Origin of the sequence: Pyrodictium delaneyi, from assembly GCF_001412615.1 — an archaeon.
GTDB lineage: Archaea > Thermoproteota > Thermoprotei_A > Sulfolobales > Pyrodictiaceae > Pyrodictium > Pyrodictium delaneyi.
This window is the reverse complement of record NZ_CP013011.1, coordinates 111,232-168,902: the sequence shown is the minus strand read 5'-3', so window position 1 is coordinate 168,902 and position 57,671 is coordinate 111,232. Positions and strand designations below refer to the sequence as shown.

Genomic DNA, 57,671 nt, shown 5'->3' with positions numbered 1-57,671 from the left:
CCGGCTCCTCTATACCACGTGCAGCCTCCTGCCTGAGGAGAACGAGGAAAACATCAAGTGGTTTCTCGAACGTCATCCCGAGTTCCGGTTAGTACCGATTCGAGGCCCCTACGACGAGTCGCCACTGCTGCCTGGCACTATGAGGGCATGGCCGCACCGGCATGACACTATAGGCTTCTTCTACGCACTTCTAGAGAAGAGGGGGTAACGTGTACACCGGGATTGTAGGGCGTATTGTATTCTAGGATCCTATGCCCCGTGTATATGCGGAGAGCTTGGCCGTGACGCTGACACTCTCCGCAAGGGCTCCTATGGTAATAGCTGCTGGCGCTCTACTACTAGCAGCTGCTAGCCTTCTGTTAGGCAAAAGTCCCGCTGGCTCCGTGGCTGGCCTAGCAGCCGGGATTACCGGCGGACTCCTCGTCAGCCTGGGTTTCGCGACTGCCAGCATGCAGCTCCGAAGAGCTGGACTGGGCTTAGGTGCTGTAGGAGCTCTGGCAGCTTCTCTTGCCGGGTTCATAGCAGTGGTAGCCGGGGCATTAGTCTTCGCGAGCGCCCTCATAGACGCTAATCAGTTAGTTGACCTGGCCATGATGCTACTCATGAGTGCCTGGATTACCGGGTCCATAGGGTTAATAGTCTACGGCTATGCGCTTTATCAGCGGAATAGTTCTCCCTCCAGCCAGCTCTACTTCGCGTCTGCTCTACTGTTGCTTGCTGCACCGTTGATAGGTGGTCCCACGCCTGCCTTTACAGTACTAGCTATTGCTGGAGCTACTGAATTCAAGCCTAGAGCGCGGAAAACGGGCGAGCCGGGTACCGTGGGTAACAGCGACGAGAAAGGAGGCTAGCCGGAGCATTGCTTCTCGCAGCCATAGTGTCCCGCGGTAGTGTTGATGGCCTACTAGATGTTCTTCGCTACGCCCCCAATGAGTCCCTTACATTGCTAGCCTATCGTGAGAGAGGCCGTTCCGGCTATTGGAGTCTTCAATACCGCGAGGTTGTCGAGCTAAGTGAGGCTATTGACGCTGCAGCATGGCTTGCAGGAGGTAGTCTAGGAGTTTATGTGCTAGGCGGCGGGATCTGTAACTTCTTCACCGGGTTTATGCCGAGTGGGGCACCGGCAAAGTTTATGACGTGTAGCCTCCGGAGACTCGGCCGCCAAGCAGTGTTGACTGGTAATCCACCAACACCTGCGAGAAGCGATAGCCATGCAGTACTGTACTCGTATTCCAGTCGCTTGATACGCGAAGGCGCTGGGCCCGAGAGACTCGCAGCAAAGATAGCCGAGAGGGCTGGCGGTGGAGCCGGGCTTGTGCTAGCACTAGTATCTAGGAGCCGTACCCCCGCACCTGTAGCAGCTATAGCGGTCTCAGGGAGGCTGAGGCTATGCACGGGGTACAGAGACGGCTCAGCTATAGCAGCTGCGGCGTTACCCCGAGATCCTCCGGGGTGGAGTTGTAGAGAACGTATCGTAGTATCCCTTTATCCTGCGGGTGGCGTAGCCCGGATCGAAGTAAGGAGCCTGGATAATGTACTATACGGTTAGAGTGGTACGTGTGTTCGGTGTTACTAGCCCTACGCGGTTCTAGCCCAGAGCTTCTCCACACATCTTAGCTCGGGGTTGTAGCCGTGGATGCTAGCCGCGAGAGGCTACGCGCTATACTCGAGGTGATAGTGTCCAAAGACGTAGTATCCCCTGGCGACGCTGTAGTTGAGACCGGGCTGCCACGCTACCTTGTGCTGGCTGCGTTCCAGTGCCTTGAGGCCCTTGGGGTTATAGAGCCAGTATTCGTAAAGGGTAGCTATAAGGTGTACAGCGCTACTATATATGCCAGGAAGCTGCTAGAGGCGCTGAAGTCTGGTGCCGAGAGGCCATTGCTAGCGATAGTCTCACCACCACATGGCATAGCCGAGCAACACGAGATCGCAACGAGCGAGACCTAAGCATGCAGGCTTGGACCCAAGTACGTTCTCCGTTCCTTGAATCTCAGCATGCCTGGTTTTCTGCGCTCCTCTATCCGTACTCGTTTTGTCATCTTAGCTGCTGCTGCTAGTGTATAGAGAAAGCCTGCTATCTCAAGCCGGCCTAAGGTCATAAGCACCATTAGTACCGCTTTTACCTGCCATGTAGCTGCTGCGCTCGTTATACCCACGCTTAGGCCCACAGTACCTAGAGCGCTCGCCGCCTCGAAGGCCGCGTCTGCAAGACTACAGCCAGGTATAAGCAGCATTAGTGCAAGTGTACCACCCATGTGCGTCAACGTGAATAGAGTTACTATGGTCATTACGCGTCTCAGCTCAGACTCTGTAATGGCGTAGCCTCCAACCCTTCTCACTGTTATACGGCCCGTGCCATACACGGTCTCCGTGACCATCCAGACAATGTTCTTAGCAAGAACCATTAACCGGTACTGCTTTATGCCGCCGGTTGTCGAGAACGCCGAACCACCTATGAGCATCAGGGGTACTAGGAACGCTTTCCAAGCCTCAGGAGCCTTCGAGAGGTCGCTTATACCGAATCCCGTGCCCGAGAGAGCTGTAACTACGTCGAAAGCCGCCTCGCGTAGCGGGTGATACAATGTCCACCCGGTGATGTAGAGTATCGCTGTACCCACGAATATGGAGAGCAATGCGACAGCAATGAAGGATTCTATTTCGCGGCTAAACCTACGAGGAATACCTTTCACTAGCGCGTAGAGGTCAGCGAAGTTAGCCGCACCAAGAGCCATTACTATTATTGCCGCAGCTTCTACTATCACTGAATTATAGAAGCCTACGCTCTCGCTATGTGTGCTAAACCCTCCAGTCGCTATACCCGTCATAGAGTGGTAGACGGCATCAGCAGGCGTCATACCAGCTATGTAGAGGAGTATAGCGCCGGTTATCGTTAGGAACAGATAGAGCGCCATGAGGGCCTGGATGCTCTTAGCTATGCTTGGTTCTAGTCTTTCGAATCGGCCTTCGGCGAAGCCTACTAGGTGTGCTGGGAGCCCGCCTAGCCGGGCAAACACGTAGAACATCACCACAATGCCGAAGCCGCCAAGCCACTCTGTTACGGCGCGCCACCATAGGATACTGAGCGGCAGCTCCTCTACTGAGGGTATGTATACGTTGTAGTCAGGATCCACCGCGCCATTAAACACGCTGAGACCAGTAGTAGTAAAGCCACTAACAGACTCAAACCATGCATCTATCAAGGGAACCCCTAGAGCGTACGAGACTGGTATAGCTGATAGAAGCGGCGTTGTGAGCCAACTGAAGCCGACGAGTATGAGTGTCTCCTCCTTAGATAGACTGCGGGATGGCTGGAGTATGGTCATCCAGGCTACCGAGGATGCTAGGTATATAATTGCCCAGAGCATGAGTTCTATGGAGTATATGTGGTCTCCCTCAATGAAGCCGATAGTGGCTGAGAGCAGGTGGGATATCCCTGCAGCAGCTACGGGGAGCGATATGTAGCGTATCAGAGGCGGGACACGTAGGACCAACTGTCTCCCCGCCTCGACGCTCCTGGCTTCTTGGCGCGACATCCCCGCTGCCACCGCTTCATGCTAGCGCTAGCTCTGGAGTATCCGGGCCGTCGTCGCCCCTGCTGGACACATGCTAGGTGTGTAGAGGGGTTATACTTGCTCTCCCCTAAGCCATTTGCCGAGCCGGCCGCCGTCCAGTAGTGCGTAGACGCGAGCAGGAGCGCCACTACCTCCTTTGACGAGGAGAGGGGCTACCACGATTGTCACTATTTCACCGTCAAGCATGCTAGGTATGTTGAGATTCTCTATTATCAACATATTGCTGGAGAGGAGTACCCGGTGTACGTTGTAGGGCGGGCCATCTGGGCTAGCAGCGTCTACTCCTAGCCCGGCAAGCTTCATCCTAACCATCCACTCTGCAGCATCAATGGATATGCTGCGGCAGCCTCCGCCGATGCGTAGTAGGAGGTACCAGCCATTCTGGGGCAGAGGGAGCCGGCGGAGCCGGAGAGCAGCTATGATCTCCCGGCTAGTGACCGGGCCACAGGCGTTAGAGAGGTCCATTACTACTGCTGGCGCTACTAGCCTGGCCGGCTCGAGCATGTCGATAGTGGCTCCTCCCTGTATCATGTGGGCTGGTGCGTCCACGTGTGTCCCGACGTGTTCGTGTACGTGTAAGAGGCGATTGTAGTAACCGTCTTTCTCGATATCTGCTATAGCTTCTATTCTCACAGGCGGGTCGCCAGGATACACTCTTGTCTCAGGGCTTAACGGACGTGTGAGGTCTACTATGCGGAGCCGCACGATTCTTTTCACCACATATACTAGGAGCATTCCTGGGCTGTGGAGAGGAACCGGCATGCCTGGTGCTGAAAAGCTTGGCCCAGATAGTCTTGATGGCCTTGTTCTAGTCTCGAATCCTGCCGTGACTCCAGATGGCCGCTACATTCTCTACACAGCTGCCCGTGTGAGTCTCGCCACAGACAGCTATGAGTCGAGCATACTGGCCGTGAAGGTCGATAGCGGCGAGCAAATTGTGCTCCAGAGCGGGCCTCGGGACTCGTGTCCCGTACCGAGCCCTGACGGCCGGCGCTACGTCTTCGCTAGGAAGGTTGAGCAGAGGGATAGGAGAGGGAATAAGCTGCCGGGTATAGAGCTACGGCTAGCTAGCCTTGATGCACCTGGTGCTAGCCAACTAATCGCCAGGGTCGAAGGCATAGTCTCGCTCTCCTGGAGTCCAGATAGCAGAAGATTGGCCGCAGCATCGCCCATGGGGAGGCCGGACGAGGACGTCAAGGAGATAGAGACGCTGCCGGTCTGGTTTAACGGTAAGGGCTTCGTCTACAAAACCCGTATAGAGCCCTTCATAATAGATGTGGACTCCGGCATAATGGAGAGGATAGAGCTTGGCCTTAACTGGCTCCAGGTCAGCGACGTAGCCTGGAGCCCTGACGGTAAGAAAATAGCCATAAGCGTCGCAGCCGACATGCTGCGACCATACCTGCTCGACGTCTACGTCTACGACGTGGAGAACGGAGAGGCACATGTAGTCGCTCAAGGTCTACGGGGCTACGGAGAGTTAGCCTGGAGCCCCGACAGTAAACTGCTAGCTTACCTAGGACACCGGGGCGAGAGGGGCTTCTCTAGCCACCAGAAGATAATGCTGCTAAACCCTGAGACTGGCGGGCTCGAGTGCCTCACTTGTAGCCTCGACCGTAACGCCGTGAACACAGTAAACAGTGATGTCAGGTTCCGTAGCTGCCTCAAGAAGCTACAGTGGACCATACGCGGCATATACTTCCTCGTGAGTGACTCTGGGCGTGTTATTCTATACCGTGTCCAGCCCGGCATGGAGCCGGAGCCCGTACTAGACCCTGGCGAGGCTGTTGTCGACGAGTTCTCAGCCAGTCGCGACGGCTCCATAATAGCCTATACTCTAATGACTCCCGTGGATCCCAAGGAGCTGTACCTCTACCGGGGCATGGAGGCCCGGAGGCTCACACGGCATACCGAGGCCTGGAAGAGGCGCTACAAGCTAGCCCAGCCAAGGAGGTTTAGCTTCAGAGCTAGCGACGGCGCCACTGTGGAGGGCTGGGTGCTCCCACCGCCGGAGGGGGTAGAGCAGCGCGGCTGGGTACTCTATATCCACGGCGGCCCCAAGACTATGTGGGGCTACGGGTTCATGCACGAGTTCCACGTGTTATCCAACGCTGGCTACACGGTGGTATACGTTAACCCCCGAGGCAGCGACGGCTATAGCGAGGACTTCGCCGATATACGCTGCCGCTACGGCGAGCGCGACTACATGGACCTCATGGAGGCTGTAGACTACGTTGTGAAGCAGCTCGGTCTCCCCAAGAGCCGCGCAGCCGTGATGGGCGGGAGCTACGGCGGCTTCATGACCAACTGGGTGATAGGACACACGAGCTTCTTCCGCGCAGCCGTGACGATGAGGGGTATATCTAACTGGATAAGCATGTACGGCACCACGGACATCGGCTGGTACTTTGTCGAGGACCAGCTCTGCTGCACCCCGTGGAGGAGGAGCGACCTCTGCTGGGAGAAGAGCCCACTCCGCTACGCCGACCGCATAGAGACACCTACACTGATAATCCACTCTAACGAGGACTATCGTTGCTGGCTCGACCAGGCACTACAGCTCTACACTGCGCTGAAGCTCCGTGGCGTCGAAACAAAGCTAGCGATATTCCCGGGCGAGAACCACGATCTCTCCCGTAGCGGTAAGCCCAGGCACCGGGTGAAGAGGCTACAGCTCATACTTGACTGGTTAAACAAGCACATACCCGGCGCGAGGAACGAGGACTAAGAACCCTCCTCCATTACACCTTTGTCTTTCTATGCGTCAAGCTCGGCGCCCGTAGCTCCATCGACCAGTACTATCTTATCGAACCCTCTAGCAGCTAGTGCACGCCTCGTGTCACGTATAATCTTTGTCCACGCAACACTGCTTATGAAGCGGCAGAAGCTGCAGCCAGGATTACTCCTACTATATCCCAGCACAACCATGATCGACTTACCGTCGAGCCCGACGCGTATCCTCTCGACGAGCCCCGCGGAGATTATGTCTACATCGTAGCCCGGGAGCACCACGCTACGAAGTGCTTCCTCAGCCTCCCGCAGCCTATCTGCTAAGGGTCCTTCAGCACCACCTTGGCCCTCAAGGCCGGGTCGACGCACTACGAGGCCTCGTAGTAGGCTAGTAAGCAAGCCCACCACAGACCCACCAAAAAGCCCTAGCACTGTCTACAGAATATTAGTCCTCCACCGGCTAGACCGGTAGGAGGTGTAAATGACCCCACAGTAGATAGAGGGCGGGAAGCCGCAGATCTCGCCGCAGCTATATGTCGACAACGAACTGTACTCTCCAGCAGCCATTCTCCTTTACAATCTCCATCATAGCATAGGTCATAGCCTTAACTATGGTACGGTGCGGGTGCTTCTCCTCGTTGAAGGGCTCGCCCCAGGCTCGGCCCTTTAGACGGTACTCGGCCTCCTCGCCCTCGCCAATCCGCTCTATACGCTCCACCTTGAACTTTGAGAACACGAGGCCCTCACTATCAGTGTAGTAGAGGAGGTCCTCTATCCACCGGTAGAGGAGCTGGTAGAGGTCGACACCGCTAGTCTCTATTACCCGTTCCTCGCGGGGCTCGACCTTACTCGTATCGGTTATAACCTCGTAGACGCCGCGCGCCGCTTGCTCGAACGCCTCCTCAAGACTACGGCCACGGGCGACTATGATTATGTCCGCTGTATGGGGCGCATGAGCGAAGCCGGGGCACTTTAGCTGGGCTAGCACTTCGCGTAGACCCTTCTCGATGTCCTCGAAGGGGCCCTCACCGCTCATTCCTCTCCAGCCTCCTCCCCGAGAGGCTTCTACCTAGGTGTCTACCGACTGATAGGGGTTCCCTTGCTGGCAGAGACACCAGAAGTAGCATACGTCACGCAACAACTCTGGCCCGGGGGCCTCGCAGGCTTGTAGCTGAGAGAGTCGTAGCCGGGATAACCTAGGGACATGGGGAGAAGGTGGACAGCTTGGATGCCACGCGTAAAAACATTTTGATGAAGACAAAGGCTTGGGCACGAGGTTAGCCCTTTGTCACGGCTATGGGGCGTAGCCTTACGACCATCTTGGCTATGCCTACCTTGTGGGCTACGAGGGCTACACGGTCTACGTCCTTGTAGGCCTGTGGCATCTCCTCTACGACTGTGGCACGGCTGCTAGCGCGTATCAGTATACCCTTCTGCTCTAGCTCCCTTATGACCTCGTGGTAGCTCCTGCTCCTCTTGGCCGCTGCGCGGCTCATCCAGCGGCCTGCGCCGTGGGGCGCTGTGTACCAGGCACGGGCGCCAGTGGGGACACCTACCAGTATGTAGCTCGCAGTACCCATGCTGCCGGGTATGAGCACGGGCTGGCCTATCGCCTGGTAGTCCTTGGGTATCTCTGGGTGGCCTGGTGGGAAGGCCCTAGTGGCGCCCTTGCGGTGTACTATGAGCTTCATCCTCTTGCCGTCTACGTCGTGCTCCTCTATCTTGGCTATATTGTGGGCTACGTCGTAGACTATCTTCATGTCGAGCTGGTCTGGGTCGCGGTGGAATACGCGCTGGAAGCTCTCGCGGGTCCAGTAGGTTATGAGCTGCCTGTTGGTCCAGGCAAAGTTGGCCGCTGCTGCCATTGCGCGGAGGTAGTCCTGAGCCTCGCGGGTGCTGTAGGGCACGCTGGCTAGCTCGCGGTCTGGCGGCCTTATACCATACTTCCTCATGGCACGCTCCATTATCATGAGGTAGTCGCTTGCGACCTGGTGGCCTAGGCCACGGCTGCCGGTATGCACCATGACCATTATCTGGCCTTCATGGGTTATACCCATCGCCTTGGCTATCTCTGGGTCGTATATCTTGTCGACTACCTGTACCTCTAGGAAGTGGTTACCGCTGCCCAGGGTGCCTAGCTGTTCAGCGCCACGCCTCTTAGCGCGCTGGCTCACCTTGCTAGCGTCTGCTAGGCTCCAGCTACCCCGCTCCTCGATGTGCTCCGGGTCGTCGGCCCAGCCGTAGCCCTTCTGTACCGCCCACTCGACACCCTCGTTTAGTACACGGTCTAGCTCTTGTACACTGAGGCGTATCTTGCCAGTGCTGCCGAGGCCGCTTGGTATGTTGCGGAATAGCTCCTCTATGAGCTCGCGTAGCTTAGGCTTCACATCCTTTATGTCGAGGTTGGTACGTATGACGCGTACACCACAGTTGATATCGTAACCGACACCGCCGGGGCTTATCACACCGTCTTCGTCTATAGCCATGGCTGCTACGCCGCCGATCGGGAATCCGTAGCCCTGGTGTCCGTCGGGCATCACAATGCTGTACTTCTGTATACCCTGGAGGCAGGCTACGTTAGCAGCCTGTACTAGCGTGAGGTCGCCCTTCATTTTCTCGAGCAGGAAGTCATCGGCGAAGATTATCGATGGGACCCTCATGCAGGGCTTAGCGCCCTTAGGTATCATCCACTCATAGTCGCTAACCCTCTTCAAGGGTATCCTCGCGCTCATACGTGTTTACACCTCGCGTCCTCGCTCTAGGCCGAGTGGTTTCCCCCAGGGGCCACTACCACCGTGAACCCCCAATTATAGCGTACGTCCCGGACACTCTACCCAGCCGACACACGCCACAGACGACTGGGCAACCCGTGTAGGAGCTAGTATAGGGCGCCGAATCTAGGAACACACTCGGTGTCTGCGCCGTGGCAGGAGTCCCCGAAGGCTACGTGGACGCCGGTGAGCGGTGGCCACGTGTCCTAGCACCCCGGCCAGCCTACGTGCTCGTAGCCGAGGCCCGGGGCCGGGTAAACTTCATGTCAGCGTCCTGGGTGATGCCCTTCAGCGAGGAGCCGCCACGGATAGTCGCCGCCCTCGACAGGGAGGCCTACACCCCGGAGCTGATAATAGAGTCTGGCGTATTCACCGTCAACGTGTTCACTGTGGACGAGGTAGACTTCGTCTACGCTGCCGGCACGACCAGCGGCAGGGAGGTCGACAAGCTGAGGCTCCTCGGCGCCGAGGTCGCCCGCGACACGGTCACGGGGGCCCCTAGGCTAGTCAAGCCCCGGCCAGTGGGCGTTGTCGAGGCCCGTGTCTACAGGGTTCTCAGCGACCTAGCAGATGACGTCCACCTAATAGTGGCCGATGTGGCAGCAGCCTACGCTGACGCGGAGCTCTACAATCCCCGTTACGGCTGGGAGCTACGCAAGGCCCGGATACTCCTCCACAGCACCGGCCGCGCCTTCACCACCAACAGCGGCATATACACCCCGAAGAGGACACCAAGAGCTAGAAGCGACCTCAACGTGTAGAGCAGCCCCGGCAGGCCGCGCGGAAGGGTGTACACACTGTTGCCTGGACGACGTGGAGAGATACACGAGGCTGTGGCAAGGTTTTTCCACACATCATCCACAGGCTACATCGTGATAGCCGAGCGTGGTACAGCAACCGGGGTCAAGAGGATACCCCGGGAGCGCATAGCCAGGGTGACCCGGAGCCACCTAGTGCTAGAAGACGGCACAGTTATACCACTACACCGGGTCATAGCCATCGAGGACGGGGAAGGCGGCACCATCTGGCAGCGCTACAAGAGCAGCAAGGACGGGGAAAGGGAGGCCTAGGACTCAGAGGCCTTCACCTCGCGCAGTGTCCGGTATATCGGACCCCTCGGCGTCAATATGCTCTGCTTGAGCCTGACACTCTCCAGCACTATCTCACCAACCTCCACGTCCTCCATCTCCCGCAGCAGCTTCACCACACGGTCAAGGTTCCGCGACCCCTTGAGCCGTGCAAGCGTCACATGGGGCACGAACTGCTCGCGCTCCGGCCGGAACCCTAGCCGCCGTAGCCCCCTCTCGATCTCCCTATAGAGGCGCTCGAGCTCCTCAGCGCCATCAGACACGCCCACCCATATCACGCGGGGCCGCGCTGGGCTCGGGAACGCGCCCACCCCGCGAAGCCTTATCACCACGCGGCGGGGAGTAGACGCGGCAATCACACGCTCAATCTCGTCCACGAGGCTCAACGGTATATTCCCAAGGAACCGGAGCGTGATATGCAGGTTCTGGTCCTCAACAGGCTTCATAGGAGCACCCGTAGCCACAAACGCGTCACGTATCTGCACCAGCCGCGAAACCACCCGTGGATCCTCAATATCGACCGCTATGAAGGCGCGTATACGCTCGACACTCAAGCCAGACCCGCACCCAGGAGCCACCAGGGGCCCAGGGAAACCCTATAAAACCCGGAGCCAGCGACGAGAGAAACCAATGGAGCGGCCGGGCCAAACACTGCGGGCCCAGCAGGGCGCGGCGGTCGTCTAGCCTGGACTAGGACGCCGGCCTCCCAAGCCGGTGATCCCGGGTTCAAATCCCGGCCGCCGCACCACATTCCTCCTTCAGATCTTTGTCGGCTGAGTATCCTGCTCCACTTAGATCCACTACATTATCATATACCATGTCGCAACTGCGAAGTTAATAATGTTAATAATGTGATACACCTGCTAAGGAGTACCCCATGCCCCCGATTGGATGGCCATTGTGTTACCTCTTTTAGACAAGGGTGATGGCATATACTGTAGGTGAGAGCTTATACCTCCTCGGCTTCTCTACGTAATAGTGCTCCCTTGTCTGATGCTTGTAGCTCTACTAGTTCTGGCCGGCAGCCCTGGGCTGCTTCTAGTATCGCTGCCGCCCGCTCGGCTGGTCCGGGTTCCTCTGCGAGGACTACGAGTACGCCGGTGTAGGGGTCTAGGCCTGCGGCTACCGCGCCTGCTTCGAGGGCTTCTCGGCGGGCTCGCTTCACCGGCTCGGGGGCAGCGTAGTCCCATGGGCTCTCTTGCGCCATTAGCTTTGCTAGGCGGGTATTCCAGCCCTCTGTCGCGGCTGCTGCTAGTAGGGTTGCTGCTGCCTGGCTTAGCTGGAGCAGCTTGTCTGCTGTGACGAGGACTGGTGGCTCGGGTAGGGGCTTGCAGGGCTTGGCTACGTATATCCGCCAGCTCGGGGGCTTGACCGGGTGGCGCGCGTAGTAGGGTGGCTGCTCGCTGCCGGAGGCTAGGCCGCCTAGGAGGGCTGCGGCTGTTAGTGCGGCGCGGGGCCTGCCGGAGGCTATTGCTACGGCGCGGTTTAGCACCCGGGCTAGCTCCTGGGGGCCGGGCTCGACCCCGAGGAGTTCTATGAGTGCTGCCGCTGTGGCTGCTGCGGCTGAGGAGATAGGGCTTATCGACGGGTTTTCTAGCTCGAGCATGACGCGTAGCTGGGCTTCTTCGCCTAGGGCTTCGAGGAGTAGCCTCGCGGTCTCGTAGGCTGCGCGTAGAGCCGGGCCCTGGGGGCCCCGGGTCTCTACCGCGATGCCCTCGTCGGAGAGCTGTTCGAGGGTGACCGTGGCTTGTACTTTGTTGGCTGCAATTGCTGTTACCCCGGAGAGGCTTCCGGGGAGGCTCACAACCACTGGGGCTGAGGAGCGGGATGCACGGGTAGACATGGGGTTGATTCCTCCACTAGTATGATAGGTATTAGTCTGCGGAGGGATTAATACTCGGTGCCACAGCCCTACGAGGCCTGCATGAAGCTAGACTCCACGAGCTTGACTACTAGCCGGTAGAGGCCACTGATGCTCGCTGTTAGGCTGCGTAGCCACCCGTTTTCGGGGCTCCACGAGGCCTCGACTACTAGCTCCGCCCCCATCATGTTGAGGGTGAGCCTCATGACTCCTCCGTCGGGCAGGCTAGTTGGCTCTACGTAGAGTAGTCCCGCCCCTGAGCCCAGCATTAGCGTCCTAGCCAGGTTTGCTTTATTATCGCGTGGTATAGTGTATCTACCTTCTAGCCCTCCTACAATCAGTCTAGCTAGGGGGTCATGCAGGCCTTGAGCCTCAAGCACCCTGGTCTCCACTAGGATGCTCTGCTCATCAGAGCCGAGGATGTCTACTCTCACGCGCATTCTTAGCCCAGTGCTCGTCTCGACTTGGTATACAGCGTAGTCGCCGGGCACTGGCGTAGCAGGCTCGTCCGAGACTGCTGGCGTCTGGGCTAGGGCGAGAATGAGAACCAGGACGGTCAACAGAGGGTTCATAGCCGCTATGCGCCTCCCCGGAGAAGGAGCCCCGGGACTTCCTCCTTGATACGCTTAGCGGCAGCCTCATAGAGCAGTACGCCTGGGTGCAGAGGCCTAGAGGGGCTAGTGGGTTGCATGATCCGGGCCGGTGCCGTATAAGACTCGTAGCCTTCGACGTGGACGGGGTAATCGTGCCTATACGTAGCAGCTGGGGTTATCTTCACGAGCGCGTCGGCACCACCGCTGAGAGCAGCCTAAACTATCGGTTGTTCATGGAGGGCAGGATAGGCTACTGGGAGTGGATGTTCCTCGACACGCTTGCATGGGTAGAAGCAGTACCCGGCATAACTCGGTGGGACCTCGAGCAGCTATTCTCCGAGGTCCCTATCAACCGCGACGCCTACGAGGCTATACACATCCTCAGAGAAGCCGGAATAGAGTCCGCCCTTGTCAGCGGCGGCGTAGACGTCCTTGTCTCGCGCGTCGCGAGGGAGCTCGGCATCCGCTACTGGGTCTCACCAGTACTATCCTTCGACCCCTGGGGCCGCCTCGTCCCTGGGGGCGAGCCACGGCTAGAAGCCGACCGCAAGGACCGCGCAGTACTGTCCCTAGCGCGCCGGCTAGGCTACAGTATGAGAGAGGTAGCCTTCGTAGGCGATAGCTACTGGGACCTCCGAGGCATGAGGGAGGCGTGCCTAGCCATAGCAGTGAACCCGCACGACGAGCGTGTCGTCAAGGAGGCCGACTACGTGGCAAAAGACCTACTCGATGCCGCCTACTTCATATTAGAGCACTCCTACACGTGGAAGAGAAGAGGGTAGAGGATCCAAGAGACAGGGCCCGGGACCTCTACGTTGTGCTGTACAATAGTTCCTCGGCGAAGTTGCCCGCGAGGTCTACCGCAACGAGGTAGACATCTAGCCCCGCGCCCAGGTCGCTTGGGGCTACCTGCTCTAGCCGGAGGCCTTCTACCGGGAGGAACCCGCTCGTATGACTCCAGCCCATAGGCGTCAATAGCAGCGGAAGGAACTCAGAGGTCTCAGTCAGCTCTACCAGTAGCGCGTTTTCCGCATCTACCACGTAGAGCGGTTCTCCCGTGGACAAGTTGAAGAACATGACCGCCGGGACTGCATAGTCTAGCGGACCGCCCCGGTATATACCAGGTACTATGCCTAGCCCCGTAGCCGTGTCAATCACCACCGTCGAGGGATACACGGTCCCACTAAATACAAGCTGGTACACAGCGCCACTCCACACATAGCTCGACTCTGAGCCGTTCAACCACACCGGTATATACTCGTCTCCAATCTCTATACCGGTACTAGGCGCGAGCAACACTATACTGAGTGTAGCATTGTCTCTACTATCCCGTATCTCTAGATACAAGTTCGAGACATCCTGCGACTCCACTTTAACATTCACTTCCATTCCTTCAGGGGTCTCGACGACGTTCGCAGAGGCGCGCGGCGGCTCATGGTCTTGCAGGAGTATTGTATCGACCTTGTCTACTAGACTGCTCCATGGAGTCGCGAGGGCCTCCCACAGCGTCTTGTTATACAGTTCTGCTGTCATTGAATAGAGCGACTCACGGCCTATAGCTGAGAGCCCGAGCACCTCCGGCGACTCCGTACCAACGTAGCTGGCTATCACAGCGTTCTCTAACACTCCCATTAGCTGCTCTATTACGCCTCTTGTATACTGGGTTGCCAGTTGCTCTGCTATAGCGAGGGCGTTGTAGAGGTCTATGTAGCCGTATTGTGCTACACCCATTAGGAATAGCATGTACTGGTCGGAGAGCGGGTACATCACTGCTGCATCCATGGCGCGGGCTAGAGCCCAGACGTCCTCCGGCGTATAGGTGTGGTAGGAAAGGGCTGCTATAGCCTCGTTCACGCTCTGTAGAGATGTTAGGTTTAGCGCTATGAGTGTGGCCGGCATATTGTATTCAGTCAGACTCTCGCCGTAGAGCTGCACTATTCTTGCAGCTACCTCGGCTACGTCTGCATCAGGGTTCGCCGCTATGTACCCCAGTATATCCTTGTAGGGCCAACCCTCTACCGGCTCAGTGTCAGCCGAGGCTACCATCACCTTGCCAACCGACTGGAGGTAGTAGGCCACCTCATAGCCTCCCATGAGACATGCATCAAACCCTATAATGTCTATGTCGAGGCCACGGAGTGCATTAGCAATCTCAACAACGTCCATAGTCTTGTTGCCAAGGCTAGAATCCATGTCTACCGCGAACCCGCCTAGTATACCGGCACCATGATTCCAGAGAATAAGCAAGATGTGTTCAGCTGGAAACATAGCAGTCATGTTTTCTACGAACCAGCGTAATAAGCGCGGGTCGTTAGTACTCTGTTCGCCCAGGTCGAAAAGTAGCCGCGACCCTATAGTATCCGGGTCGTTATCCCTTGTAACTAGGTATACACGGGTGCCTGTCCAACCTCCATTACTGTCGTCAAAGCCCCTAGCCCTGTCTACGAGTACTACGACTGCCACGTCGCTGGTCGAGCCTACTTCCTCCATCTCGTTGATATCCTTTATCGCGTAGTGTTCTAGATTGTTGTCAGCAGCCATGTAGACTAGTATAAGCCACTTAAACATCTTCGTTGTAGTCTCGTTAGCGACAGCTGTAGTGGTGGATCCACCACCGGTTATAGTAGCGTTAGCGGACTCGAGGGCCTCTACGCGCTCTACCAGGTCTTTGGCCACGTTTTGGAGTGTCGCAACTGCCTGCTCGAGGCTGGACAATAGAGACTGGATAACTGATAACTGGTTTTCGAGGTCCGTGATTTTTCCGGCATTTTCGCCAGCCTGTTCCTCCAGTCTTGCTACCTCTTGTTCTAGGTTGTCAAGTCTTTTTGCAAGGTCGGTGATCTGTCTCTCTAGTTCTGAGAGCTTTTGATATATGTTGTTAATCCTTTCAGAGGACACTCTATCAGAATTCTCTAGCTCGATTACTTTCTCTTGGAGTACCTCTACCTGGTTTCTCATAGCCGTTATGGTTTCAGCGAGTCTGTATACTTGTTTGCTTATACCAGCCAATGCTGCTTCTAAGCTGTTCTTTACTTCTTCTATTGAGGCTCGCATATCTTCATTCACATTGTATATATTATTCTCTAGTTCTGCGAGCTTCTCGTCTATCTTCTTAATATGTGTCGTCATTTCTTCGAGCTTCCAAAATACTTCTCCCATGCTGTTATTGAGGTACTTGTTTGCTTCCTCGATATTGGTAACACGTATAGATAGAACCTCTACATTCTTATAGAGAGTGTAGCTGATTGACGCTATGGATAAGAGTGCTACAAGAGCAAATGCGAGTGCAAGGAAGGATGCACGCGCTGTGTTCAACCTAGCTACACCCTTCATTACTAAACTACGTGGCTTATTCTAAGGTAAGAACTAGCAGTATCTCGTTATTAGATATATTGCAGTCAACCTCTACGCAATGACAGCTTCTATTTTGTTAGTTATATATTGCCTTGCTGCATTAATCCATCTTATTAGCACATGAGCATTGTATTGTTGTAATCACTTGCCGCCTATGCCTGGTGTTGCGACGGTTTTTGTTTCTTCTATTACTGCTCTGGCCCAGTCTCTTCGTGCAAGCCAGGCTACTGCTAGAACTCCTGTCACATAGTTGCTAAGGGCCATACCTGTCCAGAGTCCACGGTCGCCAAGTCCTAGGCGGTATGCGAGCAACCATGATAATGGTATCCGGAACAACCAGAGTCTAGCTATGCCTAGCAGCGACAGGAATACCGTGTGCCCACTTGACCTCGCTACAACGTTCGCTAGCATGAACATGTTGAAGCCTATGATGCTGGGCGCAAATATTGTCAGCATGTTTCTTGCTGCTGCCACTACTTGAGGGTCAGTAGTGAATAGAGATATGAACCAGTCACGTAGGAGTAGAAGGAAAGCTATGTAGACTAGGGTTGCGCCGGATATGATTAACCCCCCAGTTAGTACTGTGCTGCGGCTCCGCCGGGTCATACCAGCCCCAAGGCTTTGAGCTACAACGATACCCGTGGCGCGCACCATCGGCATTACTATCACGTGGTCTATGTTTAGTATCACTTGGCCTATAGAGTAGGCCGCTACTACCGGGGTTGAAAGCCCGGAGATTATCCTGACCATGAATACGAAGCCTAGATTCGTGCCAAGCCTCTGGGCTACGAGCGGCCCAGAGACCCTAGCAATTGTCGGTAGGAGGTTCTTCTCGGGCACGAGGTCCTTCAGCCTTATGTGGTAACCGTGCCGTCCTGTAGCGAAGCTGTACACCGCGTAGCTAGCCGAGAGAGCGTTCGCTGCAGCTGTGGCAAGCGCTGCACCAAGCACGCCCATGTTGGCCCAGAAGATAAGCACGGGATCGAGTACTGCGTTCGTCAGGGTCGAGGCTATGCTTATCTTTGTGGGTGTCCTCGTGTTCCCTGCTGCTCCTAGGGCGAAAGTGAATACTAGGTATATGTATGTCAGCGGTATCGTTAGCACTGTCACCGTTATGTATACTGCTGCGAGCGGGCGTATATCCGCGGGGACATTCATGGCTTCCAAGTATAGGTTGAGGCCAGCGACGAGAACTAATGAGGCTGGTATGCCGAAGGCCAGTAGGATGCCGAGAACGCTTCCCACGACACGTGAAGCTCTGTCAAAGCGCCTAGCGCCTATATACTGGCCTGCTAGGGCTGAGATCGAGCTAGCTAAGCCAAATCCTATGCTCCCGAGTATACCGCGGTAGGGCCACGACACAATGGGCGTGCCGAGAGCTGCGCTACCCAACCGTGATAACCAGAACGTATCTACAATCTGGTATAGGGCCTCAACGCTTCCAGACACTATGAGGGGCGCTGCTAGCCATAGGAGCAGCCTGGATAAGCTCTCCGTATAGAGTACGCGCTCACGGAGCCTAGAGAGATCGTCACTCCTATCTCTACTCATGTCCGTCCATAACCTCGTCGTCTACAGGGACTAACCTTAGAGCTAGGCCGAGACGGCATAAAGGACTAAGCACGAATAACCATTGTGGTGTAGCTCACACTATCTTATCATTTCCCTCGCTACTAGCTCTGTGTCATGTTAGCCTCTGTGGTATTCGTGGTGTTGCTCTGAGGTAATGGTGACGCTATAACACTCTTGACGAAATCCTCTACTAGTGTCGCGTTCTTGGGCAGTAAGAAGGCTCCCGCGCTACCCGCGTATAGCAGTGTAGCATTGCTGGGTACCCGAGGCAGCATCTGTGATGCTATTTGATAGACTACTTCACCAACACCTTCGACTCCATTCGCGAATAGCACTAGTACAGGCTCATCATTGTCAAATAACACTATAGACATTAGCTTTGAAGTGGTATTGGTATCTACTGGCTCGACCCGGTACTCCTTGACGCCGAGGCGTTCAGCCACATCCTTAGCTACCTGCATTGCTTGCTGCTCCATGCCTGGAGGCGCAAATACAACAACACTATAGTGATGCGCATTGCCCCGGAATATACCTAGTAATGCTGGTGAGAATATCGCTATAAGCTCAAGGAAGAGGATTACTATGAAGAGGCCAGCCATGGCTATTGCTATAGCTTTCCTGCGCTGCCGGCGTGCCATAGCTTGTCTACCACCAGGTTTCCGCGCCGGGAGGGTTGTACTCTTATCTCTCTATAAACTCTCTGGGGAGCCATAGCCTCCTAAACGTCAGAGGATATAGGCCTCTAACAGCCTTAGGATGTACCGGCTAGGATCAAGGGCGCGGGGATAGAGGGGAGGGTAGCACAGCTATGCCAGCCAATCTGCCGCCAGAGGCGCAAGCTAAGCTGGCAAAGTACTCTGAGGCCAAGACCATTGAGGAGAAGATACAAGCGTTGGAGGAGTTCCTCTCGGCTGTTCCAAAGCATAAGGGCGTGGAGAATCTTCTACTGTGGGCTAAGCGACGCCTTGCAGAGCTGCGTGAGGAGCTAGAGGAGCAGAAGAGGAAGAGAAAGGGTGGCGGCGGGCCACGAATATTCATCGAGAAGGAGGGGGCCGCCCAGATAGCTGTCATAGGGCCGCCTAATGCAGGGAAGAGCCTGTTGGTACACAGGCTTACTGGGGCGCGTACACGTGTAGCCGACTATCCGTTTGCTACTACTCTCCCCGTTCCCGGCATGCTGCCTTACAAGGATATCTACTTCCAGCTAGTGGACACGCCTCCGCTCTCCGAGGATGCACCCCAGTATATACCCCGTATAGCCGGTATAGCGCGTAACGCTGACGCTGTGATTATAGTGGTGAGCCTTGAGGAGGACGCACTAGAGCAGTACAAGCGAGTACGAGACATCCTAGCAGAGCATGGTGTGTTCATAGAGAAGCCCCGGGGCACAGTGCGCATAGAGAAGGGAGGTGAACACGGCGTACAAGTGTTGGGCACCGGTAGGATCGTGGATGGTACCGTGAAGGATGTTGAAAGGATTCTAGCTCGCTACCGGATATACAGGGCGAAGGTCTACGTAGAGGGCGAAGTCACGCTCGACGATATCGAGATGGCTGTGCTCAGGAGCAGCGTCTACCGACCCACCATAGTCCTAGCCAACAAGGCCGACGTACCCGGCGCTGCTGAGAGGTACCGCCGGCTCTACGAGTACCTGGCAGAGAAGCGCGAGAAGAGTGTCTGGCTACTACCAGTCTCGGCGCGGACGGGCTATAACCTTGACAAACTAGGCGAGCTACTGTTCCGCCGCCTTGACATAATCAGAGTCTACACTAAAAGGCCTAACAGCGAGCCTAGCAAGACACCTGTAGTACTACGACGCGGAGCCACGGTAAGGGATCTCGCAACAAAGATACATAGCGACCTGCTAGAATACTTCGAGTACGCCAAGGTGTGGGGACCCTCAGCCAAGTATCCTGGAGAGAGAGTCGGCCTAGACCACGTGCTAGAGGACGGCGATATAGTAGAGATACACTCGCGCCGCTAAGCCTCTAGAAGCGTCTCTTCCGCCTCGTAGTCCGGCTCGAGGCCGGCTAGGCGGCGGAGCCTGCGTATTATGAGCTCGTAGACAGGCTCGCCCTCGCGCAGCTGCTTGTAGCTCAGCGGTGGGTTCCAGCCCGGGATAACCCTGCGTATCTCCTCCAATGTGACCCGCCGGGGGTAGAGAACCGGGTTCTGGACCTCGAGCGCCATAGCCCGCTGGGCGCCCCGTATATAGTGCCACGCATCACCGCCTACGCCAGAGTTTGGCTGCTCCATTACTCTGCGCCATACTTGCTCTGCCGTACCCTCTATGACGTTGCCAACCGTGAACTCGCCTATAATCGCCCTAACATTTCCCGATGCATAAACAACCATTACTGCGCCTTCTGGTATCCTGCCAGCCGCGTTACGACGTAGCTCAAACTTCTTCCGCGAGCGGAATATCTGATAAGCATAGACCGGCCGTATTGATATGAGATACAGCTCTGCACCCTCTACTGTGAGGGCTGGAGGCGCTACTACTTGTTGCCGGCGCTGCCTCCTAGCCAATACTCTGCCACCAGAGAAGAGCTAGCGCTCCGACCGACCCCTATATTCTCCGAGGGGATCCGGAGACAGCTACCCGCGAAGATAACGCTGCAGTAACTGCTGATACTCCTCTGCTAGGTCGCGCTCCTCTATCTCGCCCAGGGGTATTTTCTCACGCCATGCACGACCACTGAATCTGTAGAACTCCGTTTCGGGGTCGAGCCAACAGCTAGGTGGCATACCAGCCTTAACACATGTCTCTGCGAGAAATGTCTCCTCATCCCAGAGATACTCTACCGGCACTTCTGGTAAGAGCAGACCCTGGAAGAATCCACGCCTCGCCACTAGACCGTGGCGGCCTATCGTGAAGCTGCCTGGTCTTTTAGCGGGCTCACGGGGTAGCCGCTCTAGAGGGCCTAGGACGCTGACCTCGAAAGTCACCCTGGCTAACTCATCTTGATTGAGGGGAGGAAACCTAGGGTCATTAAACGCAGCCTCTATTGCTACGTCTATTACTGTCTCGACTAGACTCTTTACGGGCTGTACATAACCTATACATCCCCGTAGTTCTCGAGACTCCGGGCCATAGTATGTAGTTATTGTTACAAAAGCTGCTCCTGGCCGGAGAAGCTTAGGCGGGGCATCACTGGGGACAGGCATTCTTTTACCATGCCGGAAGTAGTATTCTACGCTCTGCCGCGCTAGTTTAACCAGATAGGCACCTTCCCCGTAGCTTAGTTCCTCTGGACGAACCTGCTCCCGCAAGGCTTCACCGTCCTCTCTACTACTTGTCTCTACCAGCTAGACTCTAATGCTTCTTCCCCATGTAATTTTTGAGCCATTCAGCTGCTTCACGTACTGCCTCGTCGATGTTACGCCATTCCATGCCAAAAACCTCCAGTGCGCGAGGCTTGAAGACAAAGTGCTGCTGGGCACTATACTCTGCTAGCACCTTGAAGAAGCTAGGCATTTTACCGCGAGGAGGCCGGGGCACAGGAAGAGGAATATAATGTTTGACGCCTAGATGGCGGAGCAGCATCTCATGTAGTTCACCTAAATCACCACGCCACGGCGTGGCATAGAACCAGCCACAGAGCTTGTCCCCCATACGGTCTCGTAGTATTCTCGAGGCCACCGCGATGTCGCGTGCAGGGGTGGCATGTAGGATGGGGCCACCCCGGAGCCTTATGTGTAGCTTGGCGAGCCGGTATAGAAGACGCCACTCCTCGTGATAGCACCAGCGTCCCACAAGAAGACCTGGCCGGAGTATTGCAACGCTTAGCCTAGTACGCCGACATATGTTCATTACGTTGCGTTCACCCTCCATCTTGGATCTACTGTGCGGGCCAACAGGACGACAGCCTTTGAGATGTTGGTGTTCCTCGGCTACGTGATTGTTTTCTGCACAGTCGCCAGCATCGCCTACAGCAAGCGTGTTACTAATGTAAACGTACAGTGTATTACTGCAACGACGGGCTAATGCTTCAGCCCACTTTTTAGGTATAATTGCATTTGCTTCCATTAGTTCCTCCGGTCTTCCCGTCAACTTACCTACAGCCATGTAGGCTATGTCCGGGCATCCTATGCTATCAATGCTTCCTTGTATGTCTGCTGGATCTTGGAGAGTAGACGTTAGGAGCACCTTTTCCGCCAATTGCTTGAGTTCGTCAAATAGTCTACGACGGCGTTGTGCACTAGATTTCCTAGCTGCAATGTACACAACATCGCCTCCACTACTATGTTCAAAGGCAAGATTGTAGCCTAGATAGCCTATACCGCCGATGATCAATACACGATAGCCCATATCATGCGCCCCTTTCTGGACAAGCTCCTCGGCTCATGTACAGTCACTAGTTTTCTGAAATTCCCCGAGTGAGCATCAACGTGTGACTGGACTGGGTATTATGCTGATAGGGGGCTGCTATCTTCGCTATAACAGCCTACACGGGGATGAGTGCTGCAGAGCGTCGAACATGTCTGTGCAATGGTACTCAGCCGAGTCGAGGCTAAACTCTATTCGCTACGCTATGTAGTAGAGGCGCTCCGTCCGAGGGTTCCCCGTGGTCTTCTCAACGCATTATGCCTGGGTGTTCTCCGCAATTATCGGCTTCTCGGACGTGGACTCCGCTACTGTGGCTATCGCGGCCAGCTGCGTGGTCGCCCCGAAGGCTGGCTTCCGTTAGTAGGAGCGTATGAGGCGATGTTCCGACGCGACGTTGTGCCGTCTGATCGTATCGTAGAATCAACGAGACTTCCTCGAAGCATAGTAGAGTGCCTTCGAGAAACTGAGCCAAAAGATATAGTCTCCGGGCTAAAGGGGTCGGAGAAGCTCTCAGTGCTCTATAGTCTGCCGCTCTGGGTGGTAGAGAAACTTTCAGAATTAGACCCCCCTGGAGGCATCGAAGCACTTCTCCGGAGCCTCCAGGAGCCAACACCAATGTGGATACGGTTCAACCGTAGAAGACTCGCTCTAGACCAGGCTCTCGAGCTATTGTCTAGAGCTGGGATACGCGCAAGACCAGACCCTGTACTTGATGATGTAGTCGAGGCTGTCGAGGTGGAGCCCGGCGCACCTTCACGACTAGACCCAGAACTCTTCTATATACAGGATAGGGCTGCAACACTCGCAGCTCATGTCATCGGAGACCCTGGAGATACTGTTCTCGACGCCTTCAGTGCTCCGGGGAATAAGCTGGCCCACGTTATGTGGAGGAACGGATCTAGGGTCGCGGTAGCTGTGGAGATATCACCACGTCGTCTCATGGATGAGAAGCGTCTCCTCAGAAGACAGGGCGTGGCGATAGTCGATCTTGTAGCCGGTGACGCTACGAGGCCGCCATTGAGACAGAGCGTTGCTACAGCTGCCATCGTAGATCCCGACTGTACCAGCATGGGCCGGCTAGGTCATAGTCCGGAGACCCGGTTATTCCTTGAGCGTGCAGGGCCCGGTATAGTGGAAAGGCTCCAGCAGCTCCAGAAGAACGGTCTACGTGCTATTCTTCAATCCGTTAGGCCTGGCTCGAAGGTAGTCTATATGACGTGTACTCTTACACGCGAGGAGAACGAGGATGTAGTTAGAACTGTTGTTGAGGAGGGGCTAGCAGAACTGGAGAAAGCAGAGCCTCTCATAGGAGTTTGGAGTACATGGCTTCCTCTTGCCCAGCGCATGTATCCACATGTCTCGAGATCCACGGGGGGATTTGTGGCACTACTTCGCCGCGTTTAGAGCGGCTCAACGAGTATTTTTCGCGCCACACCACGGCCCAGCGCTAGCACAGTGCCCCTTACTCTCACGAGTATTGGTCCACCATAGCTTCCAACAACTTCTATAATAGTGCCTGGTGTAATACCCATCTCTATTATACGCCGGAGTGCCCTCGTACCAGCCTCAATACGTACTACCCGTCCCCGAGATCCTGGAGGCATAACATCAAGCGTTACCACGCCTCTGGGTCTGTCACTCTGTTTCAATACTGCAATACCCCCGATCTGTTGCAGTTTAATGAGACATGAGGGTCTCTACTGCGCTACGATAATTATTACTACAGTGCTAAAGACCAAGCCGCTATGTTTCGTTATACTCCCAGTACCTAAGCGCTGCAAGAACAACAGTTAAAATATCTCTTGAGACAGACTCCACCGGACGTTCACGCCCGTTTATACTACCCTTCACACGCACAACAAGAGGTATTATTCCTTTCACTAATTCTAGAACGTATTCATAGCGTCTAGCTAGGCCGCGTAGCGCTTGTAATCTTTCTGGTAACTCTCTACTACCCCGCCTTTTGCCAAGCCGGCAGTAGGCTATAACCGGGTCAACATCCAGGAAGATCAATATATCCGGCCGCATAGCATAGCGGTTAACCACGTATACCCATTCTGGAGACGCTGAGCCAGGAAATCCATCATAGCTCTGGTAGGCTAAGCTCGATACCCAACTCCTATCACTGATGGCTATGCATCCTCTGTCGAGACACTCCTCTATGCTATTACGCAGCATTAGTCTATCCGCAGCAAAGAGGAGTGAGAGAAGACGCTGGTCAAATGGACCTTGTGAAAGTATTTTACGAATGACAATACCAACATCACCTTTGCTTGGTTCCTCGAACAGGCACGTACAGTATCCCAACCTTTCCAGATTCTTGGCCAAAAGTCTGCTATGCGTAGTTGTGCCAGCACCATCGATTCCCTCTAGCACGATGTAAGCTCCACGATTCCCTACGTGTCCACACACGGCTTAGACCACCAGAGGGCACACTGTGAACTGTCTCTAGGCCGATGATTTCGCCACCTTTCCTTGGCTCAGCGTTTACCCACACTGATAGTGGCTGCGAGCTGCGTTGAATTAAGCCTCTAGGCTCCACAGTCACCGTGGGGAGTGTCATGGGCAGCGTGAAGGTTCTTGGGGTTAACGGCTCGCCGAGAAAGTATGGCAATACCTTCAAGATGCTATGGCTAGCATTACGGGGGGCTGATGACTTAGGAGCCGAGACCAGACTTATACATCTCTACGACTACCATCTAGAGCCATGTATGGCTTGTTACTCTGACAACCTCTATGAGTGCCATTTCCCGAAAGCATGCCCGCTCTACGAGCGGGGTGACAAGTTTAGAGAGCTTGCTGAGGCTGTACTCTGGGCGGATGCTATTGTATTTGCTACTCCCGTCTACTGGTTCATGGCCTCTGGGAAGCTGAAGACATTCATAGACAGGCTTACTGCCCTCGAAAACATGATATACCATACTGGGCGGAGCCTGCTCGACGGCAAGGTGGCGGGAGTTATAGCTGCTGGTGAGGAGGCTGGCGCTGCAAACGCCCTCTCGTGGATGCTGTTGACTCTCAACATGATGGGATTCCACGTGCCAGCTTGGGGTGCTGCCTACTACCACGGGAGAGGTGACGTACTAGAGAACGAACAGGCCACGCTCGACGCATACAACGTCGGTGTAGCTGTAGTCCGGCTCGTTAAGGCTCTCCGTGGCGAGCATGCTGGCAGCGAGCCCTGGTACCGGCTTGATGTACGGGAGCGCGTGGCAGATCTTGTAGAGGAACTCCGGAAGATTGCGGAGGAGGAGAAGGAGAAGGCGAGGGAGACGAGACCATGGCTTCTATAACTGTTTATGGGCCAGTCCGGCTCGGCGATCCTGCAGTCATTGTGCATGGTGGAGCTGGGGGCTGGCGTGGTATAAGCAGGATTGAGGAAGTTCTCGGTGCTGTTAGAGCCGGAGCTGCTGCAGGTCTTCATCACGCCAGGAAGGGTGTACTTGAGGCGGTTGTCGAAGCTGTCGCTGCATTAGAGGACAGTGGCGTACTTAATGCTGGTATTGGCAGCGTACTCACATATGATGGACGCGTGGAAATGGATGCTGGAGTTATGACTGACGCTACGCAGGCTGGCGGCGTTGCTGTGGTAACGTATCCACGTAATCCGGTGCGTCTAGCCGCGTATGTAGCGAGAGAGCTTCCTCACGTGCTGCTAGCTGGACCCGCTGCGGATGAACTCGCACAGCGGCTTGGGCTGGAGAAGCACCCAGGTCCCAGTCCACGTGCCCTTGAGCGATGGAAGACGCTTAGAGAGAAGCTGCGTAGCGGCGAAGGCCCCAGCTGGGCTCGAGTGATACATGAACTCTATGGCGACACTGTAGGGGCTGTTGTTCTATCTGCCGGAAGGCTTGCCGCATCAGCTAGTACCGGCGGCATAGTTCTGAAGCACGCAGGGCGTATAGGAGACTCGCCAGTACCTGGCGCCGGGTTTTACGTGGAGCGTGGCGTTGGAGGCTGCTCTGCGACGGGAATTGGTGAGACGATTCTCCTAGGACGCCCCTGTGTTTACGCTGTTGAGCTGATCGCGGAAGGTGTACCCGTCGAGGAGGCTGCACGAGCCGCTGTGGCCCGTCATACCCAACTCTTCGGCAGTGATAATTTAGGTATAATAGTTCTCGATGCAAAGGGTTATGCTGCTGCCGCTATGAATACCCAGGGTATGCCCATAGCTGTTGCAGGACAGCTTAAACCTAACGTGGAGCCTCTGATGCTGTGGGGAGGTGGCGGGGGAGCGGAAAGATAAAGAAACCCACCCGGGCCTGGAGGCGGGCTGGGTAAGAAAGCTTAGAGGATGGGCTGGAGGAGTCGCGCAATGGAGTACATCTACGCTAGCCTTGTGCTATATGCAGCTGGTAAGGAGATAAACGAGGAAAACCTCAAGAAGATACTCGAGGCCGCTGGCGTAGAGGTAGACGAGGCCCGCGTGAAGGCTGTAGTAGCTGCCCTCAAGAACATCAACATAGATGAGGTAGTGAAGTCCGCCACAGCTATGCCGGTAGCACCAGCTGCTGCACCAGCAGCGGCACCTGCTGCAGCCGAGGAGAAGAAGGAGGAAGAGGAAGAGAAGGCTGAGGAGAAGAAGGAGGAGGTAAGCGAGGAGCAGCTAGCAGCAGGCCTCGAGAGCCTCTTCGGCTTCTAAAGGGGCCCGCTGACTTACTAGGAGGATTTTAGGCTACGTGTTTTTGTTCAACTGGAATCTTTTCCTCTTCAATTCTTCCATTAATGCTTCTTTCGCCTCTTTCAGAGCTTGGCCTATGTACTCTGCATAATCTATTTTAGGTGGCTGTGTGTCGTCCCGAAGAAGACTCTCTTGGACTTCTATATAGACTCTATTGTGTATCTGTGGTAAACTTGTCGTGGAACCTATACCTTCAGCGAACACTTCAGGAAGCAGAGTACATGGCTTAATTATTTCCCAGTATATATATCCCGCAGTTGCATATGCAAAATCAGAGCCTTTTGAAGAGTAGTAATCAAGCATGGCCTTCTCCATAGCATCGAGTACGTAGAAGGAAGCTACAAAGCCAGGTAACCTTGCTGCTTGCTCCTCTATACTCAGTTCGCGGAGTTTTGACGCTAAAGGTCTCCCGAGGCGTACAGAGTAGGCTAGGACCCAGCCGGGTACAAAAATGCCCGGAGATAGGTCATGGAATAGCTTAACCACTAGAGTCTTTATTTCACCATTAAAGAAGGTTACCACTCCCATGTCGCGGCCTGCATGCTCCACAATTTCCTTTATTTCTGTACAGATGGGCTTACTTACGCTCTCTCTGCAGTAGTCCTCCCATATTAACCATAAGCTAGAGAGCCGAGTAACAGCTGCCGTGTATACTACGGCTAAGTCTAGGACATCCTTTTCCTGTACAGCTTGTATGACTTGTGTAAATTGCTCACTAGGAAGCTTAGCAATATCTTCTAAGAAGTTCTTAATGTATTCTGCATACTTACCATGCATCGAACTTATTACCATAACTGCACCATTCCCTCCCCACTTACGAGTAATACATTACAAGCAACATGCATGTTTTACGACTGAACCATACAATTACGTTACATTACATTTATCAGTAGCTCACTGTGCAAGTATGACTGACTAATAATACAATACTTTTAATGAGGATATTCCGCTAATTTCATACGTCTCTTCATGAGCTAGGTGTCTCGACTTTCTAAACCCCTCTTCAATACCACTCCCTATAAAGAGTGTTCGCTATCGATAGGTAGGATACGATACATCCCCGAACGAGCGTCGGCAAAGTAGTAGAATGAAAAGACAATAATTACTACTGAGTTATGTTAATGGAAGAAGGCTGAGCCATGGAAGTGCTCTTACTTTAGCAGCTTCTCTTCGTACTGCTGTATGTATTGCACGCTTTCCCGGAGGTCGACAAAGTACTTTGCAGCCTTTTTTACATCTTCTACGGTCACCTTGGTCCTGCCCTCGCGTTCTGCAAGTATACGTGCTGGCTCCATGAGCTGTACTGCATAGCGGAGACTACGCTCCACACCCAGTCTGGTTAGTTCTTCGAGAGCATCATCGCTGAGCGGTATCTCTTCCTCGTCAGCACGTATCTTTAGTATCTCACGTATCTCCTCAGCTGTGTAGGGTCTTGTCCTTATTATGAGGAGGCGGTCTAGCAGATCTAGCGGTATTCCATGCGGTGCTTCTATGTCGGTACCCCTTATCTTGGTCATGCCCCGGTTAGTCGCGAGTACTAGTATCGGGGCTAGCTCGCTCTCCATAGCTCTTGTCAGGAAGCTGAACGCCTCTATGTCGAGCATATGAGCATCGTCTATGAAGAGTACGCCGGGCACAAGCTCGGCACGGCCCTCGTTTACTAGCTTCTTTACCTCTTCGTCAACACGCTGGCGCACATCGCTTGGTATCTCTCTTGTTATTGGCATGCCTAGGAAACTTGCTACCGCCGCCCGCTGGGCTGCGTAAGCCACGTCTAGGTCGTGTAGTGTCAACATGTGGACTATCTCCTTGTCCTTCTTTACTGACCCGCTCGGCTTCTCTACGCATCTATATGCCGATATGTCATAGCGACTCTCACTACATAGACGGCCTACCTTGTGAACTTCACCTGTCTCGGCGTCTATCCATATCACGTCACCGCGGCGGACTCGTAGCTGGAGGAGTTGGACCGCTATCTCTTCACCTACGCGCAGCTTCAAGCTATCATCGGTAGTCTCTAGAACTATCTCTGCTTCACGGGGCACCTTCACGTAGGGGTTGAACGGGTGCTTCACGTAGGCTATGCGGAGCTGCTTAACTGCGCCCTCGTATACTGTTCTCCGTTCGCGGAACCTCACGCCTATTGACTTACGCAGAGCCTGCATGAGTACTTCCGTCTTCTTTAGCTCGCTACTGTATATCTCTGAACCACTCATGGCTACGAATGGTGTATCCTCGCCTAACTCCTTGGCTATGCCTACTGCTATGGCTGTCTTCCCGGTTCCGCTTGGACCTACTATCAATACACCACGACCAGCCATTTTGCCTTCACGTATCATTTGGACTACTATGCCTGCTGCTTCGCGTGCCTCTGTCTGGCCAACCATACCGTCAGCTACGAATTTGGCGTGACCGTTCTCGTCGAGGCCTAGCCCCCTGATGTGGCTGTGTGCGCCGACCCTTCTGGTCTCCTTTACTGGTTTTACCTCCTTTATTGCTGCCATACTCTTGGCACCCATTGGAACGCGGCTTCAACCCGCTTCTACAAAAAGCTTTCTCACCCGAGGCTGTGCCCCTAGGCATTGTCCCGTAGGGCTCGGTCAGCGAAGCACAGTCACAGCCCCTCGCCGCCCCTCCGAGGGGCTCAGACACTGGCGGTCTCCTCACAGCCGCAGAGAGTTATCCGCTGAGGTAGTCTAGTATACTCCTCTGCCCTCTCCGTCCATCAGCGCTGAGCTTCTCCTTGGAGACCCTATGCTCTCTACGTGCTGAGCGTTGTGCCTCAGCTAGTGCCTGGCGGGCACGCTCCTCGCCGAGGCCACGGAGGAGCTGAGCAAGCTGCTCGGGATTAAGCCCAGCCAGGTCGCTAGGGCTGCGATATCCTGCCTCGTAGAGGCGGCGTGCACGTACCCTGCCTATTCCTGGGAGCTTTACAAGCTCTACTAGCTCCTCCTGGACGCCATGCTTCACCATTACTGTCAGTTTGTCTAGGTAAGCTGCTGCGGGATGCCCAGTAACCCTAGCCAGCTGCGCCATGGAGTATACCAGCCATGCGGAAGTCTCTACCACACCACGGAGGTCGCCAGGATCTATCCCATACTTCGCTAGGATAACGTCCTCTGGCTTCTCCATCACCCAGTCTAGCAGCATATCAGCAGTATAGAGGGCTTCAGCTGCTACAGCTATATCGGCTTCACCTACTTCCTCGTAAGGGGTGAAGCCCAGGTCCTCTAGCAGCTGCTCGGCCTCCATCTCTAGAGCTAGGTGTAGCCCCCGGGGCGGCCTTATTCGCGTCGCATCGGGGCTCCACAGGGCTAGGAATAGGAGCCTCTCAAGCGGCGGCCGCTCGCTATGAAGCGCCTCTAGCCCACGTAGCATCCTATGCCCGGTAAGCGGGTCTATATAGAGCTCCGCCACCCGCCGCCCTGTCTCAGTTGCTTCCACCACGTCGCCGACACGGTCTATGAAGCCGTACTCGCTCAGAGTCCAGGATATCCTGTCTATCTCTTCGAGAGGTGGGCCTACTTGAACCGTATAGAGCGTCCTCTCGAAGACACGGGCTACCTCAGCTACCGTGGCCACGCCTAGGCTCGAGACTACTGCAAGCACTTGACTTCGCAGAGCTGCCTCAGAGACGAGCTTAGAGACTATGGGCTCAAGCTCGCCCTGCACGTAGCCTATGAGCGCCTCCCAGGCCTGCTCCTGGGTCCTCGCGATTATCACTGCCTCGCCTACCGGGTCAAGGCCCGGCCGGCCAGCACGGCCAGCGAGCTGCTTATACTCAGAGACCTTTATCGGCTCAGATCCCCTGCCCGGCCGGAAGCGGTAGAGGGTATCGACTACAACCCGCCGGGCAGGAAGATTGACCCCTGCCGCGAGCGTAGGCGTTGCTACTAGCACGCGTAGTACACGGGCACGGAATGCCTTCTCTACTACGTCTCTCTGGTAGCTAGCGAGTCCTGCATGGTGGAAGCCTATTCCCAGACTGAGTAGCCTAGCGAGCTTCTCGTTGAGTTCCCGGTGCTCCTGGCGCTCGCGTAGGATGCTGACATAGGGCCCCGCCGCGCCGCCAGGGTCTAGGAGGCGCCGTACCTCGCTATCGTTAGCTGCTGCCGCCGCTAGTTTCTCTGCCAGCTCTACAGCCTTCCGGCGCGAGTTCACGAATACTAGGGCTTGGCCTCCATCAGCTACAGCGTCGAGAGCAACGTCTAGGCTGTGGTTACGGGTACGCTTCTCTACCCTAGATTCTCCCCCATCACCCCACTCTATCACATAGTTGTTAAAGACGCCCTCGCGTAGCTCCACGGGACGCCAGTTGCTCTCGACAAGCCGGGCGCCAAGCCATGCCGCTATCTCTCCAGCATTGCTTATCGTGGCGCTTAGTGCTACAACTTGCATCCCATCGTTCATAGCCATTAACCGCGCTATTACTGTCTCAAGGACCGGGCCACGGCGTAGATCCCCTACATAGTGTATCTCGTCCACAATGAGGACGCAGACGTCTGCTAGCCAGCTAGCTCCATGGCGTAGGAGCGAGTCGAGCTTCTCATAGGTAACCATTACCGCGTCGGCCTCACCCAGCCAGGGCTCGACGCGGTCGTAATCACCAGTCGATACTGCGACCCGCCTACCTAGGCTCTCGAGTATACTACGCCACTCCTCAGCCCTCTCGTACACTAGGCTGCGGAGCGGGGCAGCGTAGACTACGCGGCACCTCTTACCCGGCTCCGCGAGGGCACGTAGACCAGCGAGGAGCGCTATGAGACTCTTACCCGAGCCCGTCGGCGACGCCACTACTATACTCTCACCGTTAAGGAGACCTGCCCGTACTGCCTCCTCCTGGGGCGGGAATAGCTCGCTGTAACCCCGCTCTAGGAGGACACGTTTAGCCTCTGTTGGCAGGGGTAGATCCTCTACACGCATCTAGATGCTTCACCACACACCGTGTACGATCAACACCGCAGAGGGGCTGCTCAGTCGCCGCTGAAGTCCTCACAGCCCCCCCGCCCCTCGGGGGCTCTGCCAGCCCCGGGCTCTCTCCTCGGGGCCACCTAGAGGTAACAGGGGTTGTCAGCACCGCAGCCCCGGGGATCCCGAGGAGGCGGCTTCCCCGGGAGGCCTCTCTTGTATGCTTATGCCTCCCGGGGGCTCTGGGGAGCTAGTAGCCACAGTCGGTCACAACGCTCGACGAGAAGCTACAAGCCGCCTCCTCTTCCGGCTCAAAATCCGCCGCCTTAGTCTTGCCGCGTAACCGCATCATGACGAAGCGTCTGTAGATAGGGCTACGCAGCAGCTGTAGGTGCAGCCTAGGCGTCGTCGTCAGCACGTGCAGCTCCCAGTTACGTAGGGCCGGACACATATAGCAACCTATCCGATAGAAGCCGTACTCATACATGGGGTTTAGCGGTACACCCTTCGACAGCACGTAGAGCTGTACGTGTGCTCCTCCCCAGAGCTTGATCGGCGCCGCCATGGTTATGTTGTCTGCTGGGCCCGGCCTAACAGGGGGCCGCGCGCTCCGGCGCGGCGATTCGGCGTCACGATCACCTACGAGGAGGAGCGTCCGACCTTCTGCAAGCTTCTTTACAACGCCTTCTATCGCTGCCACTTTGAGCCCGGTACACCATCTATTACTATGCGTCGGCATGGGTGCTACGCCCTCGAGCAGCATCTTATCGACGCCGCCGTAAGCCTCTACGTATTCTATGCCGAGCTTCTGGGCCAGCTCCTCAACATAGTGCTTGGAGAGAGGGAACTCCGTGCCAGTATCGCCGTAGACTACACGCACCTTATCACGGCCATAGAGGGTTATGGCAAGTAGAAGTATTGCTGTACTGTCCTTGCCCCCACTCCAGGGCACAACTATTGTGTCGAACTCTCCCAGGCTCTCTAGGAACCTTAGGGAAGCCCGCTCGTAGAGCTGGAGTATGCTCCGGTTCGCCTCCACCATTGCCTCAAGGTTCACATCCACTGGCTCATCGTCTCCGACTATGCGTGCCTGAGGCGTGAGTCCTTCATCCCTAACCTCTAGCTCGGCCCGCGGCTTAGGCCCGTTGTAGACTAGGTGCAAGCCGCCCCGTGTACGGACTACCAGGGGGTTGAGGCCGATTCGACCCCCTGCGAGCCTCGATACTATCTTCGCAAACCTACCTAAACCGATGAAGTTGTCAAAGCTAGGCTGGGGCTCCAAGCCCTCCAGGGGCTGGCCACGCCGGCGAGGACCTAGGAGAAACACCTTCCTAGCTTCGTCCCAGACCGCGGTTACTCTGATGACGGCACGGGCACGAGCTACCTCCGCGTAGAGCAGCTCAAGCCTCGCATTCCTTACCCGAGACCGCGGCACCACGTGTACTACGACGTTAGGCGGCACCTCCTCGATGAGCTCTCTTGCCGCGCGCCGATCCTCCCTGCCGAGAAGTACTATGTAGAAGCGGTCTGGCTCGATAATGCCGGATAGCTCGCGCAGCATTGCCTCGCCGCTGCGCGCCCCATGGAGCGTCTTGACGTCTATACCCCAGCCTGGATAGAAGCGCTCAATCATAGCTTTTACGGCGTCTGCATCGCGTTTACTCCTCGTTACGATGGTGAACATGGCTGTTCGCGCACCCAGTCTCCTCTCGACGGAGGCCCGGTCCCCGGCGCACCCCTACGATGTGTAGACGGCTGTGGAGGGGCTGATATAGGCGACTATAGGTGTAAGCATAGCCCCGGGCTCGGGCTGATGAAGGGTTGAGCCACCGAGGCCCCGGGTATGAGGAGACCGCCCCCTACACCCGTCCCTGACCACTACGGAGCACACTGGGGCATCGTTGCCGACGGCGGTGATCATGCAATGACTGAATTGTACCCTGTTATAGAGAGGGGCGAGCTACGTGGAGTAGTAGGCAGTGGGGGCGACGCTACAAAGATCTGTAACGTTGACGGTAGCTGCCGCTACTACCTATGGGTCTCCAGGAGCCGGGCCCTGGATGTTACCGGGCTCCTCAACCGTAGAGGCATACTGGAAGTAGATGCCGGGCGCGGGCGTGGTTTTGCGCCAGTAAGGCCATGGCTCTCTTCCCCGCCATACGTTCATGCCAGAGCCGTTCCTGACCTCGACGAGTATGCTAGGATGCTTGTCCGCATGGTCGGTAGAGAGCTGCGTGGCAGGACTGTGCTCCTGGGCTTTAGCGGCGGCAAGGACTCTGTGGCCGCACTCCTCACACTCCTCAAGCTACAAGAGTATGTAGACTTCCGACTCCATGTGATGTTCATCCATATACCGTTCCTGGAGAGCCCGCGTAGCGTCGAATTCGTCGAGAAGCTTGCATCACGGCTAGGCATTACTGTCGACGTAAGATCCGCCCCGCGGAGGGATATGAAGAGTCTCCTCAAGTGGAAGGGCATGCCTCGGCGCGGCTATAGGTTCTGCACTGTGTACAAAGCCAAGCCGATGAGGGAGGCTAGGAAGAAAGACCCGAAGCTGATAGAGGTGATAGGCGATAGGCTCACAGAGTCGCCAAAGAGGTTTGAGCGACTCTCAAAAGCTGCTGCTAGCCGAGTAGTCCTCACCGGTAGGAAGTTCCGGCCGACATACATGTTCACACTACCCGATATAGTGGCGATTGTCCGAGAGGCAGAGTTAGTCCATCCAGACTATCTAGATGGTGTGCCGCGTGTTGCCTGTGCTCTCTGTCCCTACAAGGCGCTCCACGAGTTCGAGAGTATACCATCCCTAGAGGACCCGGGGCTAATTGATGCCGTGTTCGAGAAGATGTGGAGGCGATGGTATAGCTGGACTAGCCTAGAGGAGTTCCGGGAACAACATCTGTGGCGGTTCAGCGCTAGGGATGCAAAGCCTCTGCTATACGCTAAGAAGATCCTGGAGGGAAGGGAGGAGCTGGAGGAGCTAAGGGCCGAGAGAATCTCAGAGATGTACCGACGTGCCTGGCAAGAGGGCGTTAACGCACCGGAGCTGGACGACCCCTGGAAGGCTGCCGAGCTAGCGTTGAGGGCGCAGCGGGCGGGACTACCGGTAGCTCTTCCTGAGGACTATTAGGGCTAGCTTGGCCTCGAGGACGGCTAGGGCTACAACCCCGGCATGGAGCACAGTGGTTGCTAGGGCGAGCACACCTGCATATACGAGCCCACCGTAGCTCATGTAGCCAGCTACAAGATACATGAGAGGTGCTGAATGCGTGAACCCACTAGAGCCCGCTAGGCCACCGATGGTTATTGAGAGGCTCACCTCTGTAGCTATACTCAGTCCCGTAAATACGATGGCTGGGTATAGCCTCTGGATAGCTAGTGGCGCGATTACCGCTCTCTCGATCTGGCCTGCTCCCGCTCCTAGTGCGGCTGCTGCCTCCTCTAGCTCGACCGGTATCGAGGCTACTACGGCTTGAGCCGCCTTGTAGAGTAGTGGGATCCTGCGCACAGTATACCCAGCTACAAGGTAGATCCATGGGCTTGTTATCGGGTCCAGTGGGGTGTCCGCGAAGAGGCTGTGAAAGACTATGTAGTACGCATAAGCCATGACTATGCCTGGCACAGCTACAGGCATGTCTATCAAGGCGTCGGCTAGGACTGCTAAGTGTCCCGTTCTCCGCGCAAGTACGTGAGCTGCCGGCAGCACTAGGGCCATGGATGCTGCCAGCGCTATAGAGGTGTAGAGAAGACTGTTAGCGATACCACGCGCTACGTCTGGCATACCTGCCAGCATCCTTAGAGAGTCTAGGCCGGGGCTTGGGAGGGGAGAGGCGACCCAGCTACCACTAATCCCATAGAGTATGGCTAGAAGTTTTACCAGCGCCGGGAGCCCCAGGGCAACAACCAGGACTGTAAGGGCTCCCAGCGCGTGCCTGTCGAGTCGTGGTAGTAGGCCCTCATACCGGCCGCCTGACTGGAGCCCACGGTAGGTCCGGGCTATGAAGGGGTAGCCGGCAAGGAAGATCGCTAGTGACGCCGTCAACAGTATCACACTGTAGCCCAGCGCTGTGGGTGACACAGTACCGGTTACAGACTCCATGAAGTAACTATAGGCCCGGTAGGCCAACAGGCTCCTAGCGCCCGGATCCATCTGGAAAACGAGTGGCCCAGCTACATCGTCGAGGCTTAGTACTGCTGTCAGCGCCGCCGAGGCTGCGAGAGCCGGGCCGGAGAGACGGGCGACAAGCCTAGCTAGTTGCAGCCCACGGGCCCCTAGCTGTAGCGCAGCCTCTACAGCCTCACGGCTGAGGCCAGAGACGTAGCCATAGAGGACTACGAAGGCTACTGGCGTAAACACCGTTACCTGGTAGAGCGCTACGCCAGCTAGGCCCTGCACAGCCAAGCCTAGGCCGAGCGGTCGGAGCACCAGATTTACAAGACCATGGTCTGGGTCAAGCAGCCTACGCACGACATAGGCCTCGACAAAGGGGTATGGGAGCAGCGATACCAGGACCAACACAGTCGCTACGCGGCTAAGGACCCGGTAAAGGAGAGCCGCTAACGCGGCTAGGAAGCCTAGGAGCGTCGAGACTAGAGACACTACTAGCGCTAGGGTCAGGCTGTTGGGTATAACGCCGAGGCTCGGCCCCCGTAAGACTATGATGCTCCGGTCGCCGAGCTTCACTAGTTCTACAGCAGGCCTGCTAGTTACTGGAGCAAGGCTTCCAGGCTGCTCTATGGCTAGCCTAACACCCTCAAGGAGGGCCTCCGGCGAAAACATGACGGCAAGAGGGGCTAGGAGGAGAACGACGACAAGGAGGACTGTAGGCAGCACCAGCCAAAGCGGTGTATGCATCGCTGCTAGCCCTTCTCGCGGAGCATAGCTAGTATGTTCTGATACCTCTCTATCGCAGCCTCCTTGACAGCGTTATAGAACTTGTCGCGGTCGGCACCGTTGGCCAACTTGCTGTTTATCTTCTCAGCGTACTCGGGCGTGAATACCTCCTCGTTACCGCTCCACGGGTCGCGTATCTTTAGTGGCGAGCCTAGCTTCGCTATTATATCCATGTACTCGCTCTTCGTCAGCTTACCCTGAGTGTAGAGATCAGCTAGCAGACTGCCTATCTGCTTGAGTAGGGCGTTAGAGTCGCTATCAGCTATTGCGGCTTCAAAGTATGTTGTGACTGCGAGATCCATCTTGGAGGCTAGGTCGCGGTCATAGTCGAATATGTTGTCCTTGAGTTCGTTGTATATCCTCTCTACCCAGTCTATTCCCGAGACAGGCCTTACTGGTATGTAGTAGAAGAGCCTAGCTAGTGCGCGCTGACCCTCATCGCTCAAGAGCCATAGGATGAACGCTTGTGCCTCTACGGGGTGCTTACTACCCTTAGCCACCGCTGCTAGCGAGAGGTAGAGTATACCTTCACCCCGCGGTATCATGAACACAGCGCCCTTGCCTACCCGTTCAGCTTCAACACCATAGCCGATGTAGGCCGGCGCAACACCTACTACACCCTCTGCTGCCTGGTCACGTGCTGTCTCAGAGCTATCTACTATCCCTGCCTCCATTCCTATCACTGTTAGTAGGCGCCAGCCGTCATCCCAGCCATACTTCTGGAGGATACCATGTACAATCGTCCTTGCAGTGCCGCTCTTGCTTGGCCTCGGGAAGGATACCGTATAGCTTGCCGAGGCTAGAGGCTTAATGTAGACGGGGTCCTCAAGGCTTCCCCACGTCTCGGGTACTGGTAGCTCGTAGCGCTCAAGGAACATCTTGTTGACTATATAACCGTAGACAGCCTGGCCTACAGCTATCCAGCATATGTCGCCGCTGCCGGTTCTACCGATGTACCGACTATCGAGCTCAGCTGCTATGTCTAGTAGCTCTTTGAGGCTTATCGGTGCTAGTAGGCCCTCTCTACAGAGTCTGTCGTATACCGGCTTCTCGCCTATGAAGAAGGCGTCGACCTTTCCACTTGCCGCGAGGTCGGGCCACTGGGAGTAGTCGAGTTTACGGAATTCTACATCAACTATATTGTACTGCTTAGCTATACTACTGTTAAGGAAGGCTTCTCGTAGAGCCTTCTGCTCTTCCGGGGACAAGCGAGTAACTATCACGAGTTTGACCTCGCTAGCCTGACCCCCTGTCGAGGTGAGAACATAATAGGCTGTGAACATGCTCAGGCCAAGCACCATGAGCGCTACTATTGTTACCACTAGTTGTCTCTCGGTCGGCATGGCCTGCTCTATCCCTCTCAAGATGCTGGCAACACGCCCTAGAGAGGATATAAGGTCTTACCCGGGGCTTCTAGCTGTTGACTATTGATATCAAGCGGTCACCCTCTTTTATCACATAGTTCCCCGGCGGATTAACTACAACGCCATTACTAGTGCGCACAGCTATGGGTATCTTGTTGTACCTAGTCTTAGCCTCTACAAGTACATCACTAAACCTCATACCCGCGAACTGTAAGGCATCCTCCTCGATCACGTCTGCTTTGCCCAAGGTGCTGCTAGCTAGGTCTATTATCACTTGCGGCACAGAGGGCTCGAAGATAAAGCTCGCAGCAAGCATAGCCGCTATAGTCACTGGAACAACATGGTTTGCCCCAGCTTGCTCTAGTATCTCTATATTCTCATCGTCTACAACAAGCGCGATTATGTCGGCCTGTTTGCTCGCCTTCCGGGCGTGTAACACCTCGAGTACTGCACGTGAGTCGTCAAGCTCTGTGACTACGATGTACCTTGCTTGGGATATAGCGGCCTTCTCTAACGCGTTGCGATCCAAGGGATCGCCACGTACTACTTGCACGTTTTCGTCTACTGTTAGGGGTACTTTTTCATCTACTATTACTATGTCCGCCTGGGGCACATTAGACTTGAGTTCTCGTATGAAGACTGGCGTTAACGGGCTCCAGCCTAGGACAACTATGTGACCGCGTTTCTTGACGCTGCCTACGCCCAGGATGCGCCGTGTAGCGCTGTCGACAAGAGCGTCTGCTACGACTCCTATGAGCGCCGTGAAAGCTGCTATCCCGGCCACAGCTACTATTATCGCTACTATTTTGCCGGGGAGAGTTGTCGGTGTTATATCACCATAGCCTATAGTCGTGGCTGTTATGAACGCCCAGTAGAGTGCATCAAGGAAACTCATGCCCGGGTTAGCACTGCGCTCAAACATGTAGAATATTGCTGCGCTTATGACGAGTATCGTTGTGAGCGTGGCAAGCACGATGCCTATTATCCTTAGCCGTTTCAGCGCTAATTCACCTCCAGACAGCCACCTATCCGTCATGCCGGGGCTGTGTATCCAGTTTCATGCAGAGCAGGGCTGGGAGGATAATTGCTCCCCTCAATGCTCTACGGCTAGACTTGGAGTTGCTGGCATGCATAATGTTCGGGAGGAGCGTGGCAGATACCTAGCCCCGGAGTCGTGGCTTATACCGATTATTCAGCATACTGCTAGCCGCCTCAAAAGTCTCGGCTTCAAGGCCGACGACGAGTTCATAACATTGTTTGCATCTGTTCCTGCTGCACACGTGACCGGTTTTGAGCCCCTCTACGAGTACGTAGTAGATGCGTACTATGAACTAAAAGAGGCTAGTGAGGAAGCACCATTACTCACAGAGCCGCGATACAGACCATGGCTGGACATGCTTGAGGAAGAGGTTGAGGCGCTTGCAGTCTTTGAGGAGCATCTCTCCGATAGCTCTACAGTCTTCCATGCCGAGCCTATACTGGCGGCAGCCGCTCTAGGCCTAGGCGTTGATAGTAGGAGTCTAGGTTGCTGGCCAAGCAGCGGGCTACGGAGAGTACCGGGTAGACAAGGCATCCTTATCGAAAGGAAAGGAGCTAAGAAGTATTTGATAGCGCCTCAGAGCCTCTACGTGCTAGCTGCTGCTGGCCTTAGCGCTGCCGGAGTTGAGCCTCCAGGCAGTGGTATTGCTGTGCTCCCCGACCCAGCCCTCATAAGACGACACGTGGCAGAGCTAAGGCTACCCCTCAACGAGGCTGCTGAGAAGCTCGTAGAAATCGTGAGAAGCGCTGCACATGAGGCACAACGTCTAGGCGTGTCAGAGGCGTGTGTATCCGAGGAGTTTCTAGCAATAGAGTATGTTATACGGGGACCCGGGCACATCAGAGTCAAGTATCTCTGCTGAACACGCCCGAACCAAGGGAAAGAGGTTAAAACTATGGCTAACCTTTGGTGGCTACTGTTATACCACTGAGCCTAGCCCATGGCATGTATACACCGGGGTAGGCCCTCTCTAGGGTCTTTCCAAGCATCTCAATACTAGATGCTACTTCTCTATAGAAGTTGCCAGCTAGGACTGCGCCTGGTACCCATCCCCGCGGCTCGCCATTCTCGTAGTATATGGCCGGATTAGCGAGGACACTATACTCACCGGTGTCCGAGCTCGCTGTATGTGCACCCTGTATCTGATGTATGACTAGTACCTTGCCCTCTAGGAGTTCTTCGGGAGCTGCATCACCCGGCTCTACTACTATGTTTGTATAGCCAGGTATTGGCCGCGACGCGTAGCCATCTCTGGACGCGTTCCCAGTACTCTCCCTGCCTGCTCTTCCAGCCCAGTAGCTGTCGAATATGAATTCACGAACGACGCCCTTCTCCACAAGGGCTTTCCTGGCCGTTGCTACACCCTCGCCGTCGAAGCGCCATGTGCGGTCCCCACCTTTTAGCACACCATCATCTACTATCGTTATCTTCTCAGAGAGTGCTTGCTCGCCCAGCTTGTCGCGGTAATAGCTCCTACCCTGCACGTATATGTCGCCGCGGAGAGAGTACAGCACTGTAGCCCCCATGAGTTCTGCTAGCACTTTAGGTGCTAGCACCACAGTGTACCTACCCGTAGGAAGGTCACGGTAAATTGTTGTACATAGCTTTGCCGTTTCTGCAGCTCTCTCTACTACACGGCTAGTCTCGGGTATAGCCACGCGGCTCGCATCAAATTCGTAGATCATCGGCGTGACTAGGCCCTCCTTCCTTATAGTCACCCCCGCAGTCACTACGGCTGTCGTGCCTACGTCAATACGGTAGACCCCATTAGTGTTAACTACTGCGCGTTCAACCCAGTAGACCGAGATACTTCCACGAGCAAGCACGAGGTCACTGACCGCCGACGCTGTGTCTAGCATCTCGCGCGCATGCTCTAATACAGTCTCGGGCTCTATCCGCGCCAGTACCGGGTTGAAGATATTGCCTGGCTCAGGGTAGCTGCGACTCGGCTCCGGGAAGCCATGCCACCACCTGTCCTCTGGTGCCACCTTTGCCTGCTTCACAGCTCTCGCTACAGCTTCCCTAACATCCCGGAACTCGAGCCCCGTAGTGTAGGCGAAGCCCGTCCGCTTACCAACAGCCACCCTTATCCCAACACCCGCATCATCTATAACTTCCAGAGTCTCAATCTTGTTAGTCCTGATGTCTATGCTATAGCCACGTGCCACCGAAACGTATACCTCTGCTTCTGTTGCACCCTCACGTATAGCCCACCGTGCAGCCATGACACCTAGCTCTGCGGGGCTAACCCGGCTAGACATAACCACAACCCTCCACCAATTACATAGCTCTAGACAAGAAGAAAGAACATCTAGGAGAAAGCAGCCGCAACAGCTACTCACGTCCACCCACAGTCATTTTGCGTACCCGGACGTGTGGGCCACCGTCGGAGACGTAGACTAGCTGTCCCTTACCGCAGCGACCGTAGAAGAGCCCGAAGTCCTTAGCGACAGCATCTATGTTGAGGAGCGTCTCAAGGGTATTACCTACTATGCTTAGATTGCGCACCGGTTCGCCAACTTCACCGTTGACTATCTCGTACGCCTCCTCTACTCCTACCTGGAAGCTTCCATCTATGTTTGTCTGACCACCTGCAGTCGATACTATGTAATAGCCGAACTCTATTCCCTCAAACAACTCCTCTACGCTATGATCGCCTGGGAGCATCAACGTGTTCCTCATACGGACTAGAGGCGGATAACGGAACGACTCTGCCCGCGCGTTGCCCGTAGGTTTGGCATCCAGTAGTGCAGCGTGGATACGGTCAGTCATTATCTGGCGGTGTATACCCTTCTCGACAATAACAGCTTTAGCTGTTTTCACACCTTCGTCGTCGTAACGCAGCGTGCCAAAGCCATCGTCAACTGCGGGGTCGTCAACTATGGTGACTAGGCTGGAGGCTACTTGCTGACCCTTCTTGCCCTGGAGTGCACTACCAGCCTCTACCAAGTCGGCCTCAGCTAGATGCCCAAAAGCCTCATGCACGAAGACACCAAGAGCTTCAGGAGCTATGACAACCGGGAAGTTACCCGCTCTGGGAGTTTTAGCCCGGAGTTGCCTCTGAAGCCTCCCAAGGAGCTCCCCGGCCGCCTTCTCCTGGCTCATCTTCTCCCATAGAGTATAGCCCTTTATGGTGCCTTGCGTTATGTGCGCTGAGCCACGGACGCCCGCCTCAGCGCCAAATAGGGAAGCGTAGAGGTAGACTAGTTCACGCTTCTCGCCCAGGTACCTCTCCTCTGTGCTAGCATAGTAGCGCTCCTCGCTACGCTCATTATACACTATGAACCTCGACTTTACGAAGTCTTTCTCTGCTACAAGTTTATCAAGCTCCATCACGTCCTTTAGCTTCACGTCTATAGGTACATCCTCTATGCTCCTCTTAACAGGATGCTCATAAAAGTCTTCAGCAGGGTCAAAAAGCATAGGCTTAGTCTGCTTACCCGGCGCCGCACGTGCTAGCGCGTGAGCTTGTTCTAGTGCACGGCGCAGCGAGTCTAGGCTTACACGAGTAGTGAACGCAAATCCTATAGAGCCGTTTGCATAGACACGCACAGCTGCACCATAGTCTATGCCTGATGAAACGTTAATCACACCATCACGTAGCTCTATACGTGTAAATCTGGTGCGTTCGATGCGTATTTCTGCAAACTCTACACCCATTCGCGACGCGTAAGATATGGCTGACGCGAGAACATCCATTATCTCGTCCAACTCTATATGCACCTCTAGCTATTAGAGTACATGAAGATGTGTATTAAGGTGCACGTGGCCAGCAAGAGCAGCCTTTCTATACGCCCTATCCAGTATCTTGTCGATACCGTGTTTGGGGTATTAGAAGGGTGCCCTGGACGTGCTAGAGATACAGTAAATCCTAGTGGTCTAGTTTACACACTTCTTTTAGATCGCCACAGAGCGTGCCACCTACGTTATTAACTTATACAGTAGGGGACACAACATATGGAAGAACTTGGAAGTTAGAAGAGGTGCTCTAGCCCTGCACGCTACTAGAGGACCACGTCTACCGAGGTTCACTCGCGAACTCCCCCTGGCAATAGAGGAAGGAGCACCCTTCAACACAATGACGCCATGGATAACCTACACAATAATAGCTATTAACATATTCATCTACGTTATCACGTCATGGCGAGCCGGCTTCATAGCCAGTACAAATGATTGGATCGTGAGACTCGGATTTGTACCACTCTACATGCTCCTAGAGCCCGTCTCAGCATACAAGATCTTCACAGCCATGTTCACACACGCAAATATATTCCATATACTGTTCAACATGTACTTCCTTTACTTATTTGGTAGAGCTGTCGAAAGAACGCTAGGCCACACAAGATATCTAGTCCTCTACATATTGAGCGGCATCTTCGCCGCGCTATTTCACACAGTATTCATGTTCATACAAGATCCTAATGGATTGGCTATTCCAAGCGTAGGTGCCAGCGGCGCTATAAGCGGCATATTGGGAGCATACATGATGCTATACCCAGGCACAAGACTCGTCGCATGCTTTCTCTTGCTCTTCTTCCCAGTATGCTTCGAGCTGCTCGCCGTCTACTACCTGTTATTCTGGTTCATGATACAAGTCTTGGAGGGCTACCTTTCTGTAACCAGCACGGTGGCATTCTTCGCACACGCTGGCGGCTTCATAGCTGGAATAGCTCTTCTTCCATTATTAGTTGATCGAACCAGGCTAGCAATAATGAGAATGTATGCAAGTGCGCGCAGACTGTTCGGAATAATAGTGTTTATACCAGAATTCTACAGGAGACGTGGACTAAGCCCAACATCTAAGACCATATTGTTGGCATTGATAAGTATGTTACTCGTAGGCTCTACTGCTGCATTTATATTCTCTACTACCGTTGACGTAAAGTTTGCCGGATATAATGTAGAGTGGCGTTCCACCGGACCCATACATCGTGATGTAGCATTCCTAGGTATAGCTAAGGCGAGAGGCACCATTGTTCCCCTGCTCGAGGCTACAGAGACTATTGAAGCCAGAGTGCTGATAAACACACTAGCAGATAGCGGCTTGCTATACAATCCTAACCTGGCGGGTAAACAGATAGTTCTTGCTGCACCGCAATTAAGAGAATCAGCGATAGTTGTCGACATTACACAGTTCCATCGCCTAAAGGTAATGATAAGGCCATATTACTTTGAGGGGGCCTATAACACGGAAGGTTTTCTAACCAACGGCTACGTTGAAGCATCACTTATGGCTATAAACACGCGAGAGAACATAGCAGCACGTTTGACACTTATAGCCCTAAGGAGCCCGCAATTCCTGGTAGAATCTATATCCTTGTTATCACTTGTAGCGACACTTACAAGCATATATGTGGTAGCGTACAGGGACGAAGAGTATGTGATAACCCCCGAGTAATTCGGGAACTGGGATGAAGGGCCGGGATGAAGATGGCCGTGAACCCTAACCCCCAGGGGATGGGGAGGTGTTTCAAGGCTGACCGGCAAGCCTTAGCTACATACCCCGTCAAACAGAGCTTGAATTGGTATTTTCATACTGCTCCTCTATGCTTTCCTCTATCTCCTTTGCAAGCTTTCTAGCACGGGCTGTAGCTCTTTCTACCGCATCTATGAGCGCCGATTTCATACCCTTACCTTCTATCACCTTTAAGGCCATTATAGTTGTACCGCCTGGCGTAGTTACCTCGTCGCGCAACTGGGCTGGATGAACCGGCCTTGTTCGTAAGTACTCAGCCGTACCTATTATCGACTCTAGCACTGCGTCGTACGCTAGGTCGCGCGGGATCCCGACAGCTAGTGCTGCGAGGATCATAGAGTCTATGAATTCCGCTATTATCGCTGGCCCAGAGCCAGCTACCGCCGTCCACGCGTCTATCAATTGCTCGGGCAGTTCATAGACGCTTCCCATACAAGAGAGAAGGCTCTTTATGATCTCCCGGTACTGAGCATTCTTGGGCACCACCAAGCCTGTTACGCTTCTTTTTACAGCAGCGTTGAGATTAGGCATTGCACGGTATACTTCGGCGCCTGGTAACGTCTTGCGTAGCAGGCGGAGAGGTATACCAGCCATCACTGATACTACAGGCTTACCAGCTACATGACTTCCTATCTGCCTTGCAAGTGCAGGATACTGGTACGGTTTGACTGATATGAATACTACCGAGGCCTTTTTCACAGCATGGACATTATCGCTTGTTGCCTCAAAGCCTTGCATACGCAGTCTCTCTATACGTTCCTTTCTTCTAGCTGTAGCTATAACGTGGACTCCACAATCAGAGAACGAGCGGGCCATTATACTGCCTATCTTACCGGCGCCCAGCACCGCGACTGTTAGGTTAGAAAGGCGGAACTCGCATCCCTCGGCACCGGTAATGGTCACGGCGAAGCCGCGTCTAGAAATAAACATTGCTCCCGGAATCCTAGGGTCTATTCATTATACTGGCCGAGTAGTAGTTCTCTTGTCGCTGCAAACGCCGCTACTATATGGAGGCCACAGATCTTTGGTTCTTCTCTACAGTCTATTTCTACCACTATACGTTTGAGCGCTCCCTCGGGAAAGAAGCGAGCATTACTCCAGTCTATCGAGCCTGTACCTGGCATCGCATGCTCGTCTACCCTACCATTATTGTCATGCACATGCATACATGCTATGGACATGTCAGCAAATATCCTAGCAGCATCACTGAGATTGTAGCCGTTTAAGTTAGCGTGTCCGGTATCCAAGCATACTTTGAGCATAGGGCTATCGATACGTTTCACTAGCTCTGCTAGTTTCTCGAGGCTACGCCACGGCTGGCTATGTGCTGCATTTTCAACCGCTATAATCGATAGGCCCTCACGCTCAGAGTGCTCAGCGAGAAGAGCGAAGAATCTCTTATTAAGCCATTCTACACGGTGTGCACCAACATGTTTTGCAGAAAACGGATGAAACACTACAACTTCAATACCATAGCTATATGCCATCTCCATGAGCAGCTTAGCCTCGGCTACAGCATAATCCACTCCTCTACCCAGGGCTAACAGGAAATATTCTTCCCAGGGCGCATGGAGCGTAACAGGATCAACACCTATCTTGTTAGCTGTTAGGAGTGCCCAGCGAAAATGAGTCAAGACAGATGGGTCGTCTACTCCGCTACGCTCAAGGTTAGCGTAGTTTATATCGATCCTGTTGAAGCCCAATTCATAGAGCTTCTCGATACTAGGGACTAGTGGCAGCGGCAATGTCCGGGTGGATGCTATGAGGTTCTTATATAGTTGCACAATACTCACCTACTAGCTAAGGATATTCTAATAATAGCTCTTACTAGCTCCTAGATTAAAAGGTTAAAACACACAAAACTTGTATCGCCTAGTTCGTCTTGACGACACCAGTATATGCTCCTATCCTACTCGTTATCCTTGCGAAACGTGCCGTCCTCCAAAGCTCTGGTATGGATGATGCACCTGCATAGCCCAGTCCCGCCTTGAGTCCTTCGACAAATTCGAGTATTACGCGGCGTATTGGCCCGCGATACTCTACTAGACCCTCTATGCCTTCCTCGACACGTTTAGCTACCCTAGAATACCGGTCTGCAGCATACCGCCTCTCAAGCGCGCCACGGCTGGCCATGCCCCGGTATGGCTTGTAGAGCTTACTGCCAATCCTTATGAGGGGGGCAGCCGCTTCATCGGTGCCAGCTAACATGTAACCAGTCATGACGGCAGAGGCGCCCGCTGCAAGGGCTTTGACCGCGTCGCCGGGACCTCGGATACCACCATCAGCTATTATCGGGATTGAGTCAAGCTTTACACCCAGCTCTTCTAGAGCGCTACGGGCCTGCATTACCGCGAAGAGAGTTGGTGCCGCTATACCGGCTACACCGCTTGTAGTACAGATAGAGCCTCCTGCGATCCCCATCCTTAGGCCGTCAACTTTTTCGATCTTGGAGAGTGTGTCAAGTACACCCTCTCGAGTACCTAGATTGCCCGCCACAAAGTCGGTTGATATACTCTTTACGAGCTTCTTGGCAGCACTGATCACGTTGACGTTATGGAAATGAGCAACGTCAGACACAAGAATATCCACAAACCCGTCTAGCGCCTGGGCCCTCCTGATGTCGAAAGGCGATATGGCTGCTGCTACTCGTAGCCTCCCCTCCTCGTCGAGCGCAGGGCTATAGACCGCTAGAGCCTCGTGAACTGTTACCGCGCCAAGGAACCTGCTCTTGAGCGTTACAGCCGCCGCGTCCAGTTTCCCACGCTTCACAAAGTCTATCGCTTTACGCTCCTCGCCCAGCTCGAAGACTGGGCCAGGCTTTGTCAGCTTAGCTACCGGCGTGCCACAGCTACACGTCTCGAGCTCCGCGAACTCCACATACCCTTTGACGGTCTCAGCTGCATCAACTACTGGCAGCTGGCGCACGCCCAGCGTTCTCATGGTTTCTCTCACGCGGCAGCACTCCTCGCCCTCGTATACAGCTATATCCGCTAACTCCACTATTGGATGGTTCTTCACCTTCTCCACGTGGCGGCGCTGTTCCTCGACCGACATGTTCCTGTGTATAACCCCTATTCCACCCAGAAGGGCAAGGACGACTGCTAGCCTCCACTCGCTAACAGTATCCATAGGAGCCGAGAGGAGCGGCACATTGACCGCAACGTTGCGTGATGCTTTACTTGTTATGTCTACTTGCCACGGCTCGACAGGGCTGAGAGCTGGCACGAGGACTACGTCATCGAAGCTGAGGGCTTCAACGAGTCTTGTATCCTGCGCCAATATCCTGTAACCCGTGTGCCGGGCTGCGTGAGAGCCGGACTAATAATCCCCCGGCGGGCAGGGCCAGGGCAGCACGGGGGTATAGGCCCTGCAGAAGAGGGATAAGATAGTAGTAGTAGGCTTTGGAGGCCAGTACATGCATCTCATAGCGCGGCGGCTACGAGAGCAAGGCTTCTATGCCGAGATAGTCCCATACAACATGCTTAAACGGGAGCAGCTGGAGGACCCAAGTGTCAAGGCGATAATCCTCTCAGGTGGACCTCCGAGCGTCTACGCTCCTGGTGCTCCTCGCATCCCCGGATGGATACTGGAGATTGGCAAGCCGGTACTTGGTATATGTTATGGTTTTCACCTCCTCGCCGAGATGCTCGGAGGCAGAGTAGACCGGGGTTGCAGAGAGTACGGGCGCACAATGGTACGGGTGCTGGATCCCAGCGACCCTCTCTTCGAGGGCTGGGAGGCAGAGGAGCAGACGTGGATGAGCCATGGCGACTGTGTCCGCGAGGTGCCACCCGGCGCCCGTCTTTTGGCGGTCAGCGAGAACGGCTACGTGGCAGCCTTCCGGAAGCAGCACGGCGATACAGTGGTCTACGGCGTACAGTTCCACCCAGAGGTATCCCATACTCCGAAGGGGCGCCAGCTCCTATCCAACTTCGCTAGGCTAGCAGGAGCCGAGCCGTGGTGGAGACCAGAGAATCTCATAGACTCCCTCGTCTCTGAGCTACGCGAACGCGTGAAGGAAGGAAGGGTTCTAGTCGCTGTCAGTGGCGGAGTAGACTCAACAGTCACAGCTGTACTACTCCAGCGTGCTGTAGGAGACCGCCTCCTAGCTGTGCTAGTGGATCACGGATTCTTCCGGGAGGGCGAAGTCGAAGAGACCGTCAGGATACTGAAGTCTGCTGGAATAGAGCCACTAGTCATAGACGCACGGGAAGAGTTCTTCGAGGCTGTTAGGGGCGTCAGCGACCCCGAAGAGAAGAGAAAGCGTATCGGCGAGATGTTTGCTAGGATATTCCAGAGAATAGTCAAGGAGAACCCTGATATAAGATACCTGGCCCAGGGCACCCTTTACCCCGACGTGATAGAGTCGGGTGCCGCACCCGGAGCCGACCGCATTAAGAGCCACCATAACGTAGGCGGGCTGCCTAGCTGGCTAGGCCTAGAAGTTATCGAGCCTCTTCGAGAATTCTACAAGGACGAAGTGAGAAGGCTAGCACTAGCCCTCGGATTGCCACATGAGCTTGCGTTCCGGCATCCTTTCCCCGGGCCCGGCCTAGCTGTGAGAATTATCGGCGAAGTTACTCGAGAGAAGTTAGAGATCGTCCGCAAGGCTTCACGTATAGTCGAGGATGAGCTTAGACGAGCTGGACTCTATGAGCGAGTCTGGCAAGCATTCGCCGTGGTCGGTGACGATCGCTGGGTTGGTGTGAAGGGTGACCGTAGAGAGGAGGGCCACATAGTGATCGTAAGGATCGTGGAGAGCGACGACGGTATGACAGCTGACTGGACACGCGTACCATACGAAGTGCTAGACCGTATATCTAGGCGCATAACGGCAGAAGTACCCGGCGTAACAATGGTAGCCTATGCAGTCACTACTAAGCCTCCAGCAACAATAGAACCCCAGTAGGAGCCGCGACGGGTGTAAACAGTTCTTGGCCTCCGAGCACACTGCCATCATTTGGCGTGGAGAGCCGGTAAGCGAGCCACGTTTTCCACCACTAGTTCCACAAGGCTGGGTACTCCTACGAGTAGACTATGCTCGCTGGTGTCCTATTGACGATGCCGTGACCGCTGGCCTTCTGCCAATCGAAAGCGGCACCGTGATGGGCTGTTCGGGCACTGGTACAGTGCTAGAGCTAGGCGTAGATGCCGATACGTCTCTAGCGGGTCGAAGAGCTGCACTCATACGCATTGACGAGGACTATGCCCCGCCTCTCCAGGGAGATGGATTTCTATCACGCTACGTAGCAGTGCCCACAACACACATAGCAGAGATTGATGAGATAGATCCGGTCTCTACCTTCCTTCTAGACGCTTCCCTAGCTTGCAGCACCGCAAGAAGGCTAGACTATGCAGACCACGTGCTAGTCATAGGCTGTGGCAGCTTTGGTTTATTTACATCTATCATCCTCGCCGACAACGGCTACAACGTTGTTGTGCACACTAGTAGCCCGGACACCCAGCGGCTAGCTAGGAGACTTGGCCTCGAAACCGTTGATAGAGTTGACAATAGACGTTACGATGCCATAGTAGCCGCGTCTCTCAACGTCCACAAGGTAGAGCAAGCGCTATCAGCGTCTAGGCCCTCCATGGTAGTACTACATCCGGTCTATGCCTTCTACGGCTGGCCGGCTTGTAGGAAGTGTTGGTCGCTAGAGACGTTTATACCGATGGGAGGGGAGGCTGGCTGTGCACGCAAGCTCTTAGAAAGACTGCGTCAAGTTGTGGAGGAAAACATCGCCGTAGTCGAGGGCTTATCGCCTCCTCCGGGGATCGGAGGACCGATCCTAGGCTATGTTTTCCGGCTTTAGCCCTGGTATTCTCTTATTGCTTCTGCTATCCGTCTTACACCTTCACGTATCTCCTCCGGGCTCGGGTAGCTAAAGTTGAGCCTCATTGTGTTCTCTCCACCACCGCTAGGGTAGAACGAGTCACCAGGCACGAATACTACTCCCTTTTCTATAGCCTTCTCTAGCAGCTTTCGGCTATTCACACCCTCGGGGAGCCACACCCAGACGAAGAGGCCGCCTATCGGCTTCGTCCACTTGATACCTTCTGGCATATATTCTTCAAGTGCTGCTAGCATCGCGTCGCGCTTCTCACGATAAAGCCTCTTTATAAACGGTATATGTCTGTCTATAACGCCACGGTTCATGGCCTCTGCTGCTATGTACTGGCTTAGCGTAGACGTGTGTAGGTCTATCTCTTGTTTCACAAGCTCCATTCGGGATATGAGGGGGTCTGGGCCTATAGCCCAGCCAAGCCGGAGCCCAGGGGCCAGTATCTTGCTCACAGTACTGAGATAGATAACCCTACCACTACGGTCGAGGGTCTTTAGCGGCTTCACGTCCCGTTCCTCGAATGCTATGAAGCTGTAGGGGTCGTCCTCGACTACGATTAGGTCGTATTCCTCAGCTAGTTCTAGCAAGTGTCTCCGTCTATCCATTGGGAGCGTAGTACCAGCTGGGTTATGGCATGTCGGCACAGTGTATATCATCTTGAGTCTTAGCCCTTCACTTTTCGCCTTTTTGAGCACTTCTTCGAGTTTATCAGTACGCATACCGTCCTCGTCTATTGGAACCGTTAGGTAACGTACCCCTATTCCCCGGAAAGCCTGGAGTGCTCCAAGGTATGTAGGCTCCTCCGTGACCACATAGTCTCCAGGGTCGAGGAAGGCGCGGCCTAGAAGGTAGAGGGCTTGCTGGCTACCAACGGTTGTTATTATACCATCTCCCTCATTCACTGCCACACCATGCCTTATTGAGAAGTTCTTAACCGCTTCTAGAAAGTAGGAGACACCGCGTGTCGGGCTGTATTGGAGGGCTTTCTCGCCAAACCTCTCTATAACCTCTCTTGCTATCTTTGCTATCTCGTCCTTAGGGAAGCTACGGGGATCCGGGAGCCCGCCTGCTAGGCTTATCACGTTCCCTTTCTCAACTATCTTCAAGAGTTCACGTATATCCGAGGCCTTTATCGAGCGCACATATTCCGAGAAGAATTTAGAGTAGTCCACTATGCAGACACCCGGTTTCCCCACCGTCTCAGCAAAACTTAAACACTTACCCGCGAAGTGCAGCCAAAGATCAGCAAAGGAGGGGTTAACACGTGATACCACTCTAGCCCGTCAGCTGGCAAGCTACTAGGTGGAGACACTAGGGGACATGATATCCATGGAGTCTCTGGGGCTTGAAGAGGCCATAGAGCGTGCAAGAATCCTCCTAGAGGCTGTGTCCCGCGGCGAGTATTGTTGTCTACGCTTCGGCCTACCATATGTAACACCAAGTCTTCTAGCGAGTCAAGTATTTTGCGAGAAGAAGCTAGAGTATAGCTTGTTGAATGAAAGCGAAGATGAGAAGGCCAAGAGGGTTAGCGAGGCACGCAAACTGGTAGAGGTACTTCTCGAGGCGCGGCGCCACCTACCCCGGCAGCTGGATAGGTTTACGCTTTCATTCCCAGTTGCCGCCGTAGTTGAGGGTGTGCCTATAATCGGCAGACCTCATGCCGTATACTTTGAGGACGGACATGTAGCTGCTATTGTTCTTGGAAAGATTACTATGCGTCCCTCAAAACTCTATGACTCCGATAGGGTTAAGCTCTATGCTTACGCTTTGACGCTGGCTTATGCAGGGTTTCCTCTGACTAGCCGGACAAGACTCGTACTAGTAGCCGCCAAGGACAATAAGAAGTTGATAGATGCGTTGTCGTCCCTAGACCCCGGCTCTGCTAGACCGTTTCGGGGTGACGGCGCCGCTATACACGTGTTAGCTCATGACGTACATGTCGAACTGGAGACCGTGTCTAATCTCCTCGCCTACTGGAAAGGAAACAGAGCGTCGACTGCAAGGCAAGGACCCTGGTGTTCTAGCTGCCCCTTTAGGGAGCTTTGCAAGAACTAGTACGGCTCGCCTAGACTCTCCAACACTATATCGTAGATCTTATTGAACATCATGGCGTACATTGCTGAATGAAGTCCAAAAGTTATCATGTTGAGCACTATATCCATAGGAGTAACATTTATCTTGCCTCGCATTCTTTCACATCGTGAGAACATCTGAAGCACATAGTACAAGGGCACAACATAGCCTAGCGGGAACACACCTATAATGAAGCTCGTCGCGTCAGGACGCGGTAATCTGCATAACTCTGCGACAACACCGGCTAGCCTGTATATCCTATATACAGCAGAAACTAATATAGGGAGCGCTATTATGTACGCAACCATAAACGCTTTCTCCACGAGAACAGGATTCATCCCAACATTGAGTAATGCTACAGGCAACACTGTTGAGAAAGCCGAGAAGATCCCACCAAGAGCTATAGTCGCACGGGGAGCCGATAGCGCTAGCATCCTCTTAACAGTATAGTCAGCAGACTTGATATTCTCATTCACGGCTTGTAGCCCCGAGAGTGCTGCAAGGGTCTCCTTAAAGGCATAAAAATAGAGCTATCCTACCCTATTTGTTACTGGACGGCGGTGTGGTGCGCCTGCGACGACGATACCGCAGCCCCACACTGAGCCCGGGGCTGCGGGATGCTGACGAAGAGCCGTGCCGAAGCCGTCCACTACTCAAACCCGTTTAGCCTATACTTTCCTCAAAGACGCCTCTTCTTGTGACCCTTAGTACCTTATTCGGATAGATTACTATGCCCTTATCTGTTATCTCGAACGGATGCCTCCTCATGCTGTGCTTGGTGCCTCTCATCTTCCAGATTAGTATGCTTCTCTTAAGCTCTCCTTCAATCTCGTCTAGATCCAGCCTTATAATACCGTCAGCTGCATGCTCTACGCCTGGGCCGCCGAACCCTCTCTCAGTCACGGATACTTGGCTGACTAGGAAGCTTGTAGTACCTAGACCACTTAGGACACGCTTTAGCATCATTACTACGCTCCGGGCCACGCTGGGCTTGGTGAGGTATAGGGTTGATACTGAGTCTATTACTACGCGCTGAGCTCCAGTGTCCCTTATGGCCTCCTTAAGGACGTCTATCAGTAGCCCCACGTCAGTAGGGTCACGTACCACATAACGCTCCCTTTTTGCGGCTTCTCCTATACCACCAGTGAATGCATCTACTATTGCAAATACACCTTCGCGTTCATAAGGCCGTACATCCCAGCCGAACTGGCTCATGTTTATACGGACTTGTACAGGATGCTCCTCGAGCGCAACATAGACACCAGGCTCACCCATCTGTAACCCGTTCCAGAGGTATTGTTGACTCATAATCGTCTTGCCAGTCCCCGGTCCACCGCTCAGCAGCACTACATTCCTACGCGGAATACCACCATATAGTATCTCGTCTAGACCGGGAATCCCGGTCTTTACCCGCTCTACGGGCATATATCTTCACCCTCCACAGTAATATAGAGATCATACACAGTATTATAAAGTGACACCAGACGCTAGTAGCTAGTTCGCAACAGCTAGGAACAAAACACCAACATCAGCTATTATTGTAGCTATCTCCGCACTAGTTATCTCTAAAATCCTAGCCCCACGCACTCTATTAGGGCTCGTATATCCCTAGAGTATACATCCTGGTCTAGAGAGGCTGGCTAACTATGACACAAAATTCTAAGGACAGAGTTACTGCATGGCTAACGAGTGCCGGATTCATAGTCGCTCCGCTCAACACAGCCCTCCCATCTAATGCTGAGTGGGGGCTAGCAGTATCGACACCACCCCCTGTACAAGTTAAGCTTAGAATCTTTGGACTAAAGACCGGTGGAATAGTAATAGGTATGGGTGTTAACTTCTCTGATAAGCACAGAGAGGAACTAATACGGTTACCAGTCGAGGAACGTATCAGATTCTCCGCAACAATGCTTGACCGCGTTCTCTCCATATGCCCGTATTGCCGTATAGCGCTCCAAGGTGGCGTTACCTCCCCCGTAGCGCTGGTTGCTGAGATACTACTTTTCAACGATGAGATTACAAGGCAGCGACTCGTGGATGATTCTGCCAGACTTGTAAACGTGTTCCTAATAGTTAATGCATTATTGTGGGAGAAGTTTCCTCATACTATTACAGCACCACAACAATCGCAAAGTTCCTCGTTTATCTAGCTTCCAGCCCTAGCAAGAGGAAACTCTAAAAGCACGTTAACAGATGCAGCGAGCCCCTAGCTAGGGGCGAAGCGAGTTCGCAATTCAACTCTCTCTTTGTAAGCTAAATTGTTTAATTTTGATATAATAAATAATTAATGAGAGAGTTACAAGTTCATCTATGCCGCGGTACATCGACAACATGGTAAGGATTTATACAATAATTGTTAGGAGGGCTAGACGCATATGCATGAAACCGTTCATGCTGCGGTCTTAGTTGGTATGCTCCTTCTCGCTTCCAAGATAGGCGAAGAGGTTGCCGAACGAACCCGTTTACCGGGCTTCATAGGCTCGGTACTTGCTGGCTTGGTTCTAAGTAGTGCTGTATTAGGTGTTGTTACACCAGAGGATCTGGAGTCTGCATCACTTCTTTTCATGCTAGGTATAAACTTTACACTATTCCTTGCAGGTATAGAAGAGCTCTCTAACCCTTCACTTCTAGTACCACGGCGTCAAGACATCATTGCAACATTTCTCCTACTTTCAGGTTCCATGATTTCTACCCTCGCCGTGTTATGGATTCTCACCGACGTTTCCCTACGGACCGCCTTGGGCATAGGTCTTATAATGAGTATAATCAGTGCAGGACCATTGATGAAAATACTCCTCTCTAAGGGAACTCTTGGAGAACGTGAAATAGCTGCAATGAGAGTTGGCCTTCTCGTTGAGATAGTCAGCCTTATACTCTTCAACACTGTAACCCAGGGCTTTAATGTTACTAAGCTTGTTCAGTCAGCTGCATTCGTAGCACTAGTTTACATGGTTGGCAGACACTACCTCGACGAGATTTTAATGTTTATAGAGAGACATATGGCTGTAAAAGAGGCACCGTTCGCCATAGTAGTAGCAATGGTTATAATGGCAGGTTACATAGCTGAAGCCCTCGGCTTCAATGCTGCTGTAACCGCCCTTTTGCTAGGCGTCTTTCTCTCAGAGTATATGGAACTCCGCCCGCTATACCTTGAGCGTATAAGAGCATTCACTTACGGCTTCTTAGAACCATTATTCTTCATCGGCATAGGTGTTCATGCCATACGCCCATCAGCAACTACTCTATTAATTTCTGCAGCTCTCTTGCTCGCCGCATCACTCCCAAAGATAGCAATAGCCTCAATGGAGGGATTCCAGGGAAGGGAACGACTCATATACCTAGCCAAGGGCGGTGTTGACGCAGCACTGCTACTTTCATTACTTCAAGCAAAGCTCCTAGGTTACAACATGTACACAGCCACGCTTGTAGCAGTTATAGCTTCTACAATATTGTCATCGTTGTCCTTCCGTGTCTCAGAGCGTAAACCCGACGCGCTCCGGCTAAGACTACGCGACATAGATCTCGACATGGATATAATCCATGTAGATGAGCGAGCCGAGTACGCAGCAAAAATAGTCTCAGAGAAAGGAGCTGCAGTCGTTGTAGACGAGTATATGCGTCCTGTAGGTTACGTTACAGCCGAGGATTTTGTTGAAGCTGACCCCCAGTTACTGAGGCGCCTGCCGTTGCGCTTCTTCCTGCGAACTGAGGTGCCGATAGTTCCAGCAGATAAAACTCTTGTAGAGATACTTTCAGATATATCGCTGCTACATGAACCAATCATAGCTGTTGTGAATGATCGAGGCGAGATCATAGGAACTATAACTACTAGGAAACTATTATCACTATTACTCCGACCCTCAGCTAAGAGGAAGGAAACCTCAATGCCAACCGGGTCTGAAAATGGAAGGGGAGGCTCTGAAGCGCCGGCCCCACAACATCCCCGAGGAGAATCCTAGAGAGTATCCTCGGGTTCTACGGATCCACCTTTTTAGTAAGGCTCTCTGCATGGGGTCCCTCTTCATAGCCCCCAGATTCCTATCCTTTCATCCTATACCCTTTTAGGGCATACTATACTCTTAAAGGAATGATGTATGAAGGAGAATGGAGGGTATAATGGGCTCGGCGAAACTCTGAACAGTCATAGCCACAGCGGAGGCTCCTACTTGCCGGGTAGTCCTCATAGCCGAGTTATACGACATCATACCAGCCAGTATTATGTGAAGATGAATAAAGTTTATTCACTTGCTGTTATACAGCATAATGTGTCGAGCTAGTTTTCAATCTATACCCTGCATCTAGGTCTGCTCTTTTACCTTTCTTAGTTGTCGCTGGTACATCTCATATAGCTCCTTTGTGGTTGTTGCATCCTCAGGACCCTTGTCTGGACGCCACCTTATGAATCGCGGGAATCTTATTGAGATACCTGCTCCCTTCTTTGCCCAGCCATAACAACATGTATGTATTGGACTTAGTGTTAACTCTGCACCTATAATCTCGGCTACTAATGCCGGCTCAACCCATACATCTGGCTTCATCTGGCTATCAACACGAGCCGGTTTATGGTCACGTATATATGGTTTTAACATATCGTCTAAGCGTTCTAGATCTTCGTCAGTGAAGCCACTGCCAACCTTACATACACTCTTGAATGTATCAGTGTCAGGGTCATAGGCTGCCATGAGCAATGCTCCAAACTTGCCACCGCGCCGACCCTTACCATAAAATGCTCCTATTACTACGAGGTCCACAGTATCATTCATTTCGGACTTGTAGTCACGCTTATACTTTATCCATAGCCACCCGCGGGAGCCTGCTTGGTATATGCTACGGTCATGCATAGCCTTTGCCATCACACCTTCTGCTCCGTCCTCTATAGCTTTGAGGAAGAATGTTTCTAACTCTTCGGGGCTATCTGTCACTATACCTTTTGCTATTTGCCACCGGTCGCTCGGTTCTATGATTTTTTCGAGCATTTCATGTCTCTTGGGCAGTGGTTTCACTGTCAAGTCGTTGCCATCTACGTAGACTGTATCAAAGAGGTATACCGCGACTGGGATCTCAGATAGGACTATGTGGATATCATGTTTGCGACGCCGATGCATTAGAACCTGGAAGGGCCGTAGCTCACCCGTATCTGGATCTATGGCTACTATTTCACCCTCTACTATGGCTTCCTCGACTTTTATGCCTTTGCGGGCCATTTCTACTACATCCGGGTACATATGTGTTATGTTCTCTAGACGGCGAGAGAATATCCATATCTTATCTCCTTTTTTATGTATTTGAGCCCGTTCACCGTCATACTTGTATTCTACAAGTGCCCTACCACCAAGTTTTTTCAATATCTCTACTGGATCATTGAGTCTTTCAGCCAACATAGGCCTAATTGGTATACCCACTTCAGGCTTAATGTTTTTCAGAGTATCCACGCCCTCTGTAGCCAGTATCTTAGCTATCATACCCAAGTCTGCGCGCAAGTTGTAAGCTCTCTCTACAATACTTCTCATAGCCGCACTGCC

Annotated in this window: 53 protein-coding genes and 1 tRNA gene (2 of these 54 only partly in view); 22 read left to right on the top strand and 32 right to left on the bottom strand. The window is 54.0% G+C overall.

Features of this window, described 5'->3' with window-relative positions; genetic code table 11:
* From Pyrde_RS00975 to Pyrde_RS00960, 4 genes are all read left to right on the top strand, one after another.
* Window positions 1–208, top strand: the end of a protein-coding gene (locus Pyrde_RS00975; protein WP_180385496.1) for an RsmB/NOP family class I SAM-dependent RNA methyltransferase. It extends 1,211 nt beyond the left edge of the window; the window shows 208 of its 1,419 coding nt (coding positions 1,212–1,419); its start codon lies beyond the left edge, outside the window; the stop codon is at window positions 206–208.
* A 73-nt stretch (window positions 209–281) separates the two neighbouring features.
* On the top strand, window positions 282–851 hold the full coding sequence (locus Pyrde_RS00970; RefSeq protein WP_143522185.1) for a hypothetical protein: 570 nt from the start codon (window positions 282–284) through the stop codon (window positions 849–851).
* An 8-nt stretch (window positions 852–859) separates the two neighbouring features.
* Window positions 860–1,549, top strand: coding sequence for a hypothetical protein (locus Pyrde_RS00965; protein WP_055407438.1), 690 nt, complete (start codon window positions 860–862; stop codon window positions 1,547–1,549).
* An 83-nt stretch (window positions 1,550–1,632) separates the two neighbouring features.
* Window positions 1,633–1,947 (top strand): hypothetical protein, encoded by a 315-nt coding sequence (locus tag Pyrde_RS00960; RefSeq protein ID WP_055407436.1) that lies wholly within the window; start codon window positions 1,633–1,635, stop codon window positions 1,945–1,947.
* Here Pyrde_RS00960 and Pyrde_RS00955 read toward each other — a convergent pair.
* Window positions 1,944–3,533 carry a TrkH family potassium uptake protein gene (locus Pyrde_RS00955; protein ID WP_055407434.1) on the bottom strand — a complete coding sequence of 530 codons (1,590 nt, stop codon included), beginning with the start codon at window positions 3,531–3,533 and terminating at the stop codon, window positions 1,944–1,946. The genes Pyrde_RS00960 and Pyrde_RS00955 overlap by 4 nt on opposite strands.
* Window positions 3,534–3,623: 90 nt before the next feature.
* Window positions 3,624–4,277, bottom strand: coding sequence for a cyclase family protein (locus Pyrde_RS00950; protein WP_180385495.1), 654 nt, complete (start codon window positions 4,275–4,277; stop codon window positions 3,624–3,626).
* A 55-nt stretch (window positions 4,278–4,332) separates the two neighbouring features.
* On the opposite strand from Pyrde_RS00950, the gene Pyrde_RS00945 reads away from it, so the two are divergent.
* Window positions 4,333–6,300 (top strand): alpha/beta hydrolase family protein, encoded by a 1,968-nt coding sequence (locus Pyrde_RS00945; RefSeq protein ID WP_055407430.1) that lies wholly within the window; start codon window positions 4,333–4,335, stop codon window positions 6,298–6,300.
* 29 nt (window positions 6,301–6,329) lie between these two features.
* On the opposite strand, the gene Pyrde_RS00940 is transcribed toward Pyrde_RS00945, so the two are convergent.
* The 3 genes from Pyrde_RS00940 to Pyrde_RS00930 form a co-directional block, all read right to left on the bottom strand.
* Window positions 6,330–6,710, bottom strand: a complete 381-nt coding sequence (locus tag Pyrde_RS00940) for an iron-sulfur cluster assembly protein (RefSeq protein WP_055407428.1) — start codon at window positions 6,708–6,710, stop codon at window positions 6,330–6,332.
* 121 nt (window positions 6,711–6,831) lie between these two features.
* Window positions 6,832–7,338, bottom strand: coding sequence for an archease (locus Pyrde_RS00935; protein WP_082419375.1), 507 nt, complete (start codon window positions 7,336–7,338; stop codon window positions 6,832–6,834).
* Between the two features lie 241 nt (window positions 7,339–7,579).
* A complete protein-coding gene (locus tag Pyrde_RS00930; protein WP_055407426.1) occupies window positions 7,580–9,034 on the bottom strand; it encodes an RtcB family protein in 1,455 nt (484 codons plus the stop codon).
* Window positions 9,035–9,225: 191 nt separating this feature from the next.
* On the opposite strand from Pyrde_RS00930, the gene Pyrde_RS00925 reads away from it, so the two are divergent.
* Together Pyrde_RS00925 and Pyrde_RS00920 are read left to right on the top strand one after the other, a co-directional pair.
* The gene (locus Pyrde_RS00925) at window positions 9,226–9,834 is read left to right on the top strand and encodes a flavin reductase family protein (RefSeq protein WP_055407424.1); all 609 of its coding nucleotides are present in this window, start codon (window positions 9,226–9,228) and stop codon (window positions 9,832–9,834) included.
* Window positions 9,835–9,873: 39 nt separating this feature from the next.
* Complete coding sequence (locus tag Pyrde_RS00920; protein WP_180385494.1) at window positions 9,874–10,143, top strand: DUF504 domain-containing protein; 270 nt, start codon at window positions 9,874–9,876, stop codon at window positions 10,141–10,143.
* On the opposite strand, the gene thpR is transcribed toward Pyrde_RS00920, so the two are convergent.
* A complete protein-coding gene (thpR, locus tag Pyrde_RS00915; RefSeq protein ID WP_082419374.1) occupies window positions 10,140–10,715 on the bottom strand; it encodes an RNA 2',3'-cyclic phosphodiesterase in 576 nt (191 codons plus the stop codon). The genes Pyrde_RS00920 and thpR overlap by 4 nt on opposite strands.
* A gap of 115 nt (window positions 10,716–10,830) precedes the next feature.
* On the opposite strand from thpR, the gene Pyrde_RS00910 reads away from it, so the two are divergent.
* Window positions 10,831–10,909: transfer RNA gene (locus Pyrde_RS00910), tRNA-Gly, on the top strand.
* 201 nt (window positions 10,910–11,110) lie between these two features.
* On the opposite strand, the gene Pyrde_RS00905 is transcribed toward Pyrde_RS00910, so the two are convergent.
* Both Pyrde_RS00905 and Pyrde_RS00900 read right to left on the bottom strand, forming a co-directional pair.
* A complete protein-coding gene (locus Pyrde_RS00905; protein WP_143522184.1) occupies window positions 11,111–12,004 on the bottom strand; it encodes a hypothetical protein in 894 nt (297 codons plus the stop codon).
* Between the two features lie 68 nt (window positions 12,005–12,072).
* The gene (locus tag Pyrde_RS00900) at window positions 12,073–12,594 is read right to left on the bottom strand and encodes a hypothetical protein (protein ID WP_143522183.1); all 522 of its coding nucleotides are present in this window, start codon (window positions 12,592–12,594) and stop codon (window positions 12,073–12,075) included.
* A 113-nt stretch (window positions 12,595–12,707) separates the two neighbouring features.
* Here Pyrde_RS00900 and Pyrde_RS00895 point away from each other — a divergent pair, with 113 nt between their 5' ends.
* Window positions 12,708–13,397, top strand: coding sequence for an HAD-IB family phosphatase (locus Pyrde_RS00895; RefSeq protein ID WP_055407417.1), 690 nt, complete (start codon window positions 12,708–12,710; stop codon window positions 13,395–13,397).
* A 28-nt stretch (window positions 13,398–13,425) separates the two neighbouring features.
* Here Pyrde_RS00895 and Pyrde_RS00890 read toward each other — a convergent pair whose 3' ends face one another.
* The 3 genes from Pyrde_RS00890 to Pyrde_RS00880 form a co-directional block, all read right to left on the bottom strand.
* Window positions 13,426–15,930 (bottom strand): clostripain-related cysteine peptidase, encoded by a 2,505-nt coding sequence (locus tag Pyrde_RS00890; RefSeq protein ID WP_197272692.1) that lies wholly within the window; start codon window positions 15,928–15,930, stop codon window positions 13,426–13,428.
* 180 nt (window positions 15,931–16,110) lie between these two features.
* Window positions 16,111–17,520, bottom strand: coding sequence for an MATE family efflux transporter (locus tag Pyrde_RS00885; RefSeq protein WP_055407413.1), 1,410 nt, complete (start codon window positions 17,518–17,520; stop codon window positions 16,111–16,113).
* A gap of 122 nt (window positions 17,521–17,642) precedes the next feature.
* On the bottom strand, window positions 17,643–18,179 hold the full coding sequence (locus tag Pyrde_RS00880; protein WP_055407411.1) for a hypothetical protein: 537 nt from the start codon (window positions 18,177–18,179) through the stop codon (window positions 17,643–17,645).
* 170 nt (window positions 18,180–18,349) lie between these two features.
* Here Pyrde_RS00880 and Pyrde_RS00875 point away from each other — a divergent pair, with 170 nt between their 5' ends.
* Window positions 18,350–19,525 carry an OBG GTPase family GTP-binding protein gene (locus tag Pyrde_RS00875; RefSeq protein WP_055407409.1) on the top strand — a complete coding sequence of 392 codons (1,176 nt, stop codon included), beginning with the start codon at window positions 18,350–18,352 and terminating at the stop codon, window positions 19,523–19,525.
* Here the strand turns inward: Pyrde_RS00875 and Pyrde_RS00870 are convergent.
* From Pyrde_RS00870 to Pyrde_RS00860, 3 genes are all read right to left on the bottom strand, one after another.
* A complete protein-coding gene (locus Pyrde_RS00870; RefSeq protein WP_055407407.1) occupies window positions 19,522–20,070 on the bottom strand; it encodes an ASCH domain-containing protein in 549 nt (182 codons plus the stop codon). The two genes, Pyrde_RS00875 and Pyrde_RS00870, sit on opposite strands and share 4 nt — an antisense overlap.
* Before the next feature lie 69 nt (window positions 20,071–20,139).
* A complete protein-coding gene (amrA, locus tag Pyrde_RS00865) occupies window positions 20,140–20,814 on the bottom strand; it encodes an AmmeMemoRadiSam system protein A (protein ID WP_055407405.1) in 675 nt (224 codons plus the stop codon).
* A gap of 43 nt (window positions 20,815–20,857) precedes the next feature.
* A complete protein-coding gene (locus Pyrde_RS00860; RefSeq protein WP_082419372.1) occupies window positions 20,858–21,853 on the bottom strand; it encodes an NAD-dependent epimerase/dehydratase family protein in 996 nt (331 codons plus the stop codon).
* A gap of 150 nt (window positions 21,854–22,003) precedes the next feature.
* On the opposite strand from Pyrde_RS00860, the gene Pyrde_RS00855 reads away from it, so the two are divergent.
* Window positions 22,004–23,275 (top strand): RsmB/NOP family class I SAM-dependent RNA methyltransferase, encoded by a 1,272-nt coding sequence (locus Pyrde_RS00855; protein WP_055407401.1) that lies wholly within the window; start codon window positions 22,004–22,006, stop codon window positions 23,273–23,275.
* Here the strand turns inward: Pyrde_RS00855 and Pyrde_RS00850 are convergent.
* Together Pyrde_RS00850 and tmk are read right to left on the bottom strand one after the other, a co-directional pair.
* Window positions 23,272–23,520 (bottom strand): FeoA family protein, encoded by a 249-nt coding sequence (locus tag Pyrde_RS00850; RefSeq protein ID WP_231656762.1) that lies wholly within the window; start codon window positions 23,518–23,520, stop codon window positions 23,272–23,274. The two genes, Pyrde_RS00855 and Pyrde_RS00850, sit on opposite strands and share 4 nt — an antisense overlap.
* 94 nt (window positions 23,521–23,614) lie before the next feature.
* Window positions 23,615–24,283 carry a dTMP kinase gene (gene tmk, locus Pyrde_RS00845; protein ID WP_082419371.1) on the bottom strand — a complete coding sequence of 223 codons (669 nt, stop codon included), beginning with the start codon at window positions 24,281–24,283 and terminating at the stop codon, window positions 23,615–23,617.
* A gap of 149 nt (window positions 24,284–24,432) precedes the next feature.
* Between tmk and Pyrde_RS00840 the strand changes: the two genes are divergently transcribed.
* The 3 genes from Pyrde_RS00840 (at window position 24,433) to rpl12p (ending at window position 26,513) form a co-directional block, all read left to right on the top strand.
* A complete protein-coding gene (locus Pyrde_RS00840) occupies window positions 24,433–25,164 on the top strand; it encodes a flavodoxin family protein (RefSeq protein WP_055407397.1) in 732 nt (243 codons plus the stop codon).
* Window positions 25,152–26,117, top strand: a complete 966-nt coding sequence (locus tag Pyrde_RS00835) for an isoaspartyl peptidase/L-asparaginase (protein WP_082419370.1) — start codon at window positions 25,152–25,154, stop codon at window positions 26,115–26,117. Before Pyrde_RS00840 ends, Pyrde_RS00835 begins: the two co-directional genes overlap by 13 nt.
* A 69-nt stretch (window positions 26,118–26,186) precedes the next feature.
* Window positions 26,187–26,513, top strand: a complete 327-nt coding sequence (rpl12p, locus tag Pyrde_RS00830) for a 50S ribosomal protein P1 (protein ID WP_055407393.1) — start codon at window positions 26,187–26,189, stop codon at window positions 26,511–26,513.
* A 33-nt stretch (window positions 26,514–26,546) separates the two neighbouring features.
* Here rpl12p and Pyrde_RS00825 read toward each other — a convergent pair whose 3' ends face one another.
* The 4 genes from Pyrde_RS00825 to Pyrde_RS00810 form a co-directional block, all read right to left on the bottom strand.
* Window positions 26,547–27,344, bottom strand: a complete 798-nt coding sequence (locus Pyrde_RS00825) for a hypothetical protein (RefSeq protein ID WP_055407392.1) — start codon at window positions 27,342–27,344, stop codon at window positions 26,547–26,549.
* Window positions 27,345–27,703: 359 nt separating this feature from the next.
* Complete coding sequence (locus Pyrde_RS00820; protein WP_088172001.1) at window positions 27,704–29,056, bottom strand: RuvB-like helicase; 1,353 nt, start codon at window positions 29,054–29,056, stop codon at window positions 27,704–27,706.
* A 175-nt stretch (window positions 29,057–29,231) separates the two neighbouring features.
* On the bottom strand, window positions 29,232–31,475 hold the full coding sequence (locus tag Pyrde_RS00815) for a DEAD/DEAH box helicase (RefSeq protein WP_055407388.1): 2,244 nt from the start codon (window positions 31,473–31,475) through the stop codon (window positions 29,232–29,234).
* A 235-nt stretch (window positions 31,476–31,710) separates the two neighbouring features.
* Window positions 31,711–33,144, bottom strand: coding sequence for a phosphoadenosine phosphosulfate reductase domain-containing protein (locus Pyrde_RS00810; RefSeq protein WP_055407386.1), 1,434 nt, complete (start codon window positions 33,142–33,144; stop codon window positions 31,711–31,713).
* A gap of 159 nt (window positions 33,145–33,303) precedes the next feature.
* On the opposite strand from Pyrde_RS00810, the gene Pyrde_RS00805 reads away from it, so the two are divergent.
* On the top strand, window positions 33,304–34,590 hold the full coding sequence (locus tag Pyrde_RS00805) for a phosphoadenosine phosphosulfate reductase family protein (protein ID WP_055407384.1): 1,287 nt from the start codon (window positions 33,304–33,306) through the stop codon (window positions 34,588–34,590).
* Here Pyrde_RS00805 and Pyrde_RS00800 read toward each other — a convergent pair.
* From Pyrde_RS00800 to Pyrde_RS00790, 3 genes are all read right to left on the bottom strand, one after another.
* Window positions 34,561–36,315 (bottom strand): ABC transporter permease, encoded by a 1,755-nt coding sequence (locus tag Pyrde_RS00800; protein ID WP_055407382.1) that lies wholly within the window; start codon window positions 36,313–36,315, stop codon window positions 34,561–34,563. The two genes, Pyrde_RS00805 and Pyrde_RS00800, sit on opposite strands and share 30 nt — an antisense overlap.
* A gap of 5 nt (window positions 36,316–36,320) precedes the next feature.
* Window positions 36,321–37,697 (bottom strand): ABC transporter substrate-binding protein, encoded by a 1,377-nt coding sequence (locus tag Pyrde_RS00795; protein ID WP_143522181.1) that lies wholly within the window; start codon window positions 37,695–37,697, stop codon window positions 36,321–36,323.
* Window positions 37,698–37,767: 70 nt separating this feature from the next.
* Window positions 37,768–38,754, bottom strand: a complete 987-nt coding sequence (locus Pyrde_RS00790; protein WP_055407379.1) for a potassium channel family protein — start codon at window positions 38,752–38,754, stop codon at window positions 37,768–37,770.
* 91 nt (window positions 38,755–38,845) lie between these two features.
* Between Pyrde_RS00790 and Pyrde_RS00785 the strand changes: the two genes are divergently transcribed.
* Window positions 38,846–39,619 (top strand): hypothetical protein, encoded by a 774-nt coding sequence (locus Pyrde_RS00785; protein ID WP_055407378.1) that lies wholly within the window; start codon window positions 38,846–38,848, stop codon window positions 39,617–39,619.
* 37 nt (window positions 39,620–39,656) lie between these two features.
* Here Pyrde_RS00785 and Pyrde_RS00780 read toward each other — a convergent pair whose 3' ends face one another.
* Window positions 39,657–41,018: a TldD/PmbA family protein gene (locus Pyrde_RS00780; protein ID WP_055407375.1), complete on the bottom strand. Its 1,362-nt coding sequence runs from the start codon at window positions 41,016–41,018 to the stop codon at window positions 39,657–39,659.
* Between the two features lie 73 nt (window positions 41,019–41,091).
* The gene (locus tag Pyrde_RS00775; RefSeq protein WP_231656761.1) at window positions 41,092–42,468 is read right to left on the bottom strand and encodes a TldD/PmbA family protein; all 1,377 of its coding nucleotides are present in this window, start codon (window positions 42,466–42,468) and stop codon (window positions 41,092–41,094) included.
* A 256-nt stretch (window positions 42,469–42,724) separates the two neighbouring features.
* Here Pyrde_RS00775 and Pyrde_RS00770 point away from each other — a divergent pair, with 256 nt between their 5' ends.
* Entirely contained in the window at window positions 42,725–44,155 is a 1,431-nt protein-coding gene (locus tag Pyrde_RS00770) for a rhomboid family intramembrane serine protease (RefSeq protein WP_055407373.1), read from the top strand.
* A gap of 108 nt (window positions 44,156–44,263) precedes the next feature.
* On the opposite strand, the gene proC is transcribed toward Pyrde_RS00770, so the two are convergent.
* The 3 genes from proC to guaB form a co-directional block, all read right to left on the bottom strand.
* On the bottom strand, window positions 44,264–45,163 hold the full coding sequence (gene proC, locus Pyrde_RS00765; RefSeq protein ID WP_082419369.1) for a pyrroline-5-carboxylate reductase: 900 nt from the start codon (window positions 45,161–45,163) through the stop codon (window positions 44,264–44,266).
* Window positions 45,164–45,183: 20 nt separating this feature from the next.
* Window positions 45,184–46,017, bottom strand: coding sequence for a sugar phosphate isomerase/epimerase family protein (locus Pyrde_RS10340; RefSeq protein WP_143522180.1), 834 nt, complete (start codon window positions 46,015–46,017; stop codon window positions 45,184–45,186).
* 88 nt (window positions 46,018–46,105) lie between these two features.
* The gene (gene guaB / locus Pyrde_RS00755) at window positions 46,106–47,512 is read right to left on the bottom strand and encodes an IMP dehydrogenase (protein ID WP_082419368.1); all 1,407 of its coding nucleotides are present in this window, start codon (window positions 47,510–47,512) and stop codon (window positions 46,106–46,108) included.
* Between the two features lie 88 nt (window positions 47,513–47,600).
* Between guaB and guaA the strand changes: the two genes are divergently transcribed.
* Both guaA and Pyrde_RS00745 read left to right on the top strand, forming a co-directional pair.
* A complete protein-coding gene (guaA, locus tag Pyrde_RS00750; RefSeq protein WP_257640417.1) occupies window positions 47,601–49,142 on the top strand; it encodes a glutamine-hydrolyzing GMP synthase in 1,542 nt (513 codons plus the stop codon).
* A 25-nt stretch (window positions 49,143–49,167) separates the two neighbouring features.
* Window positions 49,168–50,046 carry an alcohol dehydrogenase catalytic domain-containing protein gene (locus Pyrde_RS00745; RefSeq protein WP_055407357.1) on the top strand — a complete coding sequence of 293 codons (879 nt, stop codon included), beginning with the start codon at window positions 49,168–49,170 and terminating at the stop codon, window positions 50,044–50,046.
* Here the strand turns inward: Pyrde_RS00745 and Pyrde_RS00740 are convergent.
* A complete protein-coding gene (locus Pyrde_RS00740; protein ID WP_338050840.1) occupies window positions 50,043–51,248 on the bottom strand; it encodes an aminotransferase-like domain-containing protein in 1,206 nt (401 codons plus the stop codon). The genes Pyrde_RS00745 and Pyrde_RS00740 overlap by 4 nt on opposite strands.
* Window positions 51,249–51,405: 157 nt before the next feature.
* On the opposite strand from Pyrde_RS00740, the gene Pyrde_RS00735 reads away from it, so the two are divergent.
* Window positions 51,406–52,131 (top strand): hypothetical protein, encoded by a 726-nt coding sequence (locus Pyrde_RS00735; RefSeq protein ID WP_143522179.1) that lies wholly within the window; start codon window positions 51,406–51,408, stop codon window positions 52,129–52,131.
* Here the strand turns inward: Pyrde_RS00735 and Pyrde_RS00730 are convergent.
* Window positions 52,128–52,625, bottom strand: coding sequence for a hypothetical protein (locus Pyrde_RS00730; RefSeq protein ID WP_055407353.1), 498 nt, complete (start codon window positions 52,623–52,625; stop codon window positions 52,128–52,130). The genes Pyrde_RS00735 and Pyrde_RS00730 overlap by 4 nt on opposite strands.
* 187 nt (window positions 52,626–52,812) lie before the next feature.
* Window positions 52,813–53,574: a KaiC domain-containing protein gene (locus tag Pyrde_RS00725; protein WP_055407351.1), complete on the bottom strand. Its 762-nt coding sequence runs from the start codon at window positions 53,572–53,574 to the stop codon at window positions 52,813–52,815.
* A gap of 221 nt (window positions 53,575–53,795) precedes the next feature.
* Between Pyrde_RS00725 and Pyrde_RS00720 the strand changes: the two genes are divergently transcribed.
* The gene (locus tag Pyrde_RS00720; protein ID WP_055407349.1) at window positions 53,796–54,299 is read left to right on the top strand and encodes a DUF2299 domain-containing protein; all 504 of its coding nucleotides are present in this window, start codon (window positions 53,796–53,798) and stop codon (window positions 54,297–54,299) included.
* Between the two features lie 225 nt (window positions 54,300–54,524).
* On the top strand, window positions 54,525–56,108 hold the full coding sequence (locus tag Pyrde_RS00715; protein WP_055407347.1) for a cation:proton antiporter domain-containing protein: 1,584 nt from the start codon (window positions 54,525–54,527) through the stop codon (window positions 56,106–56,108).
* Window positions 56,109–56,447: 339 nt separating this feature from the next.
* Here the strand turns inward: Pyrde_RS00715 and lig are convergent, their stop codons facing one another.
* Window positions 56,448–57,671, bottom strand: partial view of a DNA ligase gene (gene lig, locus Pyrde_RS00710; RefSeq protein WP_055407345.1) — the 3' portion only. The gene runs 588 nt beyond the window's last position; only the last 1,224 of its 1,812 coding nucleotides appear in the window; its start codon lies off the right edge, out of view; it ends in the stop codon at window positions 56,448–56,450.

Excerpts from the sequence above, each read along its gene's own strand:
- Pyrde_RS00955 (WP_055407434.1), bottom strand. The coding sequence starts at position 3,533 with ATGTCGCGCCAAGAAGCCAGGAGCGTCGAGGCGGGGAGACAGTTGGTC.
- Pyrde_RS00945 (WP_055407430.1), top strand. The coding sequence starts at position 4,333 with ATGCCTGGTGCTGAAAAGCTTGGCCCAGATAGTCTTGATGGCCTTGTT.
- Pyrde_RS00935 (WP_082419375.1), bottom strand. The coding sequence starts at position 7,338 with ATGAGCGGTGAGGGCCCCTTCGAGGACATCGAGAAGGGTCTACGCGAA.
- Pyrde_RS00930 (WP_055407426.1), bottom strand. The coding sequence starts at position 9,034 with ATGAGCGCGAGGATACCCTTGAAGAGGGTTAGCGACTATGAGTGGATG.
- Pyrde_RS00905 (WP_143522184.1), bottom strand. The coding sequence starts at position 12,004 with ATGTCTACCCGTGCATCCCGCTCCTCAGCCCCAGTGGTTGTGAGCCTC.
- Pyrde_RS00900 (WP_143522183.1), bottom strand. The coding sequence starts at position 12,594 with ATGAACCCTCTGTTGACCGTCCTGGTTCTCATTCTCGCCCTAGCCCAG.
- Pyrde_RS00885 (WP_055407413.1), bottom strand. The coding sequence starts at position 17,520 with ATGAGTAGAGATAGGAGTGACGATCTCTCTAGGCTCCGTGAGCGCGTA.
- Pyrde_RS00880 (WP_055407411.1), bottom strand. The coding sequence starts at position 18,179 with ATGGCACGCCGGCAGCGCAGGAAAGCTATAGCAATAGCCATGGCTGGC.
- Pyrde_RS00875 (WP_055407409.1), top strand. The coding sequence starts at position 18,350 with ATGCCAGCCAATCTGCCGCCAGAGGCGCAAGCTAAGCTGGCAAAGTAC.
- Pyrde_RS00860 (WP_082419372.1), bottom strand. The coding sequence starts at position 21,853 with ATGGGCTATCGTGTATTGATCATCGGCGGTATAGGCTATCTAGGCTAC.
- Pyrde_RS00840 (WP_055407397.1), top strand. The coding sequence starts at position 24,433 with ATGGGCAGCGTGAAGGTTCTTGGGGTTAACGGCTCGCCGAGAAAGTAT.
- Pyrde_RS00835 (WP_082419370.1), top strand. The coding sequence starts at position 25,152 with ATGGCTTCTATAACTGTTTATGGGCCAGTCCGGCTCGGCGATCCTGCA.
- rpl12p (WP_055407393.1), top strand. The coding sequence starts at position 26,187 with ATGGAGTACATCTACGCTAGCCTTGTGCTATATGCAGCTGGTAAGGAG.
- Pyrde_RS00825 (WP_055407392.1), bottom strand. The coding sequence starts at position 27,344 with ATGGTAATAAGTTCGATGCATGGTAAGTATGCAGAATACATTAAGAAC.
- Pyrde_RS00820 (WP_088172001.1), bottom strand. The coding sequence starts at position 29,056 with ATGGCAGCAATAAAGGAGGTAAAACCAGTAAAGGAGACCAGAAGGGTC.
- Pyrde_RS00815 (WP_055407388.1), bottom strand. The coding sequence starts at position 31,475 with ATGCGTGTAGAGGATCTACCCCTGCCAACAGAGGCTAAACGTGTCCTC.
- Pyrde_RS00810 (WP_055407386.1), bottom strand. The coding sequence starts at position 33,144 with ATGTTCACCATCGTAACGAGGAGTAAACGCGATGCAGACGCCGTAAAA.
- Pyrde_RS00805 (WP_055407384.1), top strand. The coding sequence starts at position 33,304 with ATGAGGAGACCGCCCCCTACACCCGTCCCTGACCACTACGGAGCACAC.
- Pyrde_RS00800 (WP_055407382.1), bottom strand. The coding sequence starts at position 36,315 with ATGCATACACCGCTTTGGCTGGTGCTGCCTACAGTCCTCCTTGTCGTC.
- Pyrde_RS00795 (WP_143522181.1), bottom strand. The coding sequence starts at position 37,697 with ATGCCGACCGAGAGACAACTAGTGGTAACAATAGTAGCGCTCATGGTG.
- Pyrde_RS00790 (WP_055407379.1), bottom strand. The coding sequence starts at position 38,754 with ATGACGGATAGGTGGCTGTCTGGAGGTGAATTAGCGCTGAAACGGCTA.
- Pyrde_RS00785 (WP_055407378.1), top strand. The coding sequence starts at position 38,846 with ATGCATAATGTTCGGGAGGAGCGTGGCAGATACCTAGCCCCGGAGTCG.
- Pyrde_RS00780 (WP_055407375.1), bottom strand. The coding sequence starts at position 41,018 with ATGTCTAGCCGGGTTAGCCCCGCAGAGCTAGGTGTCATGGCTGCACGG.
- proC (WP_082419369.1), bottom strand. The coding sequence starts at position 45,163 with ATGTTTATTTCTAGACGCGGCTTCGCCGTGACCATTACCGGTGCCGAG.
- Pyrde_RS00735 (WP_143522179.1), top strand. The coding sequence starts at position 51,406 with ATGGAGTCTCTGGGGCTTGAAGAGGCCATAGAGCGTGCAAGAATCCTC.
- Pyrde_RS00725 (WP_055407351.1), bottom strand. The coding sequence starts at position 53,574 with ATGCCCGTAGAGCGGGTAAAGACCGGGATTCCCGGTCTAGACGAGATA.
- Pyrde_RS00720 (WP_055407349.1), top strand. The coding sequence starts at position 53,796 with ATGACACAAAATTCTAAGGACAGAGTTACTGCATGGCTAACGAGTGCC.
- Pyrde_RS00715 (WP_055407347.1), top strand. The coding sequence starts at position 54,525 with ATGCATGAAACCGTTCATGCTGCGGTCTTAGTTGGTATGCTCCTTCTC.